Consider the following 57,671-nt stretch of genomic DNA (forward strand, 5'->3'; position numbering starts at 1 on the left):
AAGATTTCAATGACAAAGACCAATGTATCCATTGAAAATGTACTTCGTGAACTTGAAAAACAAAGCGATTACACTTTCTTCTACAATGACAATCAGGTAAAACTGAACAAGAAAGTATCCATCAACGTATCCGACGCTCCGATCGAAACCGTATTGGATGAAGTTTTCAAAAACTCGGGATATACCTACAAGATTGTAGACAATCAGATCGTAGTGTCTACAGCAGCTGCAGCAGCGAAAGAGGTACAGGCTACCCAGCAACAGAAACAAAGAAAAATTTCGGGAGTTGTGAAAGATGCAATGGGAGAAGCCATCATCGGAGCATCGGTTATAGAAAAAGGAAATCCGACTAACGGTACTATCACTAATATTGATGGTGAGTTTACTCTTAACACTGCCGGTAAGGAACTTCAGGTGACTTATATTGGTTATATACCTCAAGCGATTGTTCTTAAACCGGGAGTTAATAGTTATACAGTTACCATGAAAGAGGATACTAAAACTCTGGACGAAGTGGTGGTAGTAGGTTATGGTACTCAGAAGAAGGTAAATTTGACAGGTGCTGTGTCTTCTGTTGGAGCGGACGAATTGAAAGAACGTGTGAATACAGATGTATTGGCATCAGTACAAGGACAGGTTCCGGGAGTAACTATTATATCACGTCCGGGATCTACTCCATCAATTAATATGCGTGGTCGCGGTAACTTGGGAACATCTTCTCCTCTGTTTGTTATTGACGGTGCAATTGCTGATGCTTCTTTCTTTTCAAGTCTTGATCCGAATTCGATAGAGAGCATTTCATTCTTGAAAGATGCGGCATCTTCTGCTATTTACGGTTCTCGTGCAGCTTATGGTGTTGTATTGGTAAAAACTAAAGGTGGTAAAGAAGGTGATTTGAAGATCAGTTATGATGGTTCGGTCGCAGTGAAAATGGCTACTTATACACCTGATGTATTGGGCTCTGAATGGTATGCACGTTTGAGTAATGAGGCTGCTTTGAATGAAAACCCGAATACCAGTACGCTTCCTTATACAGATAAAGAAATACAAATGTTCCGCGATGGCTCTAATCCGGATATGTATCCAAATACAAATTGGTATGATTTAGTCTTGAAGGATGAAGCTGTTATGACAAAGCACTCTGTAAGCTTTAGCGGTGGTAATAAAGTGAAATATTTCACTTCATTAGGATATATGTATGATGATAAATTTACTCCTGGTGCAAAGAGTGAACGTTATAACTTGACTACCAATATTTCTTCAGATATTAAGTCTTGGTTGACAATGCGTTCTAATATCAATTATATTCAAAGCACTTCCGATAATGATAAAGGAGGAGTTGTTTATACACACTTGTTGACAATTCCGTCAACTTATGTTGCTCGTCAAAGTAATGGTGAATGGGGTAGCTATGAAGGTGGAAAGCCGGCTGCAACAGTAAATATGGAGCGTAACCCTTTACGCCGTTTGGAAGAAGGAGGATGGTCGAACAGTAAGACTCAGAATACTTTGATAAATCTGGCTTTAGATATTAAGCCTGTAAAAGGACTGGTATTGACAGGCGAAATGATTTATAAAGCTTGGGATTATAAATCTAAGACTTATACTGCAAATAAAAGTAAGATTAAGGATTTCCAGACCGGTACTGAGTTGAATGGTACAGATGTAACTAATTCTAAGATGGAGTACAGTTGGGAAGAAAACAGTCGCCTTACTTATAATGCATTGGCTAATTACGTTTGGAGTAATGAAAAACATAATGTGAATGTATTGGCTGGTGTATCTTATGAACATTATAAGTATCAGAAACAAAAATCATATCGTCTGAAATTCCCGACTAATGGTATGACGGACATGAATGGTGGCTCGAGTGCGCCAGATGATACTTATGCTGAAGGTGGAAGTAACGAAGACAAACTGATGTCTTACTTTGGTCGTGTAAATTACTCCTTTATGGATCGTTATTTATTAGAGGCCAATATCCGTGCTGATGCTTCTTCTCGCTTTCATAAGGATAATCGTTGGGGTGTTTTCCCGTCATTCTCTGCAGGCTGGCGTATTAGTCAGGAGGGATTTATGCAAGATATCAACTGGATTAATAACCTGAAGTTGCGTGCATCTTGGGGACAGTTGGGTAATATCAATAACGTAGGCCAATATGATTATTTCTCTTCATATCAACAAGGAGGTAACTACAACTTTGAAGATGCTATTGTTTCGGGTATCGTAGAATCTAAACCTGCCAATCCGACTTTAGGATGGGAAACTGTTACTATCACTGATATCGGTGTGGATTTTGACATTTTCAATGGACTGTTGAATTTTACAGCCGATTATTATAACAAAAAAACAGATGATATCCTGTTGGCATATCCGAGTCCGAAAGAAATCGGTATTGGCTCTGATTTCAAGGTTTCACAAAATATTGGTACAGTAAGTAATAAGGGTTTAGAACTGAGTATTACACATAATAAAACTCTGGGTGACTTTGCATATACAGTTGGGTTTAACATGAGTAAGAACTGGAATAAAGTAACCAACCTGGGAGCGAATGACCCGATTATTGAAAGCCCATGGATTAAAAAGGTTGGTTATGCAATCGGTACTTTCTATGGATATCGTTCTGATGGTCTGTTGACTCAGGAGGATATTGATACCGGTAATTACATCACCGATGGTTTGGTGCCTCAAGCGGGTGATATCAAATATGTAGATTTAGATGGTGATGGTAAACTTACCGATAAAGATAGAACTTATATAGGTTGTGATGTTCCTGACATTACTTATGGTGTGAACCTGAATCTTCGCTATAAAGGATTTGAATTAAGTATGTTCGGTCAGGGAGTTACCGGTACAAAGGTAAACTTCAGTATGGAAAATGCCTGGGCATTCTCGGATTATGCAAGTCCGCGTAAATATCACTTGAAGAGATGGACGGTAGATAATCCTAACCCGAATGCAGCTTATCCTCGCATTTATCCTCGTACAAGTAAACATTCAACTTATAACCAATATTTCTCTGATTACTGGTTGTTTAATGCCGATTATTTCCGCATCAAGAATATAACTTTTGGATATTCTTTCCAAAAGCCGGTATTACAGAAGTTGAGTCTGGAGGCATTGAAACTCTATGTTGCGGCTGAAAATCCGTTTACTATTCGTGCTGATCACCGTATGGAAGATTTCGACCCTGAAACGGCTTCAGGACGCGGCGTTAATACTCGTGGTACGTCTTCGATTGCTTTTGGTGTAAATCTAACATTCTAACATTATTGATTATAAAAGATGAAAACTATAAATAAATTATTCAAGGGTATATTCTTTTGCACTTTAGTTAGTGTAAGTGTTAGTAGTTGCGACTTGGAAGTGGAGCCGCCTGCTAATATTGCGGCCGAAACATATTGGACATCTGAAAAAGATGCCTGGTATAATCTGAATTCAATTTATTCTGCTGCGATTCCGGGTATTGGAATTTACGGAGATGCTTATTCGGATGATGTATATTGCCAATATGCACATGAATCTAACGCAAAAATATTCCAGCAAGATGGTTTTAGCCCTCTTTATGATGAAGGTTGGAACTTTGAGACAATTCGTAAGGAAAACTTGTTTTTGCAGAAAGTTGGAAATTGTGAGATGGATGAATCTTTAAGAGAAAGGTTCAAGGCAGAAGTTCGTGCAATGCGTGCCTGGACTTATTTGGGCATGACTATGACGTTCGGTAAAGTGCCTTTGATTACTGAAGTACTGGATTATAACTCTCCTAATATTCCGCGTGACGAGGTAAGTGTGATTCGTGATTTTATTATGAAAGAACTTACTGAGGCTGCTGCAATATTGCCCGAGAAATACGCTGGTGGTTATCCCAATGAAAAGGGACGTATCACAAAATATGCTTGTTTGTCATTGAAAGCAAGAGCGGCCCTGTATTTTGGGGACTATGCTTTAGCAGAATCTACTGCGAAGGAAGTGATGGATAAGGGAGGCTTCTCTTTGTTTAAAATATCTTCTTTGTCGGATGCACAGAAGAAAGAGGCAGAAGAAATGAGTTTGTATATTGATTTTGCAGAAAAAGGAATCGATAAAGACGAATTCGTTAAGGGTATGTTTAATTATGAAGCTTTGTGGCATACAGAAAATGCTAATCCGGATAATCCCGAATACATTATGACTCGTCAATATGCTGCTTCCAGTTGGGATTATCAAGATATGACTCGTTATACAAGTATGCGCCCGAATCAGTTGGGTGGCTGGTCTTCTGTAACTCCGACACAGAATCTGGTAGATGCTTATTGGGGAGTTGATGGCCACAGTGTACCGCAATTGCCTACTCCGGAAGAACGTGCTAAAGCGTATAACCAGATTAAGGCTGACTTGGATGCTTATCAAAAGCCTGAAGGAGAAGCTAAGTTTATTGCTTTCTGCCAGGAAAAGATAAAGAATGGAACATTGAAAGATTATAAATATATTCAAGAGTTCCGTAACCGTGATAGCCGTATGTATGTTTCTATCTTGATGCCATTCAAGAGTTGGTATGAATCTAATTATGGTGATAAGTTTGTGTATGAATGGATAAAGAATGGTAATAACGAATCAAAGACCGGATTTAACTTCCGTAAGATGCTTTCATTGGAAAATGATGCTAATGGCGACGGACAGGCGACCGGTGATTATCCTTGTATCCGTTATGCAGAAATTTTATTGATTTATGCTGAAGCGCATACACAGACTACTGGTTATGATGCTGCAACTGAAGCTGCTTTGAATCAGTTACGTGATCGTTGCGGTATGCCGGATGTGCCTTCTGGCTTGAGTAAAGAAGAAGGTCTGAAACTGATTCAGAACGAACGTCGTATTGAATTGGCCGGTGAAGGTTTCCGTGGTGACGATATGACTCGTTATAGCGATGATTATTGGAAAGAGCACATGAACAATGTACCTATCATGACTCCTGACGGTGACACGGAACTTACAATGAAATGGAGTTCTCGTATGCGTCTGAAACCAATTCCGCAAACAGCTATTGACTTAAATCCGTTATTGGCTGGCGATCAGAATCCGGGATATTAATTTAACACAGATATCTCTTAATTAAAGGTTGAAAAAGGGGTGTCGGTTCTCAAAACCGACACCCCCTTTCTTTTAATAATCAGAAGTTTTTTATTTTTCTTTCCATGCTCCTCTCGTAAAGTCCGGAATCTCTACCGGTATACTGCCGTTTAATACCGATTGTTCGCTCAGTTCTGTGATGCACGACCATTCGGCAGCGTCATATACATCCATATCCAATGGTAATCCGTTACGCAAACAATAAATTAGCCGGCAGTCCATTACATAGTTCATTTCATTGGGCAGATTTCTGCGATGAGCCTCTGTACCGAAAGTGGCTGTGAAAGGATGTTTGTAACGCTCCATTATTTCCTCTAGTGCTTTCCCTTCAAGAGGAGAGCCGGCGTCGGGTTCGAGAGCAATGCTGGGAACGGGATATTTCTGCGCGAATCCTTTTGTTCCACAAACTGTATGCAGGCGGCTGTAAGGACGTGGAGTTACTACATTATACTGAATCATGATACTTTTGCCCTTCACTGTTTGTATCAAGGTAGTATTCATGTCACCCAATAAGTATTTCTGGCGGGCTTCCGGAGAGTCTGCTCCGAAGTTTTTACGGGCATATTCGGTCATACCTGCCTGAAGACTGGACAGAGAGACCAAGTAGTTCATGCGGTCTCCCCGATGGATATTCAGTATCTGGCAAACCGGACCAAGACCGTGGGTCGGATAAGGATTACCAGTATGTTCTATACTATATTTCTTTCCCCAGTGATTGTGAAATCCTCCTTTACTTTCGTCGGCGAAGTAGATAGAACGCAGGTCATGTATGTATGCTCCCTCTACATGGGTTATTTCGCCGAATACACCCTGTTGTGCCATGTTAAGCGTAGTCAGTGCAAACGGGTCATAACAACAATTTTCGAGCATCATGCAGTGCTGTCTTGTCTTTTCAGCCGTATCTACCAACTTCCAACACTCTTCTACAGTCATGGCTGCAGGAACTTCAATGGCTACATGCTTGCCATGCTCCATGGAGTATACTGCCATGGGAGTGTGGGTCAGCCAGTCGGTACAGATGAACACGAGGTCAATGTCATCCCGTTCGCACATTCGTTTCCATCCATCCGGTCCGGTATAGCCGTCCGGTTGCGGATAACCGGCTTCCCGAAGTATCTTTTGGGCTTTAACCAGATTGCCTTCCCTGATTTCACAAAGTGCTTTGATTTCGACACCTTCGATTTGCAGATAACGTTGCAGAGTCAATACACCTCTATTGCCAAGCCCTATGAAAGCAAGGCGTACCATCGGGAGTGGGGGATGTGCCAGTCCGAGCACATGTGTTTGCGAAGGAGTTTTCATGTGTAGTTAGGATGTTAGGGTTGTATATAAAAAAAGAGAATCTAATTTCTCAGATTCTCTTTAGAGCGGAAGACGGGGCTCAAACCCGCGACCCTCAGCTTGGAAGGCTAATGCTCTATCAACTGAGCTACTTCCGCAATTTTTGTGGGCAAAGATGGATTCGAACCACCGAAGTCGAAAGACAGCAGATTTACAGTCTGCCCCATTTGGCCACTCTGGTATTTGCCCTTTTGTTTGCTTTTGAGTCCCTTTGCTTTCTCTTAAGTAGGTTTGTTTCTCAATTGCGATGCAAAGATACAACTATTTATTTAAACTCCAAACAAAATCGATCATTTTTATTGCAGTAATTGCACATTCGTCTCCTTTATTACCCAGTTTGCCGCCGGCTCTGTCTTCTGCCTGCTCCATAGTGTTGGTGGTAATTAATCCGTAAATAACTGGTATATCGCCAGTTGCGTTCAGTTGCGCTACGCCTTGTGTCACTCCCATGCAAACATAATCAAAATGTGGAGTATCTCCTTTAATTACGCAACCAATGATAATAATTGCATCTATATCGCTATTTTCCATCATCTGATTAGCGCCGAAGGTAAGTTCGAAACTTCCGGGTACTGTCTTTACCAGGATATTTTCTTCTTTGGCTCCATGTTTCTTCAAAGTTTTCACTGCTCCGTCCAGCAGGGCACCGGTGATGTTAGCGTTCCATTCGGAAACAACGATACCGAATTTCATTTCTTCTGCATTCGGAACTGAATTAAAATCGTAATCTGATAAGTTATGATATGCTGTTGCCATAATCTATATGTTTTTGGTTGGTTGAAAAAAAGCTACCCAGATTGGTTTGGGTAGCTTTCTATATAATAAGGTATATACCCCGTTATTATTTTTTCAGCAGTTTAGCTTGCTCGATGTATTTATCGATATCCATTGCCTGATAAGACTGGAAGTATTTATCCTTAATCTTGGTGAAGGCCTTTACTGCTTCTTCGTTCTTGCCTTGCTTCATCAGGATTTCTCCGGCTTGGAGCAGGAAGATAGGGCTCAGGGTGCTGTTGTCTGCATGATCTGCCGCTTTCAGAAGAGCAGAAGTTGCTTTATCGAGTTGGCCTAACTGAGCGTAGCAGTTACCAATGGCACCTTGAATGGCAGGAGCTACCATCTGGTCGTCTCCACTGAAACCGTCAAGTGCTTTGATGGCTTCTTCATATTTACCTAAATTCTGGTAGCAGATACCGGCGTATGCCTTTGCCAGATTGGCTGCTTTAGTACCGCTAAACTGATCGGCTACTTTCAGGAAACCGATAGAACCGATGCTATCACCGTTCAGTGCTTGTTCGTATGCACTTTGCTCAAAGTACTGTTCGCTTTTGAAAAGAGCAGCCTGTGCTTTTTCTTCACGAGGTTCTGCGTAGAAATTCTTGTAGAGGATTGCACCTGCTACGATTACGATTACGGCTACAACGGCGCCAATGATTGCTTTTTTGTTTTTAACAAGAAATGCTTCCGACTGTGTCAGTGCATCTTCCACATTCAGTTCGTTGTTGTGGTTCTTTTGTTCTGCCATTTTTATATGATTCTTTTTGTTATTTTTTCAACTGGATATTTTGGTCAGCAAAAGTAGTTTTTTTATATATATAAACGAAATTTAGAGGCATCTTTTTTTGTTTTGCGACCTAAAACCCCGAAAATCTTTCTACTTTTGTAACCAAACTCAATGTGCACACATGATACTGAAGCGTATATCTATACTGAACTATAAGAACCTGGAGCAGGTAGAACTGAATTTTTCGGCTAAACTGAATTGCTTTTTCGGGCAGAACGGGATGGGAAAAACCAATCTGCTCGATGCGGTCTACTTTCTGTCTTTTTGTAAAAGTGCAGGAAATCCGATCGATTCGCAGAATATTCGTCATGAACAGGACTTTTTTGTTATTCAAGGGTTCTATGAGGCAATGGACGGAACACCCGAAGAGATTTATTGCGGAATGAAGCGTAGGTCGAAAAAACAATTCAAACGTAATAAGAAAGAATATTCGCGCCTGTCGGATCACATCGGATTTATTCCTTTGGTGATGGTGTCGCCTGCCGACTCGGAATTGATAGCGGGGGGCAGTGACGAACGTCGCCGCTTTATGGATGTAGTCATTTCGCAGTATGATAAGGAGTATTTGGATGCTTTGATTCGCTACAATAAGGCATTGGTACAACGAAATACATTGTTGAAGAGTGAACAACCGATAGAAGAAGAGCTTTTTCTCGTTTGGGAAGAGATGATGGCACAGGCCGGTGAGGTGGTTTTCCGGAAACGGGAAGCATTTATCAGTGAGTTTATTCCTATATTTCAATCGTTCTACTCGTACATTTCGCAGGATAAGGAGCAAGTGGGACTGACTTATGAGTCACACGCAAGAAATGCATCTCTGCTTGAAGTTCTGAAAGAAAGCCGGGTACGGGATAAGATTATGGGTTATTCGCTCCGGGGGATACATAAAGATGAACTCAACATGTTGTTGGGTGACTTTCCTATTAAGAGAGAAGGTTCACAAGGACAGAACAAGACGTACCTGGTTGCACTGAAGCTTGCGCAGTTTGATTTTTTGAAGCGTACGGGAAGTACGGTACCTCTGTTGCTGTTGGATGATATCTTTGACAAATTGGATGCTTCGCGCGTAGAACAGATTGTAAAGTTGGTGGCGGGTGACAATTTCGGGCAGATTTTCATAACGGATACGAATCGTGAACATTTGGACCGTATATTATATAAGGTGGGGAGTGACTATAAAATGTTTCGTGTGGAGAGCGGAGCTATCAATGAAATGGAGGAAAAAGAGAGATGAAACGAAACGATGCGGAACCGATTGGAAAACTGATTCAGAAATATCTGCGTCAGGAGAGCTTGGAGTCTCCACTGAATGAGCAACGCTTACTTGATTCGTGGGAGACGGTGCTGGGACCTACTATTATGTCGTACACAAGGGATTTGTATATTCGTAATCAGGTGTTGTATGTACACTTGACCTCTGCTGCCCTCCGTCAGGAGTTGATGATGGGGCGGGAACTTTTGGTCCGTAATTTGAATCAGAAGGTTGGGGCTACGGTGATTACCAATATTATTTTCCGCTAAACGACTATTCTTTTATAATAAATGAAGGCTTTGTTTGTATCAAACGGAGCCTTCATTCTTTATGAACAGAGTCTCTGTTCGAAGAGAACGGAGATTCTATCTACAACTAAAATGTGGTGCTCTCAGTATTTCAAGAATGGGATTGTATCTATGACGGGCATCTTCAGTGCATTCAGTTCCTGACAGGCACGATCGTAGTAAGTCGGATTTTCTAAATCAAGGTTATTGTGTGCGTCCAGTCCGATAATAGCCGTGCATCTTTCATTGGCTGCGATATGCCAGAATTGCGGGCAAGGATAAGTCGTTATTCCCCGTGCTTCATTGATGGCTACATAGCCGATATTATATTCCAAAGGGATGTGAAATCGGGCTGCTGCCCGACAGATATGGCTGCTGACACTGATACAATGTTTGTCAAATTCAGGGTAGGAACGCATAAAAAGATCCGGATGTGCCAGGTAGGCGAACAGTCCGCTTTCCATTCCTTCGATAGTGCTTTCTTCATAAAGGTCGAGCATATCCCGATTAGTGGTATGATGCCCGAAGTAGGGAAACTTTTCGTCAGTATGGTAATGGTGGTTTCCAAAGAGGATATAATCCAACCGGTACTCTTTGATGATTTCTTTCAGCCAGTGGATGTATTCGGGAAAGTATTCATATTCCAATCCGATTTTGATGCTGATTTGATTCCGGTATTTTTCTTTCAAGGCACGGATGCTTTCTATATATTCCGGTAAGTCCTCCGGGAGCATACGTATGTCCGATACAAAATCTGTGTGATACTTCCATGGGCCATGATCAGAAAAGCCCAATTCCTGAAAGCCACCTTTGATGGCACTGCGTACATAGTCTTCATCGTCTCCCACGGCGTGCATGCAGCGAGTGGTATGTGTGTGATAATTTGTTTTCATTGTGCTATAATAGTATCCATACGGAAGTCGAATGCTTCTGCGGGTACTTCTTCTATCAATTGAAACGGGAAACAAATGCCGACTTTGGGAGCCGGAATTTGAGGTAATAAACGGTCGTAATATCCTTTGCCGCGGCCTAAACGATGTCCGTACCGATCGAAAGCAACACCCGGAATCACAGCTAGATCTATTGTTTCGTAATCGGTGAATGGCGCTCCGGTTGGTTCGGCAATGCCATACGAACCTATGGCGAGATCTTGGGGGCCTGTGTAAACGCGAAGTTCTAACTCGTCGCCTGTTACTACAGGCAATATGATTCTTTTCGACCGGCTCCACTTCTCAATGAAGGCGTGCGTCTGCACTTCATCCTTCATTGAGTGATAGAGCAATATAGTATGCCCTTTTTGAAATTCGGGGCATGCCTCAAGAGTTATCAATACCTTTTCCGACAACGATTTAAGCGTAGAGTCGGAGTATTTCTTCTTCTCCTGTGCTATCCACTTGCGCAGTTGTTTTTTTCTTTCCATCTTTCTTTTCCTCCTTTTGAGGTTCTACGCTGACGGGAGCCTTAGGGAATGCTTCTCCACTTTCAAGCAACTCGACAGCCTTCTTCACTGTCTGATCGCTTTGGTTGAGATATTGAATATAGGCTTCTTTTCCCAGCATATTATAGATGATATTTCCGTAAATGCTCTTTTCCAGTAATTTATATGATTTCTGAATCAGGATGTTTCTTCGTTTCACCCCTTTGCTGTCAGCGTAGCGTATGAACTGTTCGACCAGTCCCTGACGACGCAGATAGTTTAAGAGTGATTCTTCGTCTTCGTACTTCTTCAACTTATCGCGGTTATTATCCGTGTAATGGAAGGTGAATTGGATGGTAAGTCCTTTGCTCAGCACCTCGGTCAGATATGAAGTCACTCCCGTGGTGTCTTGTGGGACGAATACATCCGGCATGATACCTCCTCCTCCGTACACCGGACGTCCGAGGGCGGTAGAATAACGCAGGTTTTCATCGAGTTTGATACTATCTTTTGAGAAGTACTCTCCATGTTCATATCGTGTCAGCCAATCCATTTCGTAGTTGCGGTCTTTACCATTCTGATAAGGGCGTTGAATGCAGCGTCCGGATGGAGTATAATAGCGGGCAATGGTCAGCCGGATGGCTGATCCGTCACTGAAGTCGATAGGCTGTTGTACCAGGCCTTTACCGAACGAACGGCGACCCACTACCATACCTCGGTCGTTATCCTGAATAGCACCGGTGAAAATTTCACTGGCCGAAGCCGAACCTTCGTCAATCAGCACAATAACGGGCATTTTCTGGCAACTGCCTGTTCCATTGGCAAATTCGTCGGCACGGGGATATTTGCGTCCTTCCGTATAGACTATCAGTTTACCTTCGGGCAAGAATTCGTTGACCATGCGCACTGCAGCTTCCATATATCCTCCTGTGTTTCCACGTAAGTCGATGATCAGCCCTTTGCAGTTCTTATGATTCAGTAAAGCAATGGCATTCAGCAACTCCACATGTGTAGTACGTCCGAATTTACTAACCTGTATATAGCCAAAGTCATCTGTCAACATATAAGCTGCGTCGATGGTGTTTTGCGGAATGTCACCGCGTGTGATAGTGAAGTTCAAAAGATCTTTCTCCGTAGCGCGCTTCACGCCCAGTTTCACTTGAGTACCCTTCGGCCCTTTCAGAGTGCGCATGGCACGTTCGTTGGTCACTTTTTTCCCTACAAACAAACTGTCGTCTACCATCACGATACGGTCACCGGCCATTAATCCTACCTTTTCGGAAGGTCCTCCCTGAATGACACTGTTCACATGGATAGTGTCATCCTGGATGGTGAACTGGATACCGATACCGCTGAAGCTGCCTTCCAGTTCCGATGTCACTTCTTCCAGGTTTTGTGCCGGAATGTAAGTAGAGTGGGGATCCAGCTCTGCCAGAATCTGTGGCATTGCCTTTTCCACAAGGTCGGCCATGTTGACGGTGTCCACATACTGGTCATCGACAATGCGCAGCAAAGCATTCAACTTGTTCGAAGAGCCGTTGATAATGCCGAGTCGGTTGCCGGCAAAGTGTTTGGCATAAAATGTACCTATCAGAATTCCGATTACCACACTGATAGCGATGATGACAGGGGTAAACCGTGAAGAGTTCTTTGTACTCATATCTTTTTATAGTTATTGGCTACGGACGACAAACTACCGGAGAGCTGCGTTGTAGTCAGTTGTTTATGTATGTTGTTTCATTTTTCACTCGTATCGACAAAAACGACTTCGATACCTGCACGTTTCAGTAACTCTATTCCGTCTTCCAGGCGATAGTGTTCAGAGTACACCACTCGCTTGATGCCTGCCTGTATGATCAGTTTGGCACATTCGATGCAAGGTGAAGCAGTGACATACATCGTAGCACCGTCACTACTGTTGTTGGAACGTGCTATCTTGGTGATGGCATTGGCTTCAGCATGCAGAACATAGGGCTTGGTGACGTTGTTATCATCTTCACAAACGTTCTCAAAGCCGGATGGTGTTCCGTTATATCCGTCTGAGATAATCATTTTGTCTTTGACAATCAGTGCTCCTACTTTACGGCGTTGGCAATAAGAGTTTTCCGACCAGATGGAAGCCATGCGGATATAACGCTTGTCCAAATCTGATTGTTTGCTGTTTGCTGTGTCCATACGCTGCTATATTATTTATTGTTGTCCTTATCAACATGAAATACCAGGCATAACTCTCTTCCTCCCTCATCCTTGTAATAGATAAAGAGGTTGTCGTAATTCCCTTTGTACGAAGTAGCCCTGTTGAGTCCTTCGACAAATTTGTTACTAAATCCTAACGGATCATTTTCAGACCCTTTTACGGAAGCTGAGAAAGCATTGCTTTCGCCATTGGCACTCCAGGTTCCGGTATAAGAATGTGACAAAAGCGTTCCGCTAAACTTTCCGCTGATGACATTGTCTGTAGTCTCCCCTTCGAATTTGATTGTGTATGCACCTTCTTTATTGATGTAATTCTTGATGGATTGTTCATATTTGTCTTTATCACCCCAGAAATCATAGGGCTTGTGTTCGTTCTTTTTGGTAATATACGTCAGTTTCCATACTTTTCCGGTAAAGATACCGTTCACATCATCCGAATCGTTGCATCCGCTTACAAAAGGGAGCATCAAAAGTAATAATAATAAGTATTTATATTTCATTTTTTTCTATTTTTTTATTCCGTTTCTGATTAGTAATGCGTCAATCGTAGGTTCTTGTCCTCTGAAACGTTTGTAAAGTATCATCGGGTGCTCTGTTCCGCCTTTCGACAAGATGTTGTTACGGAAGGAATTGGCTACCTCTTCATTGAAGATTCCTTTTTGCTTGAACAGTGAGAATGCATCCGCATCCAGAACTTCCGCCCACTTGTAGCTATAGTAACCTGCCGAATATCCTCCGGCAAAGATGTGTGAGAACTGGGTACTCATACAGGTTTCCGAAACTGTGGGCAATATCTGTGCTTGAGCCCATGCCTGACGTTCGTATGCCTTTACGTCACCTTCGAAGGGGGTATTGCGGGTATACCAGGCCATATCCAACAGCCCGAAACTGACTTGGCGAAGACAGGCGTACGCAACATTGAAGTTTGATGCATCTACCAGCCGGCTGATCAATTCGTCAGGCAACGGTTCTCCGGTCTGATAATGATTGGCAAAGGTATGCAGGAATTCTTTTTCAATCCCGAAGTTCTCCATGATTTGGGACGGGAGCTCTACAAAGTCCCAGTATACATTCGTTCCGCTCAAGCTCTGATAAGTTGAGTTGGCAAACATCCCATGCAAGGCATGCCCGAATTCGTGGAGGAAGGTTTCCACCTCGTCATAAGTCAGCAGTGCCGGCTTGCTTTCTGTCGGTTTGGTGAAATTCATGACTACCGATACATGTGGACGGCTGTTTTCACCGGTATCTTCTCTCCATTGTCCTTTGAATTCTGTCATCCAGGCACCGGAACGTTTACCTTCGCGCGGATGGAAATCCGTATACAGTACGGCGAGGAAACTTCCGTCTTTATCCAGCACTTCGTAAGCATCCACGTCTTTGTGATATACCGGGATATCCGGGTTCTTATGAAACGTGATGCCATACAATTTGGTAGCCAGTCCGAAGACTCCCGCTTTCACTTTGCTCAGTTCAAAGTAGGGGCGGAGCATCTCTTCGTTAATATTGAACTGCCGGTCTTTCAGTTTGTTGGAGTAGTAGCTCCAATCCCAAGGCATCACTTCAAAAGCATCTCCTTGTTCTGTACGGGCTAATTCTTGTACAGCTTCGTACTCTTTATGGGCGGTGGGGGTATATGCATCCAGCAATTGGTTGAGCAGTTTATATACGGCATCACCGGTTTCGGCCATGCGTTCTTTCAGTGTATATTCCGCATAATTGTCATAACCCAGTAATTGTGCGATTTCCATGTGGATATTGGCTATCTTTTTCACAATTTCCAGATTGTTATATTCGTTGTCGTGGGTACATTTTGTATTGTAAGCCATGTAAAGTTCACGACGTAAATCCCGGTTATCGGCATACGTCATAAAAGGAATATAACTGGGGGCATGCAATGTGAACACCCAGCCATTCACTCCTTTTTCCCGGGCTGTTTCTGCAGCGGCTTCGATGGCGCTTTCCGGCAGACCGGCCAACTGGGCTTCATCGGTCAGAGTCAACTGATAGTTATTGGTTTCTTTCAGGTTATTTTCACTGAAATCCAATGTCAGTTTACTAAGATTCTTTGTCAGCTCGCGATATTTCTCCTTGGCTTCTCCCTGCAGGTTGGCTCCGCGACGAATAAATCCGTTATAAGCGTTTTCCAGAAGCTTGGTTTGTTCCGGAGTCAGCTCTATGGAATCCTTTTGACCGTATACAACTTTAATACGTTCGAAGAGTTCCTGATTCAAGCTGATGTTATTGCTGTGTTCGCTTAACAAAGGAATCATCTCCTGGGCAATCTTCTGCAGGTCATCATTGGTTTCAGCACTGCGCAAGTTGCCGAATACGGTGGTAACCCGATCGAGTAACTCTCCTGATTTTTCATAAGCAAGAATTGTGTTAGCGAATGTGGGAGCCTCCGGGTTGTTGACGATGGCATCTATTTCTGCTGCCTGGCGACTGATACCTTCACGAATGGCGGGTTCGTAATGTTCATTTTTTATTTTGTCAAAAGGAACAGTGCCATACGGAGTTGTGTATTTCTCAAAAAATGGATTTTGTGCATTTGCTATATTTGTCATATTCAGTAATATCAATGTTACATTTACAAAATTACAAATTTCACCACAGAGTATCACAGACTTCCGTACAGTTTTCTTCTTATTTAACGTGTCTCACTACTGTTTTTACTACCATTTATTTGATTCTGTTGTGATTCGGGACTATAGGGCTTGGGAGAGGAAAATAAAAAAAGCTGTTCCGGGGAAACCGGAACAGCTTTTCGTATATTGTATCTTAGCTTGATTATTTAGCAGCGATAACGCGAGCCATTTCACAAACTTTGTTTGAGTAACCCCATTCGTTGTCATACCAAGAAACAACTTTAGCGAAGTTAGAATCCAAAGAAATACCTGCTTTAGAGTCGTAGATTGAAGTGTTAGCGCAACCACGGAAGTCAGTTGAAACAACTGCATCTTCAGTGTAGCCCAGGATACCTTTCAATTCGCCTTCTGAAGCTTCCTTCATAGCAGCGTTGATTTCAGCCATTGTAGCAGCTTTTTCCAGAACAACTGTCAGGTCAACTACAGAAACGTCAGAAGTCGGAACGCGGAATGCCATACCAGTCAGTTTACCGTTCAATACCGGCAATACTTTACCTACAGCTTTAGCAGCACCTGTAGAAGACGGGATGATGTTTTCCAAGATACCACGACCACCTCTCCAGTCTTTCTTAGAAGGACCGTCTACTGTTTTCTGAGTAGCAGTAGCAGCGTGAACTGCAGTCATCAAACCTTTAACGATACCGAACTTGTCGTTCAATACTTTAGCGATAGGAGCCAAGCAGTTAGTAGTACAAGAAGCGTTAGAAATGATGTCCTGTCCTGCGTATGAAGTGTGGTTAACACCATATACGAACATAGGAGTAGAGTCTTTAGAAGGAGCAGACATGATAACTTTCTTAGCACCAGCCTGGATATGTTTGCGAGCTGTTTCGTCAGTCAAGAAGAAACCTGTTGATTCAACTACAACGTCAGCATCAACTTCGTTCCATTTCAAGTTAGCAGGATCCATCTCTGCAGTCAGACGGATTTTATTTCCGTTTACAATCAGAGCACCGTCTTCTACAGCAACTTCGCCTTCGAAACGACCGTGTACTGAATCATATTTCAGCATGTATGCCAAGTATTCAGCATCCAACAAGTCGTTAATACCTACGATCTGAATGTCGTTACCAAAGTTCTTAACTGCTGCACGGAATACCATACGTCCGATACGGCCAAAACCGTTAATACCTACTTTAATCATTTTGTTTAAACTTTTAAGGGTTTTATAATATTTGTTCAAATACTTTTCTAAATTCGCATTTGTTTCATTAGAATGCGGTGCAAAAGTAAGAAAATGTTTTTATATTCGCATATTAAATTCATATTAAATATAAAAAAAGATGGGAAAAAGTACTTTTTTACAAGACTTTAAAGCTTTCGCCATGAAAGGAAACGTGGTAGATATGGCTGTCGGTGTGATTATTGGTGGTGCCTTTGGCAAAATCGTTTCGTCGGTTGTAGCCGATATCATTATGCCACCTTTGGGGTTACTCATTGGGGGAGTGAACTTTACGGACTTGAAATGGGTAATGAAAGCTGCGGAATATGGGGCTGACGGAAAAGAGACGGCCGCTGCTGTGACATTGAATTACGGCAACTTTCTGCAGGCGACTTTCGATTTTCTTATCATTGCTTTTTCTATATTCTTATTTATTAAACTGATTACAAAGTTGACTCAGAAGAAAGCTGAGGCACCTGCTGCGCCGCCCGCACCTCCTGCACCTACAAAAGAAGAGATATTGTTGACTGAAATACGTGATTTATTGAAAGAAAAGCAGTAATTTTGCGCCAAATTCATAACATATCTATATATGCAAGAGAAAATTATAATACTTGATTTCGGTTCACAGACCACGCAGCTTATCGGTCGCCGGGTGCGCGAGTTGGATACGTATTGCGAGATTGTCCCCTATAACAAGTTCCCCAAAGGCGATGAAACCGTCAAGGGAGTGATTCTGTCGGGAAGCCCCTTCTCCGTATATGACGAAAGTGCGTTCAAGGTCGATTTGAGCGAAATCAGAGGTAAATACCCCATCTTGGGCATCTGCTATGGTGCACAGTTTATGGCGTATACCAATGGTGGCAAAGTAGAACCGGCAGGTACCCGTGAGTATGGACGTGCTCACCTGACTTCTTTCTGCAAGGACAATGTTTTGTTCAAAGGTGTGAGAGAGGGTACGCAGGTATGGATGAGCCACGGTGATACCATTACTGCTATCCCTGAGAATTTTAAAACCATTGCATCGACAGACAAAGTGGCTATTGCCGCCTATCAGGTAGAGGGCGAACAGGTATGGGGAGTACAGTTCCATCCGGAAGTTTTCCACAGTGAAGACGGTACGCAGATGCTTCGCAATTTCGTTGTCGATGTATGTGGCTGTAAACAGGACTGGAGTCCGGCGTCATTCATCGAGAGCACGGTTGCCGAATTGAAAGCTCAGCTGGGTGATGACAAGGTTGTACTGGGATTAAGCGGAGGAGTTGACTCTTCTGTAGCCGCCGTTTTGCTGAACAGGGCTATTGGCAAGAATCTGACTTGTATTTTCGTTGACCACGGTATGCTTCGCAAGAACGAGTTTAAGAACGTGATGCACGATTACGAATGCCTTGGCTTGAACGTGATTGGTGTGGATGCCAGTGAGAAGTTCTTCTCTGAACTGGAAGGCGTCACCGAACCTGAACGTAAACGTAAAATTATAGGTAAAGGATTTATTGACGTATTCGATGAAGAAGCACATAAACTGAAAGATGTGAAATGGCTGGCTCAGGGTACGATTTATCCGGACTGTATCGAGTCGCTTTCTATCACCGGTACTGTTATCAAGAGTCACCACAATGTGGGAGGACTTCCTGAAAAGATGAATCTAAAACTTTGTGAACCGCTTCGCTTACTGTTTAAGGACGAGGTTCGTCGTGTAGGTAGAGAGTTAGGTATGCCCGAGCACTTGATTACCCGTCATCCTTTCCCCGGGCCGGGACTTGCTGTTCGTATCTTAGGTGATATTACTCCTGAGAAGGTTCGTATCTTGCAAGATGCCGATGATATCTTTATTCAGGGTTTGCGCGATTGGGGATTGTACGATCAGGTGTGGCAGGCAGGTGTTATCTTGCTTCCTGTTCAATCGGTAGGCGTAATGGGAGACGAACGTACTTACGAACGTGCCGTTGCTTTGCGTGCCGTGACTTCAACGGATGCTATGACAGCTGACTGGGCGCATTTGCCTTATGAATTCCTTGGTAAAGTGTCGAATGATATTATAAATAAGGTAAAAGGTGTGAACCGTGTGACCTATGATATCAGTTCGAAGCCACCTGCAACTATCGAGTGGGAATAAAATCCTGTGATTGACTTTTAGCGATATTTTATATTGATATTTGAAATCAGCATTTTAAGTAAATGATTGCTTAATCTGCTGATTTCTTTTTATGATATCGGTTGAAGTCATTTATTCCGATTTACGATAGAAAATTTAGTTGTTGAAATAGCAAATATCTCTTTCATTACCGTATATGTATTATGGGGGGAGAAACTGGAACTTTCCTTTGATATCTCGTTAGAAACCAAGATATTGTGTCCTTTCCTTCTTCCTTCGGGAAATGCTTGTTTTAATTCTATGTTAAAGCAAGTGTTCTGTATTTAAATAACAAGCCCTTTCGATGTAAAAAACTTGTTCTTTATCAGGAGATAAAGGAAGGTCTCACAGATAGTGTTAACAATGTTAATAAAGAGAAGTGTCCGGTTGAGGACCATGTGCAAAGGATAGCCTTCCGTTTTTGAGTAAAATAGAAAAGGGAGATCCTCACGGACTTCCCTTCCCTTTTCCTTTTTTAAACCTTATGTAGTTGCTATAAATCTCTTACCACAACACCTTATTATACTAAAAATCAATACTTAGTAAAAAATTATATTGTTTTTGTATTTAGTTCCTATCGAAAACACTATTCCAATGCTTTACCGGCAGTCATCGGCCAGTAAGGATTCTGATACAACTGAGTTGTGTTGATATCTTCCGGATTGGTAGCGGTCAAAGACATATCTTCTATGCCGATCGGATCCAGATAAAATGCTTTACGCCAAGTCAGACCGTCATACAATTCATTATTGATTGAGGTTCTGCGAAGTGGGCGTAAGTATTTGCTGTCGCTTTTGGGCGAAACGTTTGCATCAAGGGTACCATCGTCCTTAATGTCCTTGTGATCTTTATAAGCGGCATCCCAGAAGTTGATACCTTCAATGATATAGGGTTTGGTCAGCAATTGATCCCAGGAACGCCATCTCTTCAGGTCGTCCCAGCGCATACCTTCACCGATGAATTCACAACGGCGTTCGCGACGGATATTATAGAGGGTAACATCCACCATTTTGCTGCCCGAATAAACGGCTAAGTCATTTTCTTTGCTCAAGTCGGTTGCTGCAATAGTCTTGGCATAATCGTCGTCAACACCGGCGCGTGTGCGGAGTGCTTTCCAATACTTTTGTGCCTTGGCATCCAGTGAACCGGTTTTCTCGTAGCAGGCTTCCATGTAATTGAGGTTAGCTTCTGCAGAACGGAAGACAACACAAGCATTGGTCCCTAGCAGTTCGTCACCCTTAGTCTGTGCGTAATCGTAAGTGTGAGCTTTACGTGGGCGGTATCCTGTAAGGTCTTGAGTCTGTTTCTGTTCGGAGATGATATTCGGAACTCCGAAAAGCAGTGTTGTGCCGGCTGCTGCTACAGCCGGGTTTTTGGTATCACTGTGCAATACATCTTTTTCACCCCATACAAACAGTTGCAGACGTTCGTCGCGATTTTCTTTTTCATCCGAGATAGATACATCACCGTGATATTCGTTGCCTGCAGCATAAATAGGCAAACCGCTTTTCATCAAGAAAGTAGTAATGAATCCGCGAGTCAATCCGGTACGGTCACCGTTCTGCAGACGTGCAGGCGCACAATGTGAAACATTTAATGATTTGTCATACTGTTTCCACAACAACACCTCGCTATAACCGGAAGCATCCGGTGTGCTGAACATTTCGTAATACGGGTTCCAATTATAGATTTGTCCATACTCCGGATTTAGCACGTGTGAGTTTTCGGTCAGCGTGCAGTGGTCGGCTACGGCTGCTGCTGCATTCATGGCTTCGGTCAGGAAGAAGTCTATCTCACCGTCAATGTTGAACGTTTTGCCGCTGTTGTAAGACATTTTAGCACCCGGCCAACTTTCATCTCCCGGCACACGTCCGGTTCCCCGATGATATTTCTCGAAAGTAGCTTCGAACAGGGCTACTCTTGATTTATAGAGTTGAGCCACCTGCTTGTTGATACGCTGGTTGTTTTGGAAACCCTGGTCGTGCATACGGTTGATAGCTTCATCCAAATCTTTCAGAATCTGGCGGGCTACTTCATTGCGCGGAGCACGTGTACTATACTCCAATAAAATCTCTTCCTGATCGGGGAGAACTTTATCTACGATAGGATAGTCGCCATATTTCACCAATGCTTTATAGTAGGCCATGGCACGGAAGAAGTAAGCTTCGCCGATGTAGTGTTTCAGGTCCTCAACCGATCCTTGAATCGATCCTTCTTTTTCTTTGGGGAGTACTTGTTCAAGCAGGTAATTCCATGTACGGATCCGGTTTAATGGAGCTTGAATCGACTTCCCGCTTCCTACCTGCCAGTTACCGGCAAAATAATCCAGGCTACTGTCGTCTGCCAACAGGTTGTCTGTGTTGGCATCGTTGCGTTGCATGCCTGAGTTCCAAGCCTGTTGGTGATATAGCTTATAATTTCTGGAGTCGTCCAGATAGTCGTTGTAGTAGTTATTGAGGTAGTTTGCTACCTGGTCTACTGTACTGAAGTACTTCTCAGGAGTTACCTGGCTGATAGGTGACCGGTCGAGAAAATCCTCGCACGAAGTTATCGCCAATCCGCCCATTGCTATCAATGAGCAGAAGTATATATGTTTTAATTTTAGTCTCATAGTTCATTCAATGAATTAGAAGTTAACGTTTAAGCCGATTGAAATAGTTCTCTGCAACGGATATAGTTTACCCGGTCCCCAGTCTCCACCCAGTGTTTCCGGGTCGAATATATCACTGATGCCTGAGATTGTCAGCAAGTTGTCTCCTGATACATAAACACGTACCGATTCCATGGCGGCTTTCTTGGTCCATGCTTTGGGAAGAGTGTAACCTATTTGTGCATTCTTCAGGCGGCAGTAGGCTGCATTTTGCAAGTAACCGCTTTGCGTTTTTTGGTTTTTATTGCTGCTGAAGTATGGTTTCGGATAGTAGGCATTGGTGTTTGCTCCCAATGGGTCGCCTTCAGGACGCCAATAGTCGAGGTGTTCCTTGAATACGCATGATTGCCACATACCTCCGTTGGCTCCCCAGAAATACGGACCGTCCAACATGTAATCCCTTTTCATCACTCCCTGAATGAAGAGTGAGAAGTCGAGTCCTTTCCAGGAACCATCCAGTGTCAGACCGAAGTTGTAACGCGGAGTGCTGTTACCGATAATCTTTAAATCGCCATGGTCGTTTACTGTATTGGCACCGCTGTTCACACCGTCTTTTCCGTCAATATTGGCATACATGATATCACCGGCACCCCAGGCTGATCCCCAGTTCGGTTTTCCTCCGTTGGCTAAGTGCTTGTCCATCTCTTCTTGGGTTTGTGCAATTCCGATGGTTTTATATCCCCAAATCTCACCTATGGTTTTTCCTGTATAGTACTTTTCGCCCAAAGACAAGGTTTTATTCGGGTATTCCAATATTTTCTGCATATTGTCAGACATGACGAGGCGGACACCGTAATTGAACTGCTGAATGCGGTCTCTCCATGAAAGCTCTAATTCCCAACCATACGATTTCATATCGCAGTTGTTGATTTGTGGAGCGCTGGCACCCAATACGGAGGGCAGTGTAGGAGCCGGACCGATCATGTCGTATGTATAGCGGTTGTAGTAATCGAATGAACCTGTCAGACGGTTGTCAAACAATCCCCAGTCGATACCCACGTTCCATGATTCGATGGTTTCCCAGGTCATCAAACTGCTGACGATACCGGGCAGACCGGCTACATTCTGTTTTTTGCCGTTGATCAACCATCCCGAGGAAGCACTGCCTGTAGGCATGTTTTGGTAGAATGGATACCAAGCGTTCGTTTCACTGGTATTGTTATTACCGAGCTGTCCCCACGAACCTCTCAGTTTTAAAGTTCCTACCACTTGAGTCAGTGGTTCAAAGAATGCTTCGCGTGAGATGTTCCATCCTGCGGAGAATGATGGGAAAAGCCCCCAGCGTTTGTCACCGATAAATCGGGAAGAACCGTCGTAGCGAAGGTTGGCCTCAAGCATGTAGCGTTCTTTATAGTTATAATTTAAACGTCCGAAGAAACCGGCGATTGCTTTTTCACTGGCCCATGAACTGGCTTTTTTATTGTCTTGTGTCAATCCCAAAGACGGTACTTCAGGACTGATCAGGTCTGTACCGAACCCAGTCAGCCCGCTTGGGCGGTAAAGCTCACCATTGAAACCGACCATTATCTTAAAGTTGTGATCACCGAAGGTCTTGGCGAAGTCCGTATAAATATTGGTAGAAAAGTAGTCTTCACTTTCACGTGAGTCTTGTACTTCGGAATAACCGGCTGCATTATCGCCCCATCCTAATAAATAGGGTTGATTGTCGGCATCATAAGCGTAAATAGGAAGTACAGCCCATGATTGTTTGCGTGTATAGGTACGCATACTGCCTTCTGCTACGATACGCCAGTCTTTTATGGGTTCGAAGATGGCCTGCAATTGTTGGGTATACCAGTTTTTCTGGCTGGTTTGTTTACCACCGTCTTCCATTTCGATTATTTCCATTTTCTGCTGATAATGTCCGTTCGGATCTCTTACCGGACAAGTCGGCCAACGGCGGGCGATATTATGGAAGAACAGACCGGTCATGTAAGTCGGACGGTCGTAATCTTCGCGTGTCCACTTGCTGGTGTAGTTCAAAGTAACCCAGTCGGTTAGCTTTGCAGAAATTTTGGCGTTCATGGTGTAACGGTTGAACTGATCTTCACCGTGTCTTAGCAGACCTTTCTGGTCAAGAAAACTGCCACTGATCATATAAGTGAGTTTGTCTGTACCGCCGCTGATATTCAGATTGTGCTCTGTTGAGGGTACCCAATTTTTATAGAACTCTTTAAACCAGTCTGTGTTGGCGAAGGAACCTGTATAGTTTTGCCATTTTCCGTCATTACCGGCCTTCGCTCCATAGTATTCAGGAGTGTTCGGGTCGGTGTATTTCCCTGTCTGATAGTTTTTAATACGCTCCAAGGCCGCTTCGTCAAATACCAAACCTCCTCCATCGTTTGTGTTGGCACGGTTGAAGTATTGTGCGAAGGTATAAGAATCCACCATTTCCGGAATCTGAATTGCATCGGAGAAACGTACGTTACCCGAGTAATTCACACGAGTCTTACCGGACTTACCGCTCTTGGTTGTAATCATGATTACACCGAAAGAAGCACGTGCACCGTAGATAGAAGAAGAGGCGGCATCTTTTAATACTGAAATGTTTTCGATGTCATTCGGGTTCACTGTGTTCATGTCACCTTCGATGCCGTCGATCAATACCAACGGGCTTCCGCTCGAACCTTCGCCGATGGTACCGGCACCGCGGATATTGATACTGAGACTACTGTCCAGTGCGCCACCGCTATTACCTACTGACATATTCAATCCCGGAACCACACCTTGAAGGGCTTGTGATACGTTTTGTACCGGACGAGATTCGATTACTTTTGAGTCCACCATGCTGACAGAACCGGTTACATTCACTTTTTTCTGTGAGCCGTAACCTACTACTACGACTTCGTCCAACTGTTGAGAATCCTCTTTCAACGTCACACTGATAGGCTCGCTACTTGCTTTCACCGTAACGGTTTTGTATCCGATAAATGAAATTTGGATGGCGCCTCCTAGAGGGGCTTCGACCGAGAATTTTCCTTCCAGGTCGGTAATGGTACCTGTGTTGTTTGCGAGAACTTTTATGGCTACACCGATCATCGGTTCTCCGGTTTCATCTACTACAGTACCTTTTACTTTTACTTTAGCTTGTTGTACAGCTTCAATCGCGTGTTCTTCGTTAGTATCAGCCGTGGCTTGCTGAGGTGTTGCACACCAAAGCATGATAGAAGCGGCAATTGCCATTTTTAGGCGACTTGTTTCCCGAAGTCGTATCAGGCTTGGAAACAGGTTGGTTTTTTCTTTCATACACTAAATTGTTCGGTTAAACATAAATTTGAATAGTTTGTTTTTTGAGATTTTTCCGGTAAAGATTTATCTTGCCGGAAGTGATGTTTAAGTGTCTTTTTTGTTTCTACTCCATAAGCTTGTCTGATTAGGGTTATCTTATAATATCGTTTTTGTCTTGTCTGAGATGTGCTGATGGTACGGAGTTATGACTATTATAAAGTACCTGGAGAACTTTGCCTTTTTATGTATTTCCCTATAACATCATTTCTCCCTTTTTCTTATTATACCTACGTTGCCGATTGGCTTGATAATTGGTGATGTTTTCGTCTTGATTGACTTTAAGATATCGATAAGTGTCTACTGTAAAGGTATGTATACCGGAAAAGTATGAAAGGGCAAGACTTTCCATATCATTTCAATAGCGATAATGAACGCAAAAAAAAGGTATCCTCACGGACACCCTTTTTCAATTTTCCTTTTTTAAACCTTATGTAGTTGCTATAAATCTCTTACCACAACCTCCTTATTATTATACTAAAAATCAATATTTATATATTTGATATAATTATTCTATAGCTGCTGTGTTTCTTTCTTCAGGCCAGTATGGGTTCTGATAGATAACCGATGAAGCTATTTCGCCTGACGGTGATAATAATTCGATCTGTCGGATAGGTACGGGATAGAGATAATGCGCTTTAGCCCAAGTATAACCGTCATAGATTTCATTATTCTTTTGTACAACAGAATAAGGACGTAAATAGTTGGATAATTTTCTGGATGAAACATTTGCCATAGCGTTGTCCGGGCCTTCGATATATTCGAACTTGGCATCTTCTCCTTCATAACGTTTGTAAGCGTCACTTCCCCAGAAGTTAAATCCTTCGGGAATAAATCGTTCGACCAACAGTCTGTCTAATGATCTCCAACGAATCAGGTCATCCATACGCATGCCTTCGCCAATGAATTCGCAACGACGTTCGCGGCGGATATTGAAAAGTGTCACATCGATCATTTCATTCTCGCCTTTGTATTTAGCCAAATCGTTTTCTTTGCTCAAGTCTGTTGCGGCAATGGTTTTAGTGAAGTCCGGATCAACTCCTGCACGTATGCGTACAGCTCTCCAATATTCGGCAGCTTTTCCCGTAACATTCCCGTTATTCTTCATGCAGGCAGCTTCCATATAGTTTAGATAAGCTTCTACTGCACGGAAAATTACACAACCGGTTGTAGACTGAGCCTGTCCCGAAACATATTGTTTCTGGTCGTAAGAGAGACATTTACGAATACGATATCCTGTTAAGTCTTTGATTTCCGATTCGGCTACAATTATATTGGGGTAGTTTGCGTCCTGATATGTTTTCATGGCATTGGTTGCAGCGTTGGATACGGCCGGTATCATATCTTCCTCACCAAATAAGAAGAGTTGCAGACGTTCGTCGCGGTTGGCTTTTTCATCCATTACCCGTTCGTCACCTTTAAAAGGATATGCGGCTGTGGCTGCATACCAAGGCATACCGTCTTTCATCAGGAAAGATTGTACATAGTTGTGCAACATACCGTTGTTGCCTCCCGAAGCTACATAAGCTGTAGCGCCGTGTGCGATGGTAAAGTCGCCGGAGTAATAATCACGCCAGAAGAGCACTTCTTCAAATCCACTCATGTCTTCGGCTGAAAACATATCGAAATAATCATTCCATCCCGAAATGTCGTTGTCATTTGCCGGATTGAACACACCGCTGTTAGGTGTCAGCTTAATGACATCGGCTACTTGTTCTGCTGCGGACATCGCCTGGTCCAGAAAGAAGTTTATTTCGGTATTGGCATCATACTTATAATCAGGATGCACTCGCTTACCCGGCCAGTTGGCATCACCCGGTACACGTCCCGTACCCTGATGATATTTCTCGAAAGTAGCTTCGTAGAGTGCTACACGTGATTTGATTAACAAAGCACATTGCTTGTTCAAGCGGTTGTTGCCGGCAAAACCATGGTCGTGCATGTACTCGGCGGCCTTGTCAAGATCTTCAAGAATGAAACGCGCCACCTTGTTACGTGGTTGTCGTACACCTTTTTCTATCAATATTTCCGCATTATCCGGTAATACTTCTGTGATAATCGGATAGTCTCCATACATCCTCAGCTTCTGGAAATATTTCCAGGCACGGATAAAGTACATTTCACCGATATAATGCTTCACATCGTCAGCGTTACCTGATATCTCTCCTGCCTCATATTTGGGGAGTACTTTTTCAAAGAAGTAATTGCAATAACGAAAAAAGGAGAAGTCCCAGTTGTCATTGGCTGCTTCTGTCTTCCAAACATCCTTGGTGTAGTAATTCTGGAGTCCGCTACCGCTGCTGCCGCCTGAAACCATATTGTCGGTAGCACCGTCATTGTTTACAGTACCCGCACTAAATCCGCTATGAGTAGAGAACAGATTCTGATACTTTGAAATACTATAAGCTGCCAAGTGATCTGCATTCTGGAAATACGATTCCGGTGTTACCTGATCCAGCGGCTCCCTGTCTAGGAAGTCGTTACATGATGGGAAAAGTAATACTCCCCCTGTCAGTACACATAATTGTATGATTCTATTTTTTAGTTTCATAATGATTCGTTTTTTAGAAATTTACGGTTAAACCAATTGCAATTACTTTCTGTAACGGATATACTTTACCCGGATCGGTCCATTGGGTTCCCAGGTTTTCGGGGTCGAATACTCCGGTGATGTCTGATACAGTCAGCAGGTTGTCGCCCGATACATAAACACGTACTGATTCCATTCCTGCTTTCTTTGTCCATACTTTGGGTAATGTATATCCGATCTGGATGTTTTTCAAGCGCCAATACGAAGCATCTTGCAAGTAACGTGTCTGACGTTGCTGGTTTTTCGATGTACCGCGGATGACACGTGCGAAGTACGAATTGGTGTTAGCTCCCAAGGGATCACCTTCCGGACGCCAGAAATCCCAATGTTCTTTAAATCCGGCGGAAGCCCATTCGCCACCTCCGGAGAATCCCCAGAAGTACGGGCCGTTCAGCCAATAATCACGTTTGCCGATACCTTGTACAAAGGCACGGAAGTCTAAACCTTTCCAAGCAGCATCTATCGTGATACCATAGTTGAAGCGAGGGGTGTTGTTTCCGATAATCTGCCAGTCGCCCGAATCACCTACTTTGTAGTTACCTTGGTCCACTGAGCCGCTATTGTCGAGATCGGCATACATGATGTCACCTGCTGCCCATTTCTGCCCCATCGGCTGCTTGGCATTGGCAAGATGTTGGTTCATTTCTTCATCGCTTTGTGCGATTCCAATTGTTTTGTATCCCCATATCTCTCCTAGCTTCTGTCCTTCATAATAAGGATTACTAAGACTCTTGTCGGGATTGTTGTATTTCAGAATCTTTTGTTGTGCATCCGAGAGGACAAATTTCACTCCATAAGAGAAGTTTTTGATTCTGTCTCTCCAGCCGATTTCCAACTCGAAACCATACGATTTCATGTCGGCATTATTGATTTTAGGAACACCTGTACCCAGAATAGATGGGAGTTCCGGAGCGGTGGCAATCATGTCGTATGTGTAACGTACGAAATAGTCGAATGAACCGGTCAGACGGTTGTTGAATAATCCCCAGTCCAGACCGGCATCCCATGTTTCGATGGTTTCCCAGGTCTTTTCGCTACTGACGATACCCGGATTGCTGGCATAATTCTGGCGTACACCGTTTACTAACCATCCGTAGTTCTGTCCTTGCGGTAAAGTCTGGTAGAAAGGATACCAGGCTTCATTGGTGTTGGTGTTACCCAACTGTCCCCACGATGCTCTCAGTTTCAGTGTACCAATTTTCAACTTGTTGGCGGTTTCTTCGAAAAAAGCTTCACGGGCGATGTTCCAACCACCTGAGAATGACGGGAAGAATCCCCAACGTTTGTCGCCGATAAAGCGTGAAGAACCATCGTAGCGTCCGTTGGCTTCCAGCATGTAGCGGTCTTTGTAGTTCCAGTTTAAACGGGCAAAGAAACCGGCCACTGAGGTATGTCTGTATCCACCTGCTACACTGGGTTCACCTACTGCGGTATTAATTGTCGGTACGGATGGAGTAATCAAGGTTGATTTGTCCGCACTTACACTGCGGTCCTTGTACAGCTCGGCGTTGAAACCTACCATTGCCTTGAAATAGTGCCCGTTATCCAGTTGCTTGAAGTAATCCGAATAGATATTGGTAGAATAGTAATTCTCTTTATAAGCATATTCAGACACTTTTGAACCGCCTACCGGATAGCTGCCTACACCTGCATCCCATGTCATACCTACCGGATTACCGTCTACATCGTGCTGATAAACAGGCAGTACTTCCCAATGTTGGTTATTGGCGGTCACACGCAAACTTCCTTCTACATAAATTTTCCAGTTCTTGATTGGTTCGAAGGTCAGTTGCAGCTGTTGTGTGAAGAGGTCCTTCTGGTTGATTTGTCTGCCTCCGTCTTCCAGTTGGATCAGTTCGGATGGTTCGGTCAGGTATCCGTTATCGTCATAGACAGGTACAGTCGGCCAGCGGCGTGCCACATTGTGGAAGAACAATCCCGTCAGGTAACTTGGACGATCATAATCTTCACGTGTCCATTTGGTTGAATATCCCAATGTAAACCAGTCTGTGATGTTACTTGTGATTCGACCATTTAAAGTGTAGCGCTGGAAGGTATCTTTGCCATGGCGGATCAAACCTTTCTGATCGAGAAAGCTTCCACTGACAATATATTGAGTTTTATCTGTGCCACCACTGATGCTAAGATTGTGATCCATGGAAGGAACCCAATCTTCATACACTTCCTTAAACCAGTCGGTATTTGCATTCGATCCCGTATAGTAGTTCCATCGGCGTGATTGTTCGTTAAAGGTAGCTGATGATTTTAAGGTACCATCCTGGTATGCTTTGATGCGTTCCAGTTGCTCTTTACTGAAAACAGTACCACCATTATCATTTGCCGCTGCACGGTTAAAGTATTGTGCGAAAGTATAAGAATCCAGCATTTCAGGAATATTAGTCGCATCAGAGAAGCGCACATTACCCGAATAGGTCACTCTGGGTTTTCCCGATTGTCCGCTTTTGGTTTTTACCAAAACCACACCGAATGCGGCACGTGCACCATAAATAGAAGCTGATGCAGCATCTTTCAGTACTGATACCGATTCAATATCATTGGGGTTTACTGTATTCAGGCTGCCCTCGATGCCATCGATCAATACCAATGGAGACGATCCGGAGCCGTCGCCGATGGTACCTGTACCACGAATATTAATACTCATCTCACTATCCAGTGAACCACCACCGTTGTTGACGGAGAGGTTCAAACCCGGTACCACACCTTGTAAAGCTTGCGATACATTTTGTACCGGACGAGCTTCAAGTACTTCGGAATTGACCATGCCTACGGCACCGGTGACATTAACCTTTTTCTGTGAGCCATAACCAACTACCACTACCTCATCTATCATTTCACTATCTTCTTTTAAGACAATGTGCATTGGGGTTGATTCGGCTTTTACAATGACGGTTTTATATCCCACATAGGATATTTCAAGTGTAGCACCTTTGGCTACATCGATGGAGAATTTACCATCTAAATTGGTGATTGTTCCATTAGGCGCGTCTTTTACTTTTACAGAAACGCCGATTAGAGGTTCGCCGGTCTGATCTACTACAGTACCGTTTGCTTTTACCTTTTGCTGCTGAATACTGGCAACTTCGTGTTTTTCATACGTATCTGCAACTGCTTGTTGGGGTGCCATACACCATAGCATGATAGATGCAGCAATTGCCATTTTTAGGCGATTGGTTTCCCGAAACCGTATAAGGCTTGGAAACAGGTTGATTTTTTTTGTCATACACTAAATTGTTCGGTTAAACTTCATTTTGAATAGTTTGTTTCTTAGGTTTCCCGGAAAAATGGTTTTCCGGAGTTTGTGTGAGGTCATTTCTCTGTTTTTTATCTCATAAGCTTTTTAAATTAGGGTTATTCTATTTATTGTATTTTATGATCTATCTTTACATTGTTGCTTCAGGCTTAGTTCTGTTGGTACTTAATTGATTATGACAGTCTGATATGTTGTAATAGGCGTACAGATATACCATGGACCTCAATAATGTTATCTGTTGTTTATTAGTTGGTTATAGTAGATATTAACTGACCGGTAGAGGGATTAGGTTCCAATATTATTGAGTATTACTTATAGTCTACTATATTTGCCAAAGAAGTATATTCCTGTTTTTAAGCTAAAATGTATTTCATAATATACATGAAAAAATAAACCTTGGATTTATGATTTATTAAAAGATATTATTATCTTTGTCCCGTTATCTCCTTTTGCATTATAAATATGATGTGATTATTAACTTAATATTAGAAAATGTATTTTGATGCAAAATTATTGAAGTAAAGTACCAACAGAACTTTGCCTTTTCTATTTTTGAATTACTACTTTTTTCTTTTTGTTTAGACTGATCTTTTTTATATGTATTCCGACAAACGATTGCGGCAACCTGTCGACTCTCTCTGGCTATTTATATAGTGATTCAAAGTACGCTTGATATAAATAAGGAATACTGTTGTCATTGAGATGATAGACAATTGCTTTATATTTCGGGAGTAAGAATTGTCATTTTGTTGTAGGAGACTCTATTATCTATTAATAAATAATCAAATTCACTGTATTTTTTGTGGTTTCCCTCTTTTCTTTGCACACTTTTCGTGCTTTTATGCAGAAAATCTATATCTTTGCAACCTAATTTAACATTAAAAGGTATGAGTTACAATTTGTTGAAAGGAAAAAGAGGTATTATTTTCGGTGCATTAAACGAGCAGTCTATTGCCTGGAAAGTAGCCGAAAGAGCCGTTGAAGAAGGTGCTGTTATTACATTATCAAATACTCCTGTTGCTGTTCGCATGGGACAGGTTTCTGCTTTATCAGAAAAGCTGAATTGCGAAGTGATTGCTGCTGATGCCACCAACGTAGAAGATTTGGAGAACGTATTCAAACGCTCGATGGAAGTTTTGGGCGGACAAATTGATTTTGTATTGCACTCTATCGGTATGTCACCGAATGTTCGTAAGAAACGTACTTATGATGATCTCGATTATAATATGTTGAATACTACGCTGGATGTTTCAGCTGTTTCGTTCCATAAAATGATTCAGGCTGCCAAGAAGCAAAATGCAATTGCAGAATACGGTTCTATCGTGGCATTGAGTTATGTAGCTGCACAGCGTACTTTCTACGGATATAACGATATGGCGGATGCAAAAGCATTACTTGAATCTATTGCCCGCAGTTTTGGTTATATCTATGGTCGTGAGCACAACGTGCGTGTGAATACTATTTCCCAGTCGCCTACCTTTACAACTGCCGGTTCTGGTGTGAAGGGTATGGATAAACTGTATGACTTTGCTAATCGTATGTCTCCGCTCGGTAATGCTTCAGCCGACGAATGTGCTGATTACTGTATCGTAATGTTCTCCGATCTTACCCGTAAGGTAACTATGCAGAACCTGTTCCACGATGGAGGTTTTTCAAGTGTTGGTATGAGTCTGCGTGCAATGGCTACTTACGAAAAGGGGCTGGACGAATATAAAGACGAAAACGGTAATATCATTTACGGTTAAGGTAATGAAAATACGGAAAGACGATATTCTTCTTATTTTGCTGAGTCTGCTTTTCGCATCCTGCCGGGTGGGGAAAGCGGAACCTGTGGCGGACCCTATGGAAGAAGAGGGAATTTCCGTAGTCAGATATGATAAGCTGTTGGACGAATACGTTCGTTTCAACAGCTTTTCTGCTTTACAAAAAATGAACCTGGAGTATGCCTTGCCCACCAAACTGTTGATTGAAGATGTATTGGCTATTGGACAGGTGAGCGATGACCATATTTTCCAGCGATTGAAAACTTTCTATTCGGATACAACCTTGGTCCGTCTTATAGAAGATGTGGAGGCCAAATACCCGGAATTGGAATCGGTTGAAAAAAATCTGACCAAAGGGTTCGGGAAATTACAAAAGGAGATTCCGGATATCATGATTCCTATGATATATACGCAGATCTCGGCATTTAATGAATCCATTGTTCTGTCTGACAGCGTGTTGGGTATTAGTCTTGACAAGTATATGGGTGAAGACTATCCGCTTTACAAGCGTTTCTATTACAACTATCAGCGGCGTACTATGCGTCCTGACCGGATCGTTCCCGATTGTTTGGTGTTCTATCTGATGAGCCAGTATCCTTTTCCGATGGATTACTCCCGTACATTACTCGATGTAATGATGCATTATGGTAAAATCAATTATGTGGTACAACATCTATTGGACTATTCCTCATCGGAAGAAGCGTTGGGATATTCGGATTTAGAAAGGGAATGGTGTAAAGAGAACCAACAGCAGATGTGGAGATATATTCTTGAGCAAGATCATTTGCATGCTACGGATCCGATGGTAGTACGTCAATATACCCGTCCGGCTCCTTTCACTAACACTTTAGGCGAGAATGCGCCTTCGATGGTAGGTACCTGGATCGGTACGAAAATCATCACCTCATATATGAAACATCATAAGAAAACAACTTTACGGCAATTGCTTGAAATGAGCGACTATGAACGTATGTTCACGGAATCGCGTTTTAATCCGTAAAATTTCAACTATTAAATACCCTATTCATGGATACCGCTCTTTATCTTTTGCCCGTCACTTTGGGCGACACTTCGATCGAGTCTGTATTACCTTCTTATAATAAAGAAATTATTCAGGGCATCAAGCACTTCATTGTCGAAGATGTTCGCTCGGCCCGCCGCTTCCTGAAAAAGGTAGACCGTGAGATTGATATTGACTCACTCACTTTTTACCCGCTGAATAAACATACTTCTCCTGAAGATATTTCCGGTTATCTGAAACCGCTGGCAGGCGGTTTGTCCATGGGAGTGATTTCCGAAGCCGGCTGTCCTGCTGTAGCCGATCCGGGAGCTGACGTGGTGGCTATTGCACAACGTAAAAACCTGAAAGTAGTTCCGTTGGTAGGACCTTCGTCTATCATTCTTTCTGTGATGGGTTCGGGGTTTAACGGGCAGAGTTTTGCCTTTCATGGCTATCTGCCTATAGAGCCGGGTGAGCGTGCAAAAAAAATAAAAGCTCTTGAGCAACGGGTATATGCCGAGCATCAGACACAGCTATTTATAGAAACACCTTATCGTAACAATAAGATGGTGGAGGATATTCTGCATAATTGTCGTCCGCAGACCCGCTTGTGTATTGCAGCGAATATCACTTGTGAGGGAGAATATATCCGTACTAAAACCATAAAAGAGTGGCAAGGAAAAGTACCCGACCTGACTAAGATACCTTGTATTTTTCTCTTATACCAATAACCTGTTTCAGGTGCTCGTATTCCAACTCGAAACACTCGCTGAAGAAGTGAGTACCTAAGTTGTGCTCTATTTGTTGGAAAGTCCATAACTTTCCTCCTTTGAATCGTGGATCGCAGAGAATGGAGTCGTCTTCCATATCGACAATGAACAGATAGACCAAACGATTGGTCTGTTCGTTTTCAAAATGATAGGAGATGGTAAATGTCGGTTTCAGATCAGAGGCCTTCGGAAAAGCATTGCTCAATAAGCGGTTGGCTCCCGCCGTCAGTGTCTCCCCGTATCGGAGGTAACACTCCATCGGTATATCCACTTTGCCTTTATCGAGGATGCAGCTTTGCGGACGATTACAGAGGAACAACATGCCGTGGGTGGAAACAGCAATGCGTATCACCGGATTAATGTAGGCATTCTTATAGTTGATAGCTTCCACAGCCAGACTTTTTCCGATTACATCACCACGGGTATTGACGATGGGGACATATTCCGTATGCGCCATTACATGATTAAAGTAACGGATACCTATTTGATTGAGAAGGATGCTGAGAATAAATATAGTAGGCGGCAATACGTGATAAAGTACAAGTATGGAAGTCCGGGTGAGGGGATGTGCTACCAAAACCGTCAGGCTGATGACAGCAAAATGGAGAATACCTAAAATCAGTACGACCCGTGCAGATACAATGGCAGATTCTGCTCCTTGAGCAAACAACCGCCGGTTGCATTGGGCATTTTGACGCAGGTAGTGGCTGATGAACTTCCTCCTGTGCAGGAATAGAATAACCATCGGAATCAGTATGCTGACTTCAAGTGTAAGCGGCAATGCTCCTTCCGGAACGAAATCTCCGGGAATAAAGCTTGCCAGAGTCAGTAATGTCAAGATTCCCGTAGAGATATAGAGGATAAAATTGGGTATGCGGGCCCCTTTACGAGACAGTGACCTATACGAATAGATAAGCCCGATACCTGTACCGATATAGATTGATATGTCCTGTGTTATAAATTCGCATAAGAGGATGGAAACAATAACAGGGATAAAGCCCAATGACATATTAAATGCAGAAGAAAGTACTCCTTTGTTACCCATATGTTTTTATTGTATTATTTTGCCGTTTACTTGTAAAACAAACAAGGAGCCTGTTATGTTCTTACTACTTATTATTAAATCGGATATGTTTTTCTGCATGATACGAGGAGCGTACTAATGGTGCGCTTTCCACTTGTTCGAACCCTTTCTTCAGTCCTGTTTCTTTATAAACAGCAAACTGTTCCGGAGTAATGTATGCTGCAACCGGGAAGTGTTTGTGGGTTGGCTGCAGATATTGCCCGATGGTGAGGATTTTGCAACCGACGGAAATCAAGTCGTCCATTAACTCTTCTACTTCAGCTGGAGTTTCACCCAGACCAACCATAATACCCGATTTTGCCGTAATACCGCTTTCGGCTATTTGGCGGATCACTTCCAGGCTGGTGTGATAGTTGGCGGCACTACGCACCTGTGGACTGATGCGTTTCACAGTCTCCATGTTATGGGAGATGATTTCGGGACAGGCTTTTATCACTTGGTCAACAAGCTCTTTGCGTCCCTGGAAATCGGGAATCAGTACTTCGGTAGTTGTTTCCGGATTTAGTCGTTTGATTTCACGAATTGTTTGTGCCCAATGGGCTGCACCCAAATCAGGCAGATCGTCGCGGTCTACAGATGTGATAACTGCGTGTGAGAGTTTCATCAGGGCAATTGATTCTGCAACGTGGGTCGGTTCGTCGGGATCCAAAGGCAGAGGTCGTCCGGTCTGGGTATTACAGAATTTACAACTGCGGGTACAGATGTCACCGGCAATCATGAACGTAGCTGTTCCTTTTCCCCAGCATTCGCCCATGTTGGGGCAACGCCCACTGCTACAGATGGTGTGCAGGCAGTGCGATTCGACAATGCGTTTGGTCTCGGTATAGCGTTCATTGGCTCCAATGCTGATTTTAAGCCATTCGGGTTTGCGCACCCGTTTATCGTTTCCCATATAGTACTGTTTTTATTCTATGATTCTCCACAGAAGACACGGAGTACACAGAGTTTTATTTTAAAATTCAATCATTAAAATAATCCTCAGTGTACTCCGTGTCCTCTCTGTGGCGAGAACTGTTTCTTATAAATTATTCCGGAAGAAGTTCGTCAGCTTCGTATACAAGTGGTTACGGGTATTTCCACCATAGATGCTATGATTCCGGTTGGTGTATACCTGCATATCGAACTGTTTTCCGAGTTGTACCAGGTGCTCTGCATATTCTGTACAGTTCTGGAAGTGAACATTATCATCTGCCATACCGTGTACAAGGAGCAGGTTACCATGCAGGTTGTCTGCACGGCTGAATGCTGAAGCAGCTTTATAGCCTTCGGCATTTTCTTTCGGCGTGCGCATAAAGCGTTCGGTATATACTGTATCGTAATATTTCCAGTCTGTAGGTGCGGCCACAGCAACTCCGGCTTTAAACACGGGTGTACCTTCGCTCATACTCATGATGGTCATATATCCGCCGAAACTCCATCCCCAGATACCAATACGTCCTTTGTCCACATAAGGCAGTCCACCCAGATATTTGGCAGCTTCCACCTGGTCTTTAGCTTCTTTTACGCCTAGGTTCAGATAGGTGCATTTCTGGAATTCACTGCCACGGCCACCTGTGCCGCGACCATCTACACAAGCTACCACGTAGCCGAGGCTTGCCATGTAGGTTTCCCAACTGATTCCCCATTTGTCCAGAACCTGTTGCGAACCCGGACCGCTATACTGGAACATCAGTACCGGATAACGTTTGGCAGGATCGAAATTGACCGGTTTCATCATCCAGCCGTTCAGATCGACTCCTTCTGTTGTTTTGAACGTGAAGAATTCTTTTTGCGGTATGGCATATTCGGCCAGTTTCTGTTTCAGTTTATCATTTGTTACGAGAGTCTTCAAGACCTTACCTGTGTTGTCATTCAAGGTAATCAGTATCGGAGTATCGAGGCTGGTAAACTTGTTCATGAAATATTTCATCGAGCTGCTGAAGATGGGACTGTTGGTTCCCGGCTGATTGCTCAGTTTCATCTTCTTGCCCTTACGGTCTATCTTGTATACCGCCTGACGCATCGGGCTTTCTTCATTGCTGGTGTAATAAAACTCGTTGGTATCCGGATTCCATCCGATAAAGTTTTTTACTTCATAGTTGCCGCTGGTCACTTGTTTGATCAAGTTACCGTTCATGCTATACCAGTACAAGTGAGGATATCCGCTCTTATCGCTAACAAAGCTGAAATATTCGGGATAGAACTGAATGTTATCGAATACATTTTCGTTGATGTAATAAGGAGATTCGTCGCGTAGGGCCAGTTTGCACACTGTGCTGCGAGGATCGGCAAAATACATGTCGAAGCGGTTCTGGTGACGGTTCAGTGTCATGATGGCCAGTTTGTTGGGATCCTGAGTGAAACGGATGCGCGGGATATATCCGTCGGCGTCTATCGGCAGCTTCACCTGACGGGTCACTTTCGATTTGATGTCGAACGTATGTACTGACACCTTGGAGTTGGGGTAACCTGCTTTGGGATATTTGTAAGTGTATTCTCCCGGATAATCCTGCAGTGCATCATAACGCGGTGCTTCACCTGCAAACAGGGGGAAAGTGTATGATGGAACCTCCGATTCGTCGAAACGAACATAGGCCAGCATGGTATTATCGGCATTGAATTCCAGGGCACGGTTGAAACCGAACTCTTCTTCGTATACCCAGTCGGGAATACCGTTCAGTACACTGTTCAACTTGCCGTCTTCAGTCACTTGCGATTCGCTGTTGCCATACAAAAGCTTTACCAGGAAGATGTTATTATCACGGACAAACGCCACCAGGTTTCCGTCCGGAGAGAATACCGGGGCTTGCTGCGGACCACCGTCCGATAGCTTTTCAACAATATTGTTGGTAGTCACTCCTTTGTCGTTCCGTTTCACCGGATACAGGTAGTGGACTGCCGTATAAGAATGACGATAGATGGGCTTGGTTTCGGTTGCAATCAGTATTTTTGATCCGTCCGGTGAAAATTGGTAACTGTCGAATTTCTTAAAGGGGCATTCGCGGGCTTTTGTCACATCGAATACCACTTCCACCGGTTCACCCGTGCGGAAGGAATATTTCACGATCTGTGTACCTTCGGCATTTCTTTGTGTGTAGTGTTCGCCGTCAGGCATGGGAACCACACCATAAATGTTTTCGGGGTTGAACTTGCCCGAGTTAATTTCTTTCAGGTCGAGCGCTTTGCCTCCTTGTGCAAAGCCGGCAAGGCAGCACAGACAGAAAAACAGAAAAATGAATTTTCTTTTCATTGGCTTAGATGATTTTATAGGTTGTTTCTATGTGTCCGCAAAGGTAACGATAAACGGTGAGCCTTCAAAACAGGAGGGGTAAAATATCTGTGAAATAGCGTTGGTTAACGAAAAAACAGAGTCTCTGTTTGATACGGACAGAGGCTGTACGGGACACAAACGGAGGCTTTGTCCCGATGAAACGGAGGTTCTACCCGGCTTTGTTTGTGTATAGAGACAAGGGGGAGAGAATCCGGAGTGTCTCCCGATAAAGAGATATGACTATATCGGTTCAAACTTGTACGCAATCGGTGAAAAACAGGTCCGGTTTTATCGGGAATTATCCCCCTTTCATCGGTTGGCGTACTGTTATTGACGAAAAAGTATTTCCGGGAGGTGGTAAATGGCGTATCTTTGCCCACAAAGATTAAAAGAAATAATTAACAATGAAATAATATATGGAAAAGAAAGAGTTTTCATCTCCTGCTCGGAGATACGGTAAGTTTTTTATCGCCTTTATTTTTATAACGGCAGGAGTGCTTTTGCTGGCTCGCAATCTGGGATGGATTTCTTATACCTTGTTTGGTATTTTGGTTTCCTGGCAAATGTTACTGATTCTTTTAGGAATTTACTTGATGTTGCGGCGTCAGATTTTGCGGGGCGGGATACTGCTTGCTATCGGTACCTATCTGATCAGTCCGTATTTGGGATGGATGCCTGCAGGAGTTCATGTCACTCTTTTCCCGATTGTCCTGATTGTTATCGGACTTGCTTTTCTGTTCAGGCCGAAACGTGCCCGGCACGAGCGTTCGCACCGAGGGAACTTTGCCAGTAGCCAATATAACTCAACAGATGGAGTGCTGCACTCCGAAAACACATTTAGCGGCATCAGGCAGGTGGTGCTCGATGAAGTGTTTAAAGGCGGAACTATACAAAACTCTTTTGGCGGGACGGTTATCGACTTGCGGCGTACGACTCTTCCCGAAGGAGAAACGTTTCTCGATATTGATTGTACATTTGGTGGAATAGAAATTTATGTGCCTTCCGATTGGAAAGTAGTGTTTCGGTGTACTACCTGTCTGGGCGGTTGTCAGGACAAACGTTTTGGCGGGGGTATGATCGATCAGAACCGGATATTGGTGATCCGGGGTGATTTGACATTCGGAGGTATTGATATAAAAAGTTGAAAATAAAACATGGATATACATCCTATACAAGAATCTTCCCGGCGGTGGATGACGGCATTGATATTGGCCGTTGTAGCAGCAGGGATACAAACAACTCTACTTTGGGGCTATGCCGGAGCCGACATGCTTCCGGCTGCAATAGACGGGATTTTATCTGTCGGATTGCTTTGCCTCCTGGCCTATCTGGCATGGTATGTCATTGGCCTTGTCTCTATATTGCAGACCGACTTACTGATAGCCGCTTTGGCTCTGCTTTTCTGGCTGGCGGGAGGCTTTGCCGTGCAATATGTGCTGGAACAGAATATGGGACAAGTATATGCTCCTTTTGGTGAGACGCTTCCTTTCCGTATATTGTTTGGAGCATTGGCCTGGGGAGTGATGATGTTGTGGTATCGCTTGCAGTCGCTGAATACCGTTCAGGAAGAGATATTAGAAGAGGCTGTTTCGAGAGAGGAAGCCCTTCGTGAAGAATTGAGGCAGATTGAATGCCGCGAAGATAAAGCGTTGCCGGAAGAGGCGGAATGTATTGACCGCATCACGGTGAAAGATGGTACACACATTCATCTGATCCGTACCGACGAGTTGCTTTACATACAGGCATGTGGCGATTATGTCACATTGGTGACCCCTTCGGGACAATATGTCAAGGAGCAGACCATGAAGTATTTTGATGCCCATCTGCCATCAGCAGGATTTGTGCGTGTGCATCGTTCTACAATAGTGAACGTGACGCAAATATCACGGGTTGAACTCTTTGGAAAAGAAAATTATCAGCTCTCGTTAAAAAACGGCGTAAGGCTGAAAGTGAGTAATTCCGGATATAAATTACTGAAGGAGCGGTTGGAACTTTAATAACCGCTATCTATGAACAGGTGAAAGGGTGTAGCCATACGATGCGGATGACTACACCCTTTTATGCCTAGGGCTACACCCTTTCCTCCGGATGGCTACACCCTTGGTTGGAGAAGATGCTTCATGTGAACATTGCTCACATTTTCTTTATTTATATAATCTTTTCAGACACTTTCTCAGATCTTCTAAGTTAACGTCAATCTATAGATGTTACGTGCTTTCGTATAAATTTAAAGAGCAGTATAAGGGCGAAGATACAGAAAAAAATAGCTAACGGCTCTTTTCTATAACTTTTTATGTATATTTGTACTGTTTACAAAAGCATGATATTCTATGACTAAACCGGCTCCGACGCCTTTATATAACGAATTTACTTTCTTTCTGAAAAAATACTTTCCCTATAAGGTACAGAAGATATCTCTTAATGCGGGTTTTACATGTCCTAACCGGGACGGAACGAAGGGATTGGGAGGCTGTACGTACTGTAATAACCAAACATTCAATCCCGAGTATTGTAAAACGGAGAAATCCGTCACCCGGCAACTTGAGGAAGGAAAGCAATTCTTTGCCCATAAATATCCGGATATGAAATATCTGGCTTATTTTCAGGCTTATACCAACACCTATGCCGAGTTTGAAGGACTGAAACGGAAATATGAAGAGGCTTTGAGTGTGGACGGGGTGGTGGGACTGGTCATCGGCACACGTCCGGACTGCATGCCTGATCCCCTGTTGCGATATCTGGAAGAACTGAATAAGCACACTTTCCTTTTGGTAGAATATGGTATTGAAACCACCCGGGATGTTACTTTGAAGCGTATCAACCGTGGGCATACCTATGCCGATACGGTAGAAACTGTCAACCGGACGGCTGCTTGCGGGATTCTGACCGGAGGACACGTCATCCTCGGTCTTCCGGGAGAGACCCATGACGAAATTATCGCTCAGGCGGCCGAATTGTCCCGTTTGCCATTGACCACTCTTAAAATGCATCAGTTGCAGTTGATACGTGGTACGAAAATGGCACGTGAGTTTGAGTGCCGCCCCGAGGATTTTCATCTCTTTAGTGTGGACGAGTATATCGATCTGGTAATCGACTATGTGGAACACCTGCGCCCCGATCTGATACTTGAGCGATTTGTTTCACAATCACCGAAAGAACTTCTGATTGCACCCGATTGGGGGCTGAAGAATTATGAATTTACTGCCCGCGTGCAAAAAAGAATGAAAGAAAGGGGTGCTTATCAGGGAAAGGCATACCTGGTTTAGAAAAAAAGAACTATTTTTGCGAAGCGAATGAGTTGCGAGTTACGAGTTGCAAGCTGAGAGGTACCGTTGGGTATTGTTGTTACTCGTACCCTGTAGCTAAATTAAACTAAAAAAAGAATGGAACAGAAAACAAGAATTAAAGGAAACGTTCATTATGTGGGAGTTAACGACCGTAACAAGCACCTCTTTGAGGGAATGTGGCCTTTGCCCTATGGAGTTTCGTATAACTCTTATCTGATTGATGATGAAATGGTGGCACTGATCGATACAGTGGATATTTGCTATTTCGAAGTATATCTTCGAAAAATCAGAAATATCATAGGCGACCGTCCTATCAACTATTTGATTATAAATCACATGGAACCGGACCATTCAGGTTCTATCCGATTGATTAAGCAACACTATCCCGACATTGTGATCGTTGGCAATAAACAGACTTTCGGTATGATTGAAGGTTTTTATGGTGTGACCGGCGAGCAATATCTGATTAAGGATGGTGATTTTCTCGCTCTCGGACGTCATAAACTGCGCTTTTACCTTACCCCGATGGTACACTGGCCGGAAACGATGATGACATTTGACGAAACAGATGGCATACTCTTCTCCGGTGATGGTTTCGGGTGTTTTGGTACGCTGGATGGCGGCTTCGTGGATACACGCATGAATATCGACCATTATTGGGGCGAAATGGTTCGTTATTATTCGAACATCGTCGGCAAATACGGTTCACCGGTACAGAAAGCTTTGCAAAAGTTGGGTGGACTTCCTATCTCGGCTATTTGTTCTACGCACGGTCCGGTATGGACTGAGAATATCACGAAAGTGGTAGGCATTTATGATAAACTGAGCCGTTATGACGCAGATGAAGGTGTGGTAATTGCATACGGCAGTATGTACGGTAATACCGAACAAATGGCAGAAGCCATTGCAGCTGAGCTTTCGGCACAGGGCATCAAAAACATTGTGATGCACAATGTCAGCAAAAGTAATCCCTCTTATATCCTTGCCGATATATTCCGTTATAAAGGATTGATTATCGGTAGCCCTACTTACAGTAACCAGATTTTCCCGGAAGTGGAGTCGCTTCTGTCCAAGATATTGGTTCGTGAATTGAAAGGACGTTATCTGGGGTATTTCGGTTCGTTCACGTGGGCAGGTGCCGCCGTGAAACGTATGGCCGAGTTTGCAGAGAAAAGTAAATTTGAATTGGTCGGTGATCCTGTAGAAATGAAACAGGCCATGAAGGAGATCACATATCAACAGTGTGAGAACCTGGCACGTGCTATGGCCGGCCGTTTAAAAAAAGACAGAGTATAAGTTACCCCTAATTTATTAACCTGATAAAAACAATCGAACATGAGACTAATCATTCAGCCGGACTATCAGTCCGTTTCTCAATGGGCGGCACATTATGTTGCTGCTAAGATCAAAGCTGCCAATCCCACTCCGGAAAAACCTTTCGTTCTGGGATGCCCCACAGGATCATCTCCACTGGGTATGTATAAGGCACTGATCGACCTGAATAAAAAAGGAATCGTATCGTTCCAGAATGTTGTTACTTTCAACATGGACGAATACGTAGGACTGCCGAAAGAACATCCGGAAAGCTACTATTCTTTTATGTGGAACAACTTCTTCAGCCATATCGACATCAAACCGGAGAACACGAACATTTTAAATGGAAATGCTGCCGATCTGGATGCTGAATGTGCACGTTATGAAGAAAAGATCAAATCGTATGGCGGTATCGACCTGTTTATGGGAGGTATTGGTCCTGACGGTCATATTGCTTTCAACGAGCCGGGCTCTTCGCTGAGTTCTCGTACCCGTCAGAAAACACTGACTACAGACACGATCATTGCGAACTCTCGCTTCTTCGACAATGATATTAACAAGGTTCCCAAGACTTCGTTGACTGTGGGAGTGGGCACTGTGCTTTCTGCCCGTGAGGTGATGATTATCGTAAACGGACACAACAAAGCACGTGCATTGTATCATGCCGTAGAGGGTGCCATTACACAGATGTGGACGATCAGTGCATTGCAGATGCACGAAAAAGGTATCATCGTTTGCGATGATGCTGCTACTGCCGAACTGAAAGTAGGTACTTATCGTTATTTCAAGGATATCGAAGCAGATCACCTCGATCCGCAGTCATTGCTGAAGTAATACAGGCATAAAAATAAAGAAGAGGATAGGCCGGAAAAACTTTTGGCTTATCCTCTTCTTTTTATCAGTCTGACACGAAAGTCTGTTGAGGAACTAATCTTTCAGACCGTCTTTGATCCCTTCCATTGCTTTCTCACCTTTTTTAGCAGCCTTTTGCGCACCTTCTTTTACGTCTTTTGCTGTATCTTTGACTTTCTCAAATGCATCTTTGGTGCTTTCTTTCAGGTCATCTCCTATTTTCTTTAACTTTAGGGCAGCATAAGTGGATTCCAGTTTTATCACTTCTCCTTTTTCGTCCGAAGTCATTTGTTTACTGAAGTTATTATAACTGTCTTTCAGTTTCGTAAATTGTTCGTCAGCCTTTTCCCAGTCGGCTTTTGTATAGTCTTGAGCGTTTTTCTGTACGCTTTCGACAAAAAGCTTAAAGCCCTCCAGATACGAATCTTTTGTTTGGCTGCATGCTGTGGCAATGGTTAGCACCAATGCAAAGAATAATACTTTTTTCATAATCAAATGCTATTGTTTGGGTTTTATATACTAACACCCTGCATCTGAAAAATGTTTAATGGGTCAGGCCTCTTCCAGTTCCCCTTTTCCCTGCCGGACGATGGCGGCTTCTCCTTCAGTGCAGTTCACAACTGTCGAAGGTTCAATCCCCCCGATACCTCCGTCGATCACGAGGTCCACTACGTCACCGAGTTTTTCGTCGATCAGTTCCGGGTCAGTGACGTACTCTATGTCTTCGTGCTCGTCATGAGGCAACGTGGTGGTCATGATCGGAGCATCCAGCAGACGGGCAATTTCACGGATGATACTGTTATCCGGCATACGGATACCTACTTCTTTCCGGTTTCGAAAGATTTTGGGCAACCGGTTAGTTCCGTTCAGGATAAAAGTGAAAGGTCCGGGCAGGTTACGTTTCATCAACTTGAAAATGTTGTTGTCCACTTTGGCATATTCACTGATGCTGCTCAGGTCATAGCAAATAATAGAGAGATTGTTTTTCTTCGGGTCAATCTCTTTGATCCGGCAGATGCGTTCGATGGCACGTTCCTTCAGGCCATGGCAACCGATGGCATACATGGTGTCTGTGGGATAGATAATCAATCCCCCGTCGTTCAGTAGGTCTACAATCCGTTGCAGGTCCTGAGGATTATTATTTTTTTCGTAAAGTTTGAGTATCATAATTGTCTGTTATTTATGCGAATCACTTCTCTCACTCCTGATTCACGTTATTTTATTTTCTTTTTAAGAAAATCGAGTGCCTTTTCTACGGCTTTCTCTTTTACCTTCTCCTTCACGGAATCTTTGTTGGCCGTTGTAGCCGAATCCAGCCCGAGCTTTTTCCCGATTTCGCTGATTGCCTTGTCTGTCACTGCTTCTACTGCCTGATTGGTCATGCTTTTCGTATCCAGTGATACTTTGGGTGAGGAGAAAGTACCTCCTATTTTCAGGTCGAGGGTAGTCAGTTTGGCGATATCACCTGCCGATGCCGGTAATTTGATCTTTCCCGAATAGTCGATGGTTTGGTCGAGTCCTGTGCTTCCGGAAAGATTCATGACATAGTCACCCAGTTTGATATCGAACGGCTTGGTAGATACTCTTCCGTCTTTGATGGTGAAATCCAGTGCCATATCTTTCACCTTCATCTCTTTGAGTTCAGGCTTCTTTACGGCTTCGGCTATCTGGTCGATTACTTTTACGCCGCTGAGGCTAAGATCTTGGGTCGAAAGGCTTCCGTTTCCTTGCATCGTATCCATGACAGGGCTCATTTGGTTGTCGAGTAAAGTCCGGATATGCATATTACCCGAAAAGTTGCCTTTCAGGTTTTCAAAGATAGGAGCCATTTGCTGCACCATATCCAGTTCTTTGTAAGCCTGTGCAAAACCGATATTTTCCATACGGAATCCTGCGTTCATTTCCGGCTTCTTCGGATCGGCGGTCGAATAGTATCCGTTCATAACGACACTTCCTCCCATGGTGTTCATTGACAGATTTGTCATATCGACTTTTCCGTTTTTCACAATAAGTTTGCCATTCATGTTTGTAAAAGTCATCTTGTCAAATAACACTTCTTTCAGGCCGGCATCCATCTGGAAGTCGATATTCTGCGGAACTTCGATCATACTGGCGGTTTCTTCGGTCGAAGATGCTTGTGATGTTTGGGCGGTACTGTCAGTTGTGGCCGTCATAAAATCGTTTAGATTCAGATGGTTCGACCGGACATTCAGGGTACCTTTCAGTGTGCTCCCTTTAAGAATATAGCCCATATAGTTCTCGAACCGGCAGTCGGCAGTAAGATCATTCTTTCCGATGGCTACTGTCGTTTCACTGAGTTGCAGATATTTCGGAGTGAATGTGAACAGGGATTTTTTTATTTCTACATCCGGCATCTCTTTCATTTTCAACTTCATATCACTGAGGGCAATGGTTCCCGAAGCGGAGAAACGATCGTATTGTTCCTTTTCGATGTATGACAGGTGTCCGGCCATTGTCATATCCGCACGAACGGTACCATTCAACTCCATATCATCCAGCGGATAGACTTGCTTGATCATGCCCAGATTAAGTACCCCTTTGGCTTCGGCTGTAAAGTCCGGGTCGCTGACAGGTGTCTTTATGTCGGCTGTCAGACTAAACGGATTTTCCGCCAGTCGGAAACTGAAAGGATGTATGCTTATCTCGGTCAGGTCAATGTTACCTCCCGGATTCCGAACTTGTGCGTCGATGTTAATCTGATCGACTCCCGCCGGCAGGGATGGATATCGGAACATGGCGTTTTTTACAGCCAGTCGGACATCGAACTGTGGAACCATGTCACCTTGCAGTATTCCTTTCGCTGTAGCTTCAAGAGTTGCTGTACCATCTGTTTTCAGATTCTTGAACTCTTTGGAATAAATGGCCGGTATCAGTGACAAGATTTCTTTGAATCCTATTTCGCTGGTGTTGAGTTTCAAATCCATGTCGATAGCAGGGTCTTTCAACTCTATCCATCCGTCAATGCCGGCTTTAATGGCGTTCAGACGGAATTCGTTCTTTTTCAGTGTAAATTTGTTGTGTGCCAGATCGGCATCTACATCCATCTTGGCGTAGACGTTAGCTTGTGAGAGGAAAGGGATACCGTTCATTTTATAAGTCAGGGCTTCAGTTTCGGCTTCCAGGCTGAGTAAAGTCTGGTCGCTACCCAGATCACCCGAACAAAGCGCATTGAAATTGTGTATGTCGGCGTACATCGCGGACTGCCGGTCGTCATATACCACATTCATGTTTTTGATGACAAAACGCTGGAGTTTAATTCGGAAAGTAGAAGATTCACCACTTTCTTGGGTTTCGCTGGCAGTGGATGAATCGGGTTTCATGATATCCCAGTTAGTTTTTCCGTCCGGAAGTACGATGGCGTGTAACCGGGTGTTTTCAACAGATACTTTGGATACATCGTATCCGTCATCTCCAAAAAGCGAAAACAGGTTAATAGCCGCTGTTACCTCACCGGCCTTCACCAATGTGTCGTTTTCAAATTCTCCGGTTCCCTTCAGCCAAAAATCATTCAGGGTGACGGAAGCTTTGGGGAAATTGCGGAATAAGCTGATATCAAGGCTACTAAAATCAAAATGACCGTTAAGCATTTTGTTGCCTTCCGATTTTACGATACCTTCAATCTTGCCACGGAAGGCAAAGGGAAGGAGAAACATCAGTATCAGAATGACGCCGATGACGATTGCTGTAATTTTGAATCCTTTCTTCATAATTGCACTGGTTGTTAGGTTTATAGTGATAACAAAGTTAGTAATAAAAGACAAGAAGTCCAAGGTTATCGGGGATTATGTTTTACTGTATAGTCCTCTTTTAATAGGGCGAATCCATCTCATCACAAATTATGCAGATTAACACAGATACTTTATATATTGACAATGAAATAAATTATTAATCTGTGAAGATCTGTGTAATCCTGTGGTGAAATAGATTACAGAAATAAACTTACCTTATTTCTTCTTTTTTCGTAGTTCCTCTGCTATACGCCATTGGATGGCTGCTTCTGTCTCTTTACCGACTTTTAATAATGCATCTCCGAAAAGTTCGTGTGCTCCGGGATGTTCAGGTTTCAGGCTAGTTGCTTTGTCGAGGTCTGATAAAGCCCCTTCTATGTTTTCTGTCTGCAGGCGAAGTTTGCCTCGGTTATAGAGTGCTTTGAACTCTGAAGGACGCAGGCTGACTGCCCGGTTCAGGCAATTCTCGGCATCGAAGAACTCTTTTTCATTGAACAGCGTGATTCCTTTTCGTATCCAGGCGTCGATGTATTCGGGATAGAGCTCAATCGCTTTGTCATAATTGGCAAGGGCGGCCCGAACGTCATGCGCCTGAGTGATACATTCGTTTCCCATTAGCAAATACTCTCGGGCATACTTTTGCAGGCTTTTTTTCTGTGCCTCCATTTGTGCTTGTAGTTTCCTTTTTTGTTCCCGCAATAGGTTGACGACTCCCAATTTCCTGCGAATTAATCTTCGGGCGGCAGGCTTTTCTATATCATAACGGGAATGAATGGCCAGGAAAAACTGCTCGAGGCATGTTTCGAAATCTCCTTTGTCGAAAGCACGGGCAGCTGCGGCATACTGCACATCGGCCTGTGCTTGTTTTAATGCTTTGTCGATGGCTTGCCGGTTGTTGAATCTTCCGGAAAAACTGACAATCTCGGGACGGACAAAAATATCCGCGCGGCTGATAGGCTTTTTCAGTTGAATTCCTTCAAGCGATGTGCAACGGCTGAGAGCTACATAAGCTTGTCCGCCGGCAAACACTCCTCCGGTAAAGTCTATGACTACACGGCTAAAGGTCAAACCCTGGCTTTTGTGCACGGTGATGGCCCATGCCAGGCGGATGGGATATTGTGTGAAAGTACCCAGTTCTTCTTCCTCAATCTCCTTTTTCTCTTCGTTGTACTTGTAACGGATGTTGCGCCATGATTCCCGGTGGACATCACACTCTTTGCCATCATCGGTGATGACGTAGATGATACCGTCGTTGTCGATGCCGCTTACTACACCGATGGTACCGTTTACCCAACGGCGTTCAAAGTCATTTTTGATAAAGATGATTTGTGCTCCCGGTTTCAGGGTCAGTTCTTTTGAGGTGGGCAAGCTACTTTCGGGAAAGTCGCCGTTGATCTCTCCCTCAAACACTACAGGATCGCCAGGGAGTTCGGTAAGTTTCCGTTCATTGATGGTTTCTACCGTATCGCGGCGCGTAGCCAGAGTGATGTATAAATCTTCTTCCGAAGCATCAATTTGAGCGCCATAGCGGGTGTTGAGCAGCTGAAGGTCGGCTGCCCCTGCTGCTCCGCTCCGGATGTGGTCGAGTACACTGACAAAGACTGCATCTGACTGACGATATACTTTCTGTAACTCGATAGATACCAATTCGATCTCGTTGAAGACCCGTGCCGAGAAAAAATAAGGAGTGGGATAGAAGCGGTTGATAATTTCCCGTTCATCCCCTTTGATTACCGGTTCAAGCTGGAATACATCGCCTACCAGTAAAACTTGTTTTCCTCCGAAGGGGTCGCGCAGATTACGACTGTATACACGCAAAATGCGGTCTACGGCATCAATCATATCGGCACGTACCATTGATATTTCGTCGATAATGACCAGTTCTACCTGTTCCAGCAATTTACGGTGTGGCTTGGTGTATTTAAAGAATTCATGGATGCGTCCCCGTTGCAAACTCAGATTCGGATCATCAGGAAGTAACGGATGAAAAGGAAGTTTGAAGAAGCTGTGCAGAGTGCTGCCACCGGCATTAATGGCAGCGATTCCGGTGGGTGCCAGCACGATGTGTTTCTTCTTGGTATTCTTACAGATGTATTTCAGGAAAGTAGATTTACCCGTTCCCGCTTTCCCCGTGAGGAAAACTGATTGACGAGTATACTGAATCAGATTCAGTGCATCCTGAAACTCCTTATTACCGGTGTCTATTGTAAATTCCACGTCAGATGATCCCGAAATGTTTTAATGCTTTTTGTATTCCGTCTTCGTCTACAGAAGTGGTTATGTAGTCGGCGGTTTCTTTGACATCGTCATTCGCATTGCCCATGGCTACTCCGATGGCTGCATGGCGCAACATACTGATATCGTTGCCTCCATCACCAAATGCCATTGTTTCTTCCTGTCCGATACCGAAATGGCGAATGATTTCATCTATTCCTTTTTGTTTGCGGATACCTTTAGCTACGATATCTGTAAATGCAGGAAACCAGCGTCCGGATTCGCAGTTCGGGAGTAAAGGCAATATCGTTTTCTCCTCTTCGGTAGTGATGAATGGGGTCATCTGAAAGATTTCGGCTTGCGTAGCCTCGTCTGTAGTTTGGATGGGCAGGATATCTACATGCAGGAAATCATGAAAGATTTCGTTAACCAGCTTGTTGGTATTGCAAACAGCTACGGTATGTTCGGCTACAAAGATACAGGGAAAGTTTCTCTCGTCCGAAAGTGCAGCCAGTGCCTTAACATCTTGTACCGGGATGGAATGTTTGTAAATCACCTCATCTCCAACGAAACAATACCCTCCGTTCATGGTGATGTAGCCGTCTATCAGTTCCCGTTCCTGAAGGGCGGTGAGGTTGTTGATAATCGCTTTCGGGCGTCCGGTAGCGATGAATATCTTGATACCTTTAGCTTTTGCTTCGGCTATGGCTGCGAGGGTAGACGAAGGAATTTCGTGAGTGTTGAAACTAACCAACGTCCCGTCTATATCGAAAAACAGGGCTTTTATCATACGTCTTTTCTTTAATGGAGCACAAATGTACTGAAAAAGCCTGATATAGAGTAACTGAATACCACAATGATGGTAAATTTTAACTGCTGTCTGCTAAAATAGCTCATTTGGTTTCATTATGAAACAGATGAATTGTACATTTGCAGGCTGAACCTAAAAATAGAACCCTATATGAAATATAACTTTGATGAAGTGGTAGAGCGCCGGGGAACAGACTCGGTGAAGTATGACGCAGTATCGGAACGTTGGGGACGGAGCGACCTGCTTCCGATGTGGGTGGCCGATATGGATTTCCGTACTCCTCCTTTTGTGATAGAGGCTATCCGTCGGAGATTGGATCATGAAGTATTGGGGTATACTTTCGCTTGCGAAGCTTGGTATACATCCATTATCAATTGGCAGAAAGAACGTCACGGGTGGAATGTTACCCGGGAGATGCTGACGTTTACGCCGGGTATTGTGCGTGGATTGGCTTTTGCCCTGCAATGTTTTACGGCTCCAGGGGACAAAGTGATGGTGATGCCTCCTGTTTATCATCCTTTCTTTCTGGTGACAGAACACAACCACAGGGAGGTAGTCTACAGTCCGTTATTGCTGAAAGACGGGCAATATCAGATTGATTTTGAACGCTTCCGTGCTGATGTAAAGGGCTGTAAAATGTTGATTTTGAGTAATCCTCATAATCCGGGAGGGCGTGTCTGGACTCGGGAGGAGTTGGCCGAGATAGCAGAGATTTGTTTTGATAATCAAGTATTGGTCATCTCGGATGAAATTCATGCCGATCTGACATTGCCGGGATACACGCATCCTACGTTTGCATTGGTATCGGAAAAGGCTCGACGGAATTCACTTGTGTTTATGTCTCCCAGTAAAGCTTTCAACATGCCGGGACTTGCCAGTTCGTACTGCATTATAGAAGATGAGGCCATTCGTCATCGTTTTCAGACTTATATGGAAGCCAGTGAATTTAGTGAAGGCCATTTATTTGCATATCTTGGAGTGGCTGCCGCGTATAGCAATGGAACGGAGTGGCTGGATCAGGCATTGGAATATATTCAGGAGAATATTGATTTTACAGATGAATATTTAAAAACACATATTCCCGCAATCCGGATGATTCGTCCTCAAGCTTCTTATCTGATTTTTCTGGACTGTCGCGGTATGGGTGTTTCGCAGAAAGAATTAGTTGACTTTTTTGTTGACGGTGCACATCTGGCATTAAACGATGGCGCTATGTTCGGTAAGGAAGGCGAGGGATTTATGCGGCTTAATGTGGCTTGTCCGCGGAGTGTGCTAAGACAGGCACTGGATCAGATAAAGGAGGCATACGAGTTGAAGCATGACACAATAGCATAATTTGTGGAATTTATATAAAAAGACTTTCAGGATGAAAAAAAATAGTTTTGAGACACAAATATTGCATACTCCTTTTGAAAAAGAGGATGCATATCATTCTCTTTCAATGCCGGTGTACCACACTGCTGCCTACGAATTTGAGACTGCAGAAGAGATGGAAGCTGCTTTCTGTGGGCAGAAAGCCGGGCATGCTTATTCACGCATAACAAATCCTACGGTACAGTACTTTGAGCAGCGTGTGCAAAGAGTGACCGGAGCGCTGAGTGTGACAGCTTTGAACTCCGGGATGGCTGCGATAAGCAATGCTTTGATCACACTGTCAAGCGCGGGAGCTAATGTGGTGACTTCGACACATTTATTTGGCAATACCTATTCATTCCTGAAAAGTACATTGGAAGCTTTTGGGGTAGAAGTACGCTTCTGTGACCTGACATGTCCCGAAGAAGTGAAGCAACAGATTGATGGAGATACTTGTGCGCTTTTTTTGGAAGTTATTACCAATCCGCAGTTGGAAGTGGCCGATCTGAAGGCTCTTGCCGACATAGCACATAAGGCCGGAGTACCGTTGCTGGCAGATACGACAGCGATTCCTTTCCATGTATTCCATGCGACTGACTTCGGAGTTGATATCGAGATTGTGTCCAGTACGAAATATATTTCGGGAGGAGCTACCTGTATAGGAGGACTGATTATAGATTACGGCACTTTTGACTGGGAGCATTCCGCTAAGTTGGCTGCTCTGAGTGCAGATACCGGGAAGGAGGCTTTTACTGTCAAACTCAGAAAAGAGGTTCACCGTAATCTTGGAGCATATATGACCCCGCAGGTGGCTTATATGCAGACACTCGGACTTGAAACGATGGAAGTACGGTTTGCTCGTCAGGCAGAAACCTGCCTGAAACTGGCACAATGTTTGCAAGAACTGCCTGAGATTGAGTCGGTGAACTATACCGGATTGGAATCTAATCCGTTTTATGAATTGAGTACCCGCCAGTTTGGTTCTCTTCCGGGAGCGATGTTGACGTTTGATCTTCCGTCGCGTGAGATATGTTTTCGTTTCATAAATCGGTTGAGAATCATACGTAGGGCAACGAACTTATTTGATAATAAAACGTTAGCTATCCATCCGGCAAGTACAATCTACGGTTCGTTTACCGAGGATCAGCGTCGAGGTATGGATGTCAGCCAGAAAACCATTCGCCTTTCGGTGGGGCTGGAGCGGGCTGATGACTTGTTAGACGATATCATACAGGCCCTGAAAAGCTAAATTTATCATTTACAAACTTTATACAATGCTGCCAAAGAAAAAAAACCTGGAAGAAGAGAGAGCGAAACATACGGTTGATAGTCTTTATAAGGACTATGTTGACGACTTGTTTTCGTATGCTTTGGGATTCGGGTTTGATAAACAGACAGCGATGGATGCCATTCATGATGTGTTTTGCAGGGTATGTATCCGCGAAAGAGAAGTGCAGGAGATACAGAATCCTAAATTTTACTTGTTGCGTGCCCTGCGAAACCAGTTGATTGACACCTATAAACTCAAACGAAACTACTCGGAGGTTCTTACCGGTGAGATTACCGATGAACTTCCATATAAAATCAAAATTACCGTAGAGGATGAAATAATCGCAGCGGAAGAGCAGGCGGAAGTATCACAGAAAGTTGACGAGATTCTGAGTATACTTACCGAACGCCAGCGCGAGATTATTTATTTACGTTATATGCAGGAATGCTCTTATGAGGAAATTGCAGAGATTATGCAAATCAGTGTTCCTGCCTGTCGTAAATTGCTCTATCGGACCTTACTTAAACTGAAGCACAATAACACATTAGTGCTCTTCTATCTCTTACTTTCTATTAATGTTGGTTAAATAAGGCTCCATTTTAAATTTTATTCGGGAAAAGTGGGCATGAAACCTGCGCCCGTTCGTGTTCTATGCAGACAATAGTGTTATTAAACTCTTAAAGCACCTGTTCTGAATGGAAAAAACGAAGCGGGATAGCAGACATATTGATCCTTTGAAAGACGAAGAAAAGTTCTTCCAGTGGTTAAAATTCAAGAGCGTTCGGATGAATCAAGAACACCTCTCGAAAGATGACTATGAACGCCTGCGTCAGCGAATCCATGTTTCGCTGCGTATGTTGCGTCGGAAAAGAACGGTCAGGAGGGTAGCTTATTATGGTGTATCCGTATGCGTCATTATTGCATTAGGAATTGTTGCTTATCTGAATCATTATGAGAGAGTGGAACCTGTGCCGTCTGTTGTCGAAAAAAAAGCGGAGATTGTCTGGCAACCTTTGAAGTCGGAAGATATTCGTCTGGTTAGCGGTGATAGCATAACTTCGTTCCGGCAAAACGTGCAATTGCTCTTGAGCAAAGATGGATCAGCTATGGTATATCATCCTAATAGCGGGCAGAAGCGAATCAGAATGGAACAGGACGAGGTTAATGAACTGGTAGTTCCTTATGGTAAACGATCGAAGGTTAAACTGGAAGATGGAACGGAAATCTGGCTGAATTCCGGTTCGGTACTTAAGTTTCCTACTCATTTCTCGGGAGAGAAACGGGAAGTAAGCTTGAAGGGTGAAATGTATGCCGAAGTTACGGCAGATAGTAAAAAACCGTTTATCGTGCATACGGCCCATTTTGATATACAGGTATATGGAACGCGTTTCAATATATCGGCTTATGAAGATGAACCGACTCCTTCGTGTGTACTTGTAGATGGAATAGTCGGATTCCGTCCGGAATCCGGTCCTGAAATACGCATGAAGACAAATGAAAAAGTACTTTATGATGGCAAGCGATTTGAAAAAAGAAAAGTGAGTGCTTCCAGATATACTTGTTGGAAAGAAGGCTATCTGGAATTGGATGATGCCAATATCATGGATGTACTGAACCGGATAGGGAGATATTATAATCTATCGTTTAGCTTCGGCGATAAGAAGCGGCTGACCGGTAGGAAGTGTTCAGGAAAAATTTATTTATCCGATAATATAGATAATGTATTGACAACTATATCATTGCTGTATTCTACTGATTACAGGAAAGAAGAACGGACTATTTTTATATCTGAGAACCCATAAAATGGTAGAGCCTATGGAATGACACTGAACACTATGACATACGCACACACAACCCCCACGAAAAGGATAGAGTGATATCCTTCCTCTAACTTACACACACGACTACGTATCAGAGCCGGGAAGCATGATTATGCCCTCCGGGAAGGGATGCAATGGCCTGAAACTAAGTATTATAACAACTGGAACAAAGCATGAAAAGAGAACGTATAGTAAGAACTGAAAACATTGATAGACAGAGAATAAAATATAGAGTATTGTTTGGTTTTATTTTCATTATGTGCTGTAACGGGGCAGCTTTACCGTCGGAGGACGGCAAGATGCCGGACTGGAAATTTTCTTTTAGTCTGAAACGTATACCGATGATCCGGATTTTTGATGAAATCGAGCAAAAAAGTGATTTTGTCTTTGCATGGTCCTGTGATATCGACAACGAGATTCATGAGGAAATCAGTATTTGTGTTACGGAAGAACCCATTCAAAAGGTAATGGAAAAGGTTTTGAAAGGATCGGGACTTGTTTATCAGAGACTCGACAGGCAAATTGTTGTTTATCGTTTGCTGGGACACAATGCCTGTAGAGTAGATTCTGTGAGAGTGATGACTAATATGGAACAGAATGACCGATAGACTACCGGAAATTTATCGTTTCTCGTTCCATTCTGTCAGGAGTGATAAATCGGGTATGCGGATTTCTTTCCGGTGAAGTTCCAACAAATTTAATTCTTGCAGTCCGTTGAGAGCTTTTGATACATTCAGGCGGGTGTCGTCCAACATGCGGGCCAAATCATCCATTTTTACCTTGAACAGCTTCTCACCTGTCATTCTCTCAATGTGTCCTAAAATGAAACGGATTATTTTGTCTTCAATGTCTTTGGGAGCTTTATCCCATAAGCGTGTATAGAGATTTTGCGCACGATTGCTGACGATGTTCATATAGTTAAGACGAAAAATATCATATTTGAACAACTCGCCCATGACAAACGATTTACTGATACTTACCATTTGCGCTTCTTCATTGTACGGAATATAGGAAGATATATACCGGGTATTCATTCCAAACATGGAGTAAGGTTCTAATACGGCAGGAGCTTCGAAATATTCAATAACAGTCAGCGTGTCGTCTTCCGATACGGTGACGGAAGAGAGCCTGCCTTTTAGCAAGAAAAGTAACTGATCACAGACCTCACCACTTTTTATCAATGGTTCTCCGGGTTTGTGACGAGTGAAGTGAAGTTTTACTTTTTCTAATATATTAGTGAAATCCTCATGACAAAGTCCCTGAAAAAGGGGGAGTTGCAACAAGGTGTCGAACATGGTTTCCATATATCGTAATCTTCTAATTTGAAAGCAAATGTAACGATTATAGGGGTTGGCTGAAACCATCCTCCCTATCTTTTTGTTTTTTTTATTATTTCTTAAAGATGGTAGTGATTACATAAAACAATCTCTTGCGGAATGCATAAAAATGAAGTATATTTGCACAAAAAAGGAGGAAGTCATGTTTGCAAACTTTAATTTTCAACAGATGGTCAGTGCGTTTATCGTACTTTTTGCTGTGATTGATATCATTGGTTCTATTCCTATTATCATCAATCTGAAAGAGAAAGGGAAGGACGTAAATGCTACGAAAGCAACCGTTATTTCGTTTGCACTGATGATTGGCTTTTTCTATGCGGGTGACTTTATGTTGAAACTGTTTCATGTAGATATTGAATCTTTTGCTGTTGCAGGCGCATTTGTCATTTTCCTGATGTCACTGGAAATGATCTTAGATGTGGAAATTTTTAAGAATCAGGGGCCGATAAAAGAGGCAACGCTGGTGCCTTTAGTATTCCCGTTGTTGGCCGGTGCCGGTGCATTTACTACACTACTTTCATTACGGGCCGAGTATGCCAGTATCAATATTGTAATTGCTTTGATCCTGAATATGCTATGGGTTTATTTTGTCGTTAGTATGACAGGGCGTGTGGAGCGTTTTCTGGGGAAAGGTGGCATCTATATTATCCGTAAGTTTTTCGGTATCATTTTGTTGGCTATTTCTGTCAGGCTGTTTACTGCAAATATCACATTATTGATTGCCGCATTGCAGAAGTAACCGGCCATTTGTTACATTGTGATAATGTAAGATGAGTCTATTCTGCATCGATTTCGTGTTCTTCTTCTTCTTCATCCGTTTCGATATTATCTGTTTCATCTGTTGCTGAGACGGATTCCTCTTCTTCTTCATTTGCGAAAGGGTCCGGTTTTTGC

General features: G+C 43.4%; 45 protein-coding genes and 2 tRNA genes (1 of these 47 cut by a window edge). 21 read left to right on the top strand and 26 right to left on the bottom strand.

Features of this window, described 5'->3' with window-relative positions:
- Both BSHG_RS13175 and BSHG_RS13170 read left to right on the top strand, forming a co-directional pair.
- Window positions 1–3,267 (top strand): TonB-dependent receptor (locus tag BSHG_RS13175; RefSeq protein ID WP_008658775.1); only part of this gene is annotated, 3,267 nt, incomplete at its 5' end.
- An 18-nt stretch (window positions 3,268–3,285) separates the two neighbouring features.
- On the top strand, window positions 3,286–5,070 hold the full coding sequence (locus BSHG_RS13170; RefSeq protein ID WP_005785224.1) for a RagB/SusD family nutrient uptake outer membrane protein: 1,785 nt from the start codon (window positions 3,286–3,288) through the stop codon (window positions 5,068–5,070).
- Window positions 5,071–5,160: 90 nt separating this feature from the next.
- On the opposite strand, the gene BSHG_RS13165 is transcribed toward BSHG_RS13170, so the two are convergent.
- The 5 genes from BSHG_RS13165 to BSHG_RS13145 form a co-directional block, all read right to left on the bottom strand.
- Window positions 5,161–6,411, bottom strand: coding sequence for a Gfo/Idh/MocA family protein (locus tag BSHG_RS13165; protein WP_005785227.1), 1,251 nt, complete (start codon window positions 6,409–6,411; stop codon window positions 5,161–5,163).
- Between the two features lie 64 nt (window positions 6,412–6,475).
- Window positions 6,476–6,548, bottom strand: a tRNA-Gly gene (locus tag BSHG_RS13160).
- 8 nt (window positions 6,549–6,556) lie between these two features.
- Window positions 6,557–6,639 (bottom strand) — tRNA-Tyr (locus BSHG_RS13155).
- A 72-nt stretch (window positions 6,640–6,711) separates the two neighbouring features.
- Complete coding sequence (gene ribH, locus BSHG_RS13150) at window positions 6,712–7,206, bottom strand: 6,7-dimethyl-8-ribityllumazine synthase (protein WP_005785230.1); 495 nt, start codon at window positions 7,204–7,206, stop codon at window positions 6,712–6,714.
- Between the two features lie 85 nt (window positions 7,207–7,291).
- Complete coding sequence (locus BSHG_RS13145; protein ID WP_005785232.1) at window positions 7,292–7,975, bottom strand: tetratricopeptide repeat protein; 684 nt, start codon at window positions 7,973–7,975, stop codon at window positions 7,292–7,294.
- A gap of 160 nt (window positions 7,976–8,135) precedes the next feature.
- Between BSHG_RS13145 and recF the strand changes: the two genes are divergently transcribed.
- Window positions 8,136–9,248, top strand: coding sequence for a DNA replication/repair protein RecF (gene recF / locus BSHG_RS13140; RefSeq protein WP_005785234.1), 1,113 nt, complete (start codon window positions 8,136–8,138; stop codon window positions 9,246–9,248).
- Entirely contained in the window at window positions 9,245–9,535 is a 291-nt protein-coding gene (locus tag BSHG_RS13135) for a DciA family protein (RefSeq protein ID WP_005775689.1), read from the top strand. The genes recF and BSHG_RS13135 overlap by 4 nt, the downstream gene beginning before the upstream one ends.
- Window positions 9,536–9,657: 122 nt before the next feature.
- On the opposite strand, the gene BSHG_RS13130 is transcribed toward BSHG_RS13135, so the two are convergent.
- From BSHG_RS13130 to gap, 7 genes are all read right to left on the bottom strand, one after another.
- Window positions 9,658–10,446, bottom strand: a complete 789-nt coding sequence (locus BSHG_RS13130; RefSeq protein ID WP_008658776.1) for a histidinol-phosphatase — start codon at window positions 10,444–10,446, stop codon at window positions 9,658–9,660.
- Window positions 10,443–10,973, bottom strand: a complete 531-nt coding sequence (locus BSHG_RS13125; protein WP_008658777.1) for a 5-formyltetrahydrofolate cyclo-ligase — start codon at window positions 10,971–10,973, stop codon at window positions 10,443–10,445. Before BSHG_RS13125 ends, BSHG_RS13130 begins: the two co-directional genes overlap by 4 nt.
- Entirely contained in the window at window positions 10,903–12,630 is a 1,728-nt protein-coding gene (locus tag BSHG_RS13120) for a S41 family peptidase (RefSeq protein ID WP_005785240.1), read from the bottom strand. The genes BSHG_RS13125 and BSHG_RS13120 overlap by 71 nt, the downstream gene beginning before the upstream one ends.
- 77 nt (window positions 12,631–12,707) lie before the next feature.
- The gene (locus BSHG_RS13115) at window positions 12,708–13,145 is read right to left on the bottom strand and encodes a dCMP deaminase family protein (protein WP_005785242.1); all 438 of its coding nucleotides are present in this window, start codon (window positions 13,143–13,145) and stop codon (window positions 12,708–12,710) included.
- 11 nt (window positions 13,146–13,156) lie between these two features.
- Window positions 13,157–13,666, bottom strand: a complete 510-nt coding sequence (locus tag BSHG_RS13110; protein ID WP_005785244.1) for a DUF4847 domain-containing protein — start codon at window positions 13,664–13,666, stop codon at window positions 13,157–13,159.
- A 6-nt stretch (window positions 13,667–13,672) separates the two neighbouring features.
- The gene (locus tag BSHG_RS13105; RefSeq protein WP_008658780.1) at window positions 13,673–15,730 is read right to left on the bottom strand and encodes a M3 family metallopeptidase; all 2,058 of its coding nucleotides are present in this window, start codon (window positions 15,728–15,730) and stop codon (window positions 13,673–13,675) included.
- A gap of 223 nt (window positions 15,731–15,953) precedes the next feature.
- Complete coding sequence (gap, locus tag BSHG_RS13100; RefSeq protein WP_008658781.1) at window positions 15,954–16,955, bottom strand: type I glyceraldehyde-3-phosphate dehydrogenase; 1,002 nt, start codon at window positions 16,953–16,955, stop codon at window positions 15,954–15,956.
- Between the two features lie 139 nt (window positions 16,956–17,094).
- Between gap and mscL the strand changes: the two genes are divergently transcribed.
- Window positions 17,095–17,535, top strand: coding sequence for a large-conductance mechanosensitive channel protein MscL (mscL, locus tag BSHG_RS13095; protein WP_005785250.1), 441 nt, complete (start codon window positions 17,095–17,097; stop codon window positions 17,533–17,535).
- A 30-nt stretch (window positions 17,536–17,565) separates the two neighbouring features.
- The gene (guaA, locus tag BSHG_RS13090) at window positions 17,566–19,089 is read left to right on the top strand and encodes a glutamine-hydrolyzing GMP synthase (protein ID WP_005785252.1); all 1,524 of its coding nucleotides are present in this window, start codon (window positions 17,566–17,568) and stop codon (window positions 19,087–19,089) included.
- 604 nt (window positions 19,090–19,693) lie between these two features.
- Here guaA and BSHG_RS13085 read toward each other — a convergent pair.
- From BSHG_RS13085 to BSHG_RS13070, 4 genes are all read right to left on the bottom strand, one after another.
- Window positions 19,694–21,718, bottom strand: coding sequence for a RagB/SusD family nutrient uptake outer membrane protein (locus BSHG_RS13085; protein WP_005785254.1), 2,025 nt, complete (start codon window positions 21,716–21,718; stop codon window positions 19,694–19,696).
- A gap of 15 nt (window positions 21,719–21,733) precedes the next feature.
- Complete coding sequence (locus BSHG_RS13080; protein ID WP_008658786.1) at window positions 21,734–25,003, bottom strand: SusC/RagA family TonB-linked outer membrane protein; 3,270 nt, start codon at window positions 25,001–25,003, stop codon at window positions 21,734–21,736.
- A 547-nt stretch (window positions 25,004–25,550) separates the two neighbouring features.
- Window positions 25,551–27,593: a RagB/SusD family nutrient uptake outer membrane protein gene (locus tag BSHG_RS13075; RefSeq protein WP_008658787.1), complete on the bottom strand. Its 2,043-nt coding sequence runs from the start codon at window positions 27,591–27,593 to the stop codon at window positions 25,551–25,553.
- Between the two features lie 13 nt (window positions 27,594–27,606).
- Entirely contained in the window at window positions 27,607–30,873 is a 3,267-nt protein-coding gene (locus tag BSHG_RS13070) for a SusC/RagA family TonB-linked outer membrane protein (protein WP_005801253.1), read from the bottom strand.
- A 917-nt stretch (window positions 30,874–31,790) separates the two neighbouring features.
- Here BSHG_RS13070 and BSHG_RS13065 point away from each other — a divergent pair.
- Genes BSHG_RS13065 through BSHG_RS13055 form a run of 3 tightly spaced genes read left to right on the top strand, consistent with a single transcriptional unit; the run spans window position 31,791 to window position 34,397 of the window.
- Window positions 31,791–32,648 carry an enoyl-ACP reductase gene (locus BSHG_RS13065; RefSeq protein WP_005775707.1) on the top strand — a complete coding sequence of 286 codons (858 nt, stop codon included), beginning with the start codon at window positions 31,791–31,793 and terminating at the stop codon, window positions 32,646–32,648.
- Between the two features lie 4 nt (window positions 32,649–32,652).
- Window positions 32,653–33,666, top strand: coding sequence for a gliding motility lipoprotein GldB (gene gldB / locus BSHG_RS13060; RefSeq protein WP_005785263.1), 1,014 nt, complete (start codon window positions 32,653–32,655; stop codon window positions 33,664–33,666).
- Between the two features lie 26 nt (window positions 33,667–33,692).
- Entirely contained in the window at window positions 33,693–34,397 is a 705-nt protein-coding gene (locus tag BSHG_RS13055; RefSeq protein ID WP_008658788.1) for an SAM-dependent methyltransferase, read from the top strand.
- Here the strand turns inward: BSHG_RS13055 and BSHG_RS13050 are convergent.
- The 3 genes from BSHG_RS13050 to BSHG_RS13040 all read right to left on the bottom strand — a co-directional run bounded on the left by BSHG_RS13050 (window position 34,363) and on the right by BSHG_RS13040 (window position 38,749).
- Window positions 34,363–35,481, bottom strand: coding sequence for a hypothetical protein (locus tag BSHG_RS13050; protein ID WP_005785267.1), 1,119 nt, complete (start codon window positions 35,479–35,481; stop codon window positions 34,363–34,365). The genes BSHG_RS13055 and BSHG_RS13050 overlap by 35 nt on opposite strands.
- A gap of 64 nt (window positions 35,482–35,545) precedes the next feature.
- The gene (gene lipA / locus BSHG_RS13045; RefSeq protein WP_005795984.1) at window positions 35,546–36,412 is read right to left on the bottom strand and encodes a lipoyl synthase; all 867 of its coding nucleotides are present in this window, start codon (window positions 36,410–36,412) and stop codon (window positions 35,546–35,548) included.
- Window positions 36,413–36,538: 126 nt separating this feature from the next.
- On the bottom strand, window positions 36,539–38,749 hold the full coding sequence (locus tag BSHG_RS13040) for a S9 family peptidase (protein ID WP_008658791.1): 2,211 nt from the start codon (window positions 38,747–38,749) through the stop codon (window positions 36,539–36,541).
- Between the two features lie 257 nt (window positions 38,750–39,006).
- On the opposite strand from BSHG_RS13040, the gene BSHG_RS23240 reads away from it, so the two are divergent.
- The 6 genes from BSHG_RS23240 (at window position 39,007) to nagB (ending at window position 44,205) form a co-directional block, all read left to right on the top strand.
- The gene (locus BSHG_RS23240; protein WP_014298319.1) at window positions 39,007–39,159 is read left to right on the top strand and encodes a hypothetical protein; all 153 of its coding nucleotides are present in this window, start codon (window positions 39,007–39,009) and stop codon (window positions 39,157–39,159) included.
- A 27-nt stretch (window positions 39,160–39,186) separates the two neighbouring features.
- A complete protein-coding gene (locus tag BSHG_RS13035; RefSeq protein ID WP_008658792.1) occupies window positions 39,187–39,915 on the top strand; it encodes a LiaF transmembrane domain-containing protein in 729 nt (242 codons plus the stop codon).
- Window positions 39,916–39,924: 9 nt separating this feature from the next.
- On the top strand, window positions 39,925–40,767 hold the full coding sequence (locus BSHG_RS13030) for a LytR/AlgR family response regulator transcription factor (RefSeq protein WP_008658793.1): 843 nt from the start codon (window positions 39,925–39,927) through the stop codon (window positions 40,765–40,767).
- Between the two features lie 333 nt (window positions 40,768–41,100).
- Window positions 41,101–42,036 carry a TIGR01212 family radical SAM protein gene (locus BSHG_RS13025; RefSeq protein WP_008658794.1) on the top strand — a complete coding sequence of 312 codons (936 nt, stop codon included), beginning with the start codon at window positions 41,101–41,103 and terminating at the stop codon, window positions 42,034–42,036.
- Between the two features lie 117 nt (window positions 42,037–42,153).
- Entirely contained in the window at window positions 42,154–43,353 is a 1,200-nt protein-coding gene (locus BSHG_RS13020) for an FprA family A-type flavoprotein (protein WP_005795977.1), read from the top strand.
- 39 nt (window positions 43,354–43,392) lie between these two features.
- Window positions 43,393–44,205, top strand: a complete 813-nt coding sequence (gene nagB / locus BSHG_RS13015) for a glucosamine-6-phosphate deaminase (RefSeq protein WP_005775719.1) — start codon at window positions 43,393–43,395, stop codon at window positions 44,203–44,205.
- A gap of 93 nt (window positions 44,206–44,298) precedes the next feature.
- Here nagB and BSHG_RS13010 read toward each other — a convergent pair whose 3' ends face one another.
- The 5 genes from BSHG_RS13010 to BSHG_RS12990 all read right to left on the bottom strand — a co-directional run bounded on the left by BSHG_RS13010 (window position 44,299) and on the right by BSHG_RS12990 (window position 50,976).
- The gene (locus BSHG_RS13010; protein ID WP_005813090.1) at window positions 44,299–44,712 is read right to left on the bottom strand and encodes a DUF6565 domain-containing protein; all 414 of its coding nucleotides are present in this window, start codon (window positions 44,710–44,712) and stop codon (window positions 44,299–44,301) included.
- Between the two features lie 63 nt (window positions 44,713–44,775).
- Window positions 44,776–45,390 carry an L-threonylcarbamoyladenylate synthase gene (locus BSHG_RS13005; RefSeq protein ID WP_005795972.1) on the bottom strand — a complete coding sequence of 205 codons (615 nt, stop codon included), beginning with the start codon at window positions 45,388–45,390 and terminating at the stop codon, window positions 44,776–44,778.
- 47 nt (window positions 45,391–45,437) lie between these two features.
- A complete protein-coding gene (locus tag BSHG_RS13000) occupies window positions 45,438–47,951 on the bottom strand; it encodes an AsmA-like C-terminal region-containing protein (protein ID WP_008658796.1) in 2,514 nt (837 codons plus the stop codon).
- A gap of 237 nt (window positions 47,952–48,188) precedes the next feature.
- Window positions 48,189–50,189, bottom strand: coding sequence for an AAA family ATPase (locus BSHG_RS12995; RefSeq protein ID WP_005785291.1), 2,001 nt, complete (start codon window positions 50,187–50,189; stop codon window positions 48,189–48,191).
- A 1-nt stretch (window position 50,190) separates the two neighbouring features.
- On the bottom strand, window positions 50,191–50,976 hold the full coding sequence (locus BSHG_RS12990; protein WP_008658798.1) for a Cof-type HAD-IIB family hydrolase: 786 nt from the start codon (window positions 50,974–50,976) through the stop codon (window positions 50,191–50,193).
- Window positions 50,977–51,147: 171 nt separating this feature from the next.
- Here BSHG_RS12990 and BSHG_RS12985 point away from each other — a divergent pair, with 171 nt between their 5' ends.
- From BSHG_RS12985 to BSHG_RS12965, 5 genes are all read left to right on the top strand, one after another.
- Window positions 51,148–52,332 (top strand): MalY/PatB family protein, encoded by a 1,185-nt coding sequence (locus BSHG_RS12985; protein ID WP_008658800.1) that lies wholly within the window; start codon window positions 51,148–51,150, stop codon window positions 52,330–52,332.
- A gap of 31 nt (window positions 52,333–52,363) precedes the next feature.
- Window positions 52,364–53,599: a PLP-dependent transferase gene (locus BSHG_RS12980; RefSeq protein WP_005795960.1), complete on the top strand. Its 1,236-nt coding sequence runs from the start codon at window positions 52,364–52,366 to the stop codon at window positions 53,597–53,599.
- 25 nt (window positions 53,600–53,624) lie between these two features.
- The gene (locus BSHG_RS12975; protein WP_005795958.1) at window positions 53,625–54,206 is read left to right on the top strand and encodes an RNA polymerase sigma factor; all 582 of its coding nucleotides are present in this window, start codon (window positions 53,625–53,627) and stop codon (window positions 54,204–54,206) included.
- A 109-nt stretch (window positions 54,207–54,315) separates the two neighbouring features.
- Window positions 54,316–55,422: a FecR family protein gene (locus BSHG_RS12970; protein WP_005795956.1), complete on the top strand. Its 1,107-nt coding sequence runs from the start codon at window positions 54,316–54,318 to the stop codon at window positions 55,420–55,422.
- Window positions 55,423–55,613: 191 nt separating this feature from the next.
- Window positions 55,614–56,048: an STN domain-containing protein gene (locus BSHG_RS12965; protein WP_005785307.1), complete on the top strand. Its 435-nt coding sequence runs from the start codon at window positions 55,614–55,616 to the stop codon at window positions 56,046–56,048.
- Between the two features lie 12 nt (window positions 56,049–56,060).
- On the opposite strand, the gene BSHG_RS12960 is transcribed toward BSHG_RS12965, so the two are convergent.
- Window positions 56,061–56,804: a Crp/Fnr family transcriptional regulator gene (locus BSHG_RS12960; protein ID WP_005795954.1), complete on the bottom strand. Its 744-nt coding sequence runs from the start codon at window positions 56,802–56,804 to the stop codon at window positions 56,061–56,063.
- A gap of 115 nt (window positions 56,805–56,919) precedes the next feature.
- Here BSHG_RS12960 and BSHG_RS12955 point away from each other — a divergent pair, with 115 nt between their 5' ends.
- Complete coding sequence (locus tag BSHG_RS12955) at window positions 56,920–57,516, top strand: MarC family protein (protein WP_005775732.1); 597 nt, start codon at window positions 56,920–56,922, stop codon at window positions 57,514–57,516.
- A 37-nt stretch (window positions 57,517–57,553) separates the two neighbouring features.
- Here BSHG_RS12955 and BSHG_RS12950 read toward each other — a convergent pair whose 3' ends face one another.
- Window positions 57,554–57,671 carry the 3' portion of a rhomboid family intramembrane serine protease gene (locus BSHG_RS12950; protein WP_008658807.1) on the bottom strand. It continues 563 nt past the right edge of the window, so 118 of the gene's 681 nt are visible here — the last part of the coding sequence; the start codon falls outside the window, past its right edge — the gene reads right to left on this strand; the stop codon is at window positions 57,554–57,556.

This window comes from Bacteroides sp. 3_2_5 (assembly GCF_000159855.2).
GTDB classification, from domain to species: Bacteria; Bacteroidota; Bacteroidia; order Bacteroidales; family Bacteroidaceae; genus Bacteroides; species Bacteroides fragilis.

Bases quoted from the DNA above. Each gene is read 5' to 3' on its own strand.
- BSHG_RS13170 (WP_005785224.1), top strand. From the start codon at position 3,286: ATGAAAACTATAAATAAATTATTCAAGGGTATATTCTTTTGCACTTTA.
- BSHG_RS13165 (WP_005785227.1), bottom strand. From the start codon at position 6,411: ATGAAAACTCCTTCGCAAACACATGTGCTCGGACTGGCACATCCCCCA.
- ribH (WP_005785230.1), bottom strand. From the start codon at position 7,206: ATGGCAACAGCATATCATAACTTATCAGATTACGATTTTAATTCAGTT.
- BSHG_RS13145 (WP_005785232.1), bottom strand. From the start codon at position 7,975: ATGGCAGAACAAAAGAACCACAACAACGAACTGAATGTGGAAGATGCA.
- recF (WP_005785234.1), top strand. From the start codon at position 8,136: ATGATACTGAAGCGTATATCTATACTGAACTATAAGAACCTGGAGCAG.
- BSHG_RS13135 (WP_005775689.1), top strand. From the start codon at position 9,245: ATGAAACGAAACGATGCGGAACCGATTGGAAAACTGATTCAGAAATAT.
- BSHG_RS13130 (WP_008658776.1), bottom strand. From the start codon at position 10,446: ATGAAAACAAATTATCACACACATACCACTCGCTGCATGCACGCCGTG.
- BSHG_RS13125 (WP_008658777.1), bottom strand. From the start codon at position 10,973: ATGGAAAGAAAAAAACAACTGCGCAAGTGGATAGCACAGGAGAAGAAG.
- BSHG_RS13120 (WP_005785240.1), bottom strand. From the start codon at position 12,630: ATGAGTACAAAGAACTCTTCACGGTTTACCCCTGTCATCATCGCTATC.
- BSHG_RS13115 (WP_005785242.1), bottom strand. From the start codon at position 13,145: ATGGACACAGCAAACAGCAAACAATCAGATTTGGACAAGCGTTATATC.
- BSHG_RS13110 (WP_005785244.1), bottom strand. From the start codon at position 13,666: ATGAAATATAAATACTTATTATTATTACTTTTGATGCTCCCTTTTGTA.
- BSHG_RS13105 (WP_008658780.1), bottom strand. From the start codon at position 15,730: ATGACAAATATAGCAAATGCACAAAATCCATTTTTTGAGAAATACACA.
- gap (WP_008658781.1), bottom strand. From the start codon at position 16,955: ATGATTAAAGTAGGTATTAACGGTTTTGGCCGTATCGGACGTATGGTA.
- mscL (WP_005785250.1), top strand. From the start codon at position 17,095: ATGGGAAAAAGTACTTTTTTACAAGACTTTAAAGCTTTCGCCATGAAA.
- guaA (WP_005785252.1), top strand. From the start codon at position 17,566: ATGCAAGAGAAAATTATAATACTTGATTTCGGTTCACAGACCACGCAG.
- BSHG_RS13085 (WP_005785254.1), bottom strand. From the start codon at position 21,718: ATGAGACTAAAATTAAAACATATATACTTCTGCTCATTGATAGCAATG.
- BSHG_RS13080 (WP_008658786.1), bottom strand. From the start codon at position 25,003: ATGAAAGAAAAAACCAACCTGTTTCCAAGCCTGATACGACTTCGGGAA.
- BSHG_RS13075 (WP_008658787.1), bottom strand. From the start codon at position 27,593: ATGAAACTAAAAAATAGAATCATACAATTATGTGTACTGACAGGGGGA.
- BSHG_RS13070 (WP_005801253.1), bottom strand. From the start codon at position 30,873: ATGACAAAAAAAATCAACCTGTTTCCAAGCCTTATACGGTTTCGGGAA.
- BSHG_RS13065 (WP_005775707.1), top strand. From the start codon at position 31,791: ATGAGTTACAATTTGTTGAAAGGAAAAAGAGGTATTATTTTCGGTGCA.
- gldB (WP_005785263.1), top strand. From the start codon at position 32,653: ATGAAAATACGGAAAGACGATATTCTTCTTATTTTGCTGAGTCTGCTT.
- BSHG_RS13055 (WP_008658788.1), top strand. From the start codon at position 33,693: ATGGATACCGCTCTTTATCTTTTGCCCGTCACTTTGGGCGACACTTCG.
- BSHG_RS13050 (WP_005785267.1), bottom strand. From the start codon at position 35,481: ATGGGTAACAAAGGAGTACTTTCTTCTGCATTTAATATGTCATTGGGC.
- lipA (WP_005795984.1), bottom strand. From the start codon at position 36,412: ATGGGAAACGATAAACGGGTGCGCAAACCCGAATGGCTTAAAATCAGC.
- BSHG_RS13040 (WP_008658791.1), bottom strand. From the start codon at position 38,749: ATGAAAAGAAAATTCATTTTTCTGTTTTTCTGTCTGTGCTGCCTTGCC.
- BSHG_RS23240 (WP_014298319.1), top strand. From the start codon at position 39,007: ATGACTATATCGGTTCAAACTTGTACGCAATCGGTGAAAAACAGGTCC.
- BSHG_RS13035 (WP_008658792.1), top strand. From the start codon at position 39,187: ATGGAAAAGAAAGAGTTTTCATCTCCTGCTCGGAGATACGGTAAGTTT.
- BSHG_RS13030 (WP_008658793.1), top strand. From the start codon at position 39,925: ATGGATATACATCCTATACAAGAATCTTCCCGGCGGTGGATGACGGCA.
- BSHG_RS13025 (WP_008658794.1), top strand. From the start codon at position 41,101: ATGACTAAACCGGCTCCGACGCCTTTATATAACGAATTTACTTTCTTT.
- BSHG_RS13020 (WP_005795977.1), top strand. From the start codon at position 42,154: ATGGAACAGAAAACAAGAATTAAAGGAAACGTTCATTATGTGGGAGTT.
- nagB (WP_005775719.1), top strand. From the start codon at position 43,393: ATGAGACTAATCATTCAGCCGGACTATCAGTCCGTTTCTCAATGGGCG.
- BSHG_RS13010 (WP_005813090.1), bottom strand. From the start codon at position 44,712: ATGAAAAAAGTATTATTCTTTGCATTGGTGCTAACCATTGCCACAGCA.
- BSHG_RS13005 (WP_005795972.1), bottom strand. From the start codon at position 45,390: ATGATACTCAAACTTTACGAAAAAAATAATAATCCTCAGGACCTGCAA.
- BSHG_RS13000 (WP_008658796.1), bottom strand. From the start codon at position 47,951: ATGAAGAAAGGATTCAAAATTACAGCAATCGTCATCGGCGTCATTCTG.
- BSHG_RS12990 (WP_008658798.1), bottom strand. From the start codon at position 50,976: ATGATAAAAGCCCTGTTTTTCGATATAGACGGGACGTTGGTTAGTTTC.
- BSHG_RS12985 (WP_008658800.1), top strand. From the start codon at position 51,148: ATGAAATATAACTTTGATGAAGTGGTAGAGCGCCGGGGAACAGACTCG.
- BSHG_RS12980 (WP_005795960.1), top strand. From the start codon at position 52,364: ATGAAAAAAAATAGTTTTGAGACACAAATATTGCATACTCCTTTTGAA.
- BSHG_RS12975 (WP_005795958.1), top strand. From the start codon at position 53,625: ATGCTGCCAAAGAAAAAAAACCTGGAAGAAGAGAGAGCGAAACATACG.
- BSHG_RS12970 (WP_005795956.1), top strand. From the start codon at position 54,316: ATGGAAAAAACGAAGCGGGATAGCAGACATATTGATCCTTTGAAAGAC.
- BSHG_RS12965 (WP_005785307.1), top strand. From the start codon at position 55,614: ATGAAAAGAGAACGTATAGTAAGAACTGAAAACATTGATAGACAGAGA.
- BSHG_RS12960 (WP_005795954.1), bottom strand. From the start codon at position 56,804: ATGGTTTCAGCCAACCCCTATAATCGTTACATTTGCTTTCAAATTAGA.
- BSHG_RS12955 (WP_005775732.1), top strand. From the start codon at position 56,920: ATGTTTGCAAACTTTAATTTTCAACAGATGGTCAGTGCGTTTATCGTA.